Annotated in this window: 54 protein-coding genes and 1 tRNA gene (2 of these 55 cut by a window edge); 28 read left to right on the top strand and 27 right to left on the bottom strand. The window is 66.6% G+C overall.

Going from position 1 to position 56,360, the window contains the following annotated elements:
• Nucleotides 1–441: the final stretch of a LacI family DNA-binding transcriptional regulator gene (locus CA833_RS12955; protein WP_207078248.1), read on the top strand. 678 nt of this gene lie to the left of the window's left edge; the window shows 441 of its 1,119 coding nt (coding positions 679–1,119); the start codon falls outside the window, past its left edge; its stop codon occupies nt 439–441.
• Here the strand turns inward: CA833_RS12955 and CA833_RS12950 are convergent.
• A complete protein-coding gene (locus CA833_RS12950; RefSeq protein WP_207078247.1) occupies nt 404–883 on the bottom strand; it encodes a VOC family protein in 480 nt (159 codons plus the stop codon). The genes CA833_RS12955 and CA833_RS12950 overlap by 38 nt on opposite strands.
• A 225-nt stretch (nt 884–1,108) precedes the next feature.
• Between CA833_RS12950 and CA833_RS12945 the strand changes: the two genes are divergently transcribed.
• Nucleotides 1,109–2,050: a diguanylate cyclase domain-containing protein gene (locus tag CA833_RS12945; protein WP_242526084.1), complete on the top strand. Its 942-nt coding sequence runs from the start codon at nt 1,109–1,111 to the stop codon at nt 2,048–2,050.
• Nucleotides 2,051–2,119: 69 nt separating this feature from the next.
• On the opposite strand, the gene CA833_RS12940 is transcribed toward CA833_RS12945, so the two are convergent.
• Nucleotides 2,120–2,902, bottom strand: a complete 783-nt coding sequence (locus CA833_RS12940; protein ID WP_207078246.1) for an SDR family NAD(P)-dependent oxidoreductase — start codon at nt 2,900–2,902, stop codon at nt 2,120–2,122.
• Nucleotides 2,903–3,056: 154 nt separating this feature from the next.
• On the opposite strand from CA833_RS12940, the gene CA833_RS12935 reads away from it, so the two are divergent.
• Together CA833_RS12935 and CA833_RS12930 are read left to right on the top strand one after the other, a co-directional pair.
• Nucleotides 3,057–4,319: a CaiB/BaiF CoA-transferase family protein gene (locus tag CA833_RS12935; RefSeq protein ID WP_242526083.1), complete on the top strand. Its 1,263-nt coding sequence runs from the start codon at nt 3,057–3,059 to the stop codon at nt 4,317–4,319.
• A 190-nt stretch (nt 4,320–4,509) separates the two neighbouring features.
• Nucleotides 4,510–4,926 (top strand): hypothetical protein, encoded by a 417-nt coding sequence (locus CA833_RS12930; RefSeq protein ID WP_207078245.1) that lies wholly within the window; start codon nt 4,510–4,512, stop codon nt 4,924–4,926.
• Between the two features lie 25 nt (nt 4,927–4,951).
• On the opposite strand, the gene CA833_RS12925 is transcribed toward CA833_RS12930, so the two are convergent.
• The 3 genes from CA833_RS12925 to CA833_RS12915 form a co-directional block, all read right to left on the bottom strand.
• The gene (locus CA833_RS12925; RefSeq protein ID WP_207078244.1) at nt 4,952–6,133 is read right to left on the bottom strand and encodes a hypothetical protein; all 1,182 of its coding nucleotides are present in this window, start codon (nt 6,131–6,133) and stop codon (nt 4,952–4,954) included.
• Between the two features lie 182 nt (nt 6,134–6,315).
• Nucleotides 6,316–7,098 carry an enoyl-CoA hydratase-related protein gene (locus tag CA833_RS12920; RefSeq protein WP_142634727.1) on the bottom strand — a complete coding sequence of 261 codons (783 nt, stop codon included), beginning with the start codon at nt 7,096–7,098 and terminating at the stop codon, nt 6,316–6,318.
• 17 nt (nt 7,099–7,115) lie between these two features.
• The gene (locus CA833_RS12915) at nt 7,116–8,096 is read right to left on the bottom strand and encodes a nitronate monooxygenase family protein (protein ID WP_207078243.1); all 981 of its coding nucleotides are present in this window, start codon (nt 8,094–8,096) and stop codon (nt 7,116–7,118) included.
• 253 nt (nt 8,097–8,349) lie between these two features.
• On the opposite strand from CA833_RS12915, the gene CA833_RS12910 reads away from it, so the two are divergent.
• Nucleotides 8,350–9,765, top strand: a complete 1,416-nt coding sequence (locus tag CA833_RS12910) for an SRPBCC family protein (RefSeq protein WP_207078242.1) — start codon at nt 8,350–8,352, stop codon at nt 9,763–9,765.
• Between the two features lie 97 nt (nt 9,766–9,862).
• On the opposite strand, the gene CA833_RS12905 is transcribed toward CA833_RS12910, so the two are convergent.
• The 4 genes from CA833_RS12905 to CA833_RS12890 all read right to left on the bottom strand — a co-directional run bounded on the left by CA833_RS12905 (nt 9,863) and on the right by CA833_RS12890 (nt 13,946).
• Nucleotides 9,863–10,663: a LysR family transcriptional regulator gene (locus tag CA833_RS12905; protein ID WP_207078241.1), complete on the bottom strand. Its 801-nt coding sequence runs from the start codon at nt 10,661–10,663 to the stop codon at nt 9,863–9,865.
• Nucleotides 10,664–10,862: 199 nt separating this feature from the next.
• Nucleotides 10,863–11,261, bottom strand: coding sequence for a Co2+/Mg2+ efflux protein ApaG (apaG, locus tag CA833_RS12900; RefSeq protein ID WP_142634733.1), 399 nt, complete (start codon nt 11,259–11,261; stop codon nt 10,863–10,865).
• A 91-nt stretch (nt 11,262–11,352) separates the two neighbouring features.
• The gene (locus tag CA833_RS12895) at nt 11,353–12,741 is read right to left on the bottom strand and encodes a PAS domain S-box protein (protein ID WP_207080088.1); all 1,389 of its coding nucleotides are present in this window, start codon (nt 12,739–12,741) and stop codon (nt 11,353–11,355) included.
• Nucleotides 12,738–13,946 carry a PLP-dependent aspartate aminotransferase family protein gene (locus CA833_RS12890; protein WP_207078240.1) on the bottom strand — a complete coding sequence of 403 codons (1,209 nt, stop codon included), beginning with the start codon at nt 13,944–13,946 and terminating at the stop codon, nt 12,738–12,740. Before CA833_RS12890 ends, CA833_RS12895 begins: the two co-directional genes overlap by 4 nt.
• A 132-nt stretch (nt 13,947–14,078) precedes the next feature.
• On the opposite strand from CA833_RS12890, the gene CA833_RS12885 reads away from it, so the two are divergent.
• Nucleotides 14,079–15,365, top strand: a complete 1,287-nt coding sequence (locus CA833_RS12885; RefSeq protein ID WP_142634737.1) for a glycosyl transferase — start codon at nt 14,079–14,081, stop codon at nt 15,363–15,365.
• A 3-nt stretch (nt 15,366–15,368) separates the two neighbouring features.
• Here the strand turns inward: CA833_RS12885 and CA833_RS12880 are convergent, their stop codons facing one another.
• The 7 genes from CA833_RS12880 to CA833_RS12850 form a co-directional block, all read right to left on the bottom strand.
• Nucleotides 15,369–15,533: a hypothetical protein gene (locus CA833_RS12880; protein WP_207078239.1), complete on the bottom strand. Its 165-nt coding sequence runs from the start codon at nt 15,531–15,533 to the stop codon at nt 15,369–15,371.
• A gap of 162 nt (nt 15,534–15,695) precedes the next feature.
• Nucleotides 15,696–16,880 carry a glycosyltransferase family 2 protein gene (locus CA833_RS12875; protein ID WP_142634739.1) on the bottom strand — a complete coding sequence of 395 codons (1,185 nt, stop codon included), beginning with the start codon at nt 16,878–16,880 and terminating at the stop codon, nt 15,696–15,698.
• A gap of 58 nt (nt 16,881–16,938) precedes the next feature.
• Entirely contained in the window at nt 16,939–17,982 is a 1,044-nt protein-coding gene (gene leuB, locus CA833_RS12870; RefSeq protein WP_207078238.1) for a 3-isopropylmalate dehydrogenase, read from the bottom strand.
• Between the two features lie 20 nt (nt 17,983–18,002).
• Nucleotides 18,003–18,608: a DNA repair protein RecO gene (recO, locus tag CA833_RS12865; RefSeq protein WP_207078237.1), complete on the bottom strand. Its 606-nt coding sequence runs from the start codon at nt 18,606–18,608 to the stop codon at nt 18,003–18,005.
• A gap of 80 nt (nt 18,609–18,688) precedes the next feature.
• The gene (locus CA833_RS12860; RefSeq protein WP_207078236.1) at nt 18,689–18,937 is read right to left on the bottom strand and encodes an accessory factor UbiK family protein; all 249 of its coding nucleotides are present in this window, start codon (nt 18,935–18,937) and stop codon (nt 18,689–18,691) included.
• A gap of 313 nt (nt 18,938–19,250) precedes the next feature.
• Complete coding sequence (locus CA833_RS12855) at nt 19,251–19,805, bottom strand: TspO/MBR family protein (RefSeq protein ID WP_207078235.1); 555 nt, start codon at nt 19,803–19,805, stop codon at nt 19,251–19,253.
• 151 nt (nt 19,806–19,956) lie between these two features.
• Nucleotides 19,957–20,733, bottom strand: a complete 777-nt coding sequence (locus CA833_RS12850; RefSeq protein WP_242526082.1) for a TlyA family RNA methyltransferase — start codon at nt 20,731–20,733, stop codon at nt 19,957–19,959.
• Between the two features lie 47 nt (nt 20,734–20,780).
• Here CA833_RS12850 and CA833_RS12845 point away from each other — a divergent pair, with 47 nt between their 5' ends.
• Together CA833_RS12845 and CA833_RS12840 are read left to right on the top strand one after the other, a co-directional pair.
• Nucleotides 20,781–21,320 carry a hypothetical protein gene (locus tag CA833_RS12845; protein ID WP_242526081.1) on the top strand — a complete coding sequence of 180 codons (540 nt, stop codon included), beginning with the start codon at nt 20,781–20,783 and terminating at the stop codon, nt 21,318–21,320.
• A 710-nt stretch (nt 21,321–22,030) separates the two neighbouring features.
• Nucleotides 22,031–23,131 carry a branched-chain amino acid aminotransferase gene (locus CA833_RS12840; RefSeq protein WP_142634751.1) on the top strand — a complete coding sequence of 367 codons (1,101 nt, stop codon included), beginning with the start codon at nt 22,031–22,033 and terminating at the stop codon, nt 23,129–23,131.
• Between the two features lie 220 nt (nt 23,132–23,351).
• Here the strand turns inward: CA833_RS12840 and CA833_RS12835 are convergent, their stop codons facing one another.
• On the bottom strand, nt 23,352–23,984 hold the full coding sequence (locus CA833_RS12835) for a TetR/AcrR family transcriptional regulator (protein ID WP_207078234.1): 633 nt from the start codon (nt 23,982–23,984) through the stop codon (nt 23,352–23,354).
• Nucleotides 23,985–24,212: 228 nt separating this feature from the next.
• On the opposite strand from CA833_RS12835, the gene yghU reads away from it, so the two are divergent.
• Nucleotides 24,213–25,061 carry a glutathione-dependent disulfide-bond oxidoreductase gene (gene yghU, locus CA833_RS12830; protein WP_142634755.1) on the top strand — a complete coding sequence of 283 codons (849 nt, stop codon included), beginning with the start codon at nt 24,213–24,215 and terminating at the stop codon, nt 25,059–25,061.
• A 110-nt stretch (nt 25,062–25,171) separates the two neighbouring features.
• Here yghU and CA833_RS12825 read toward each other — a convergent pair.
• A tRNA-Gln gene (locus tag CA833_RS12825) sits at nt 25,172–25,246 on the bottom strand.
• A gap of 426 nt (nt 25,247–25,672) precedes the next feature.
• Between CA833_RS12825 and CA833_RS12820 the strand changes: the two genes are divergently transcribed.
• Entirely contained in the window at nt 25,673–25,843 is a 171-nt protein-coding gene (locus CA833_RS12820) for a hypothetical protein (RefSeq protein WP_185928793.1), read from the top strand.
• Between the two features lie 485 nt (nt 25,844–26,328).
• Here the strand turns inward: CA833_RS12820 and CA833_RS12815 are convergent, their stop codons facing one another.
• The gene (locus CA833_RS12815; RefSeq protein WP_207078233.1) at nt 26,329–27,507 is read right to left on the bottom strand and encodes a MaoC family dehydratase N-terminal domain-containing protein; all 1,179 of its coding nucleotides are present in this window, start codon (nt 27,505–27,507) and stop codon (nt 26,329–26,331) included.
• 202 nt (nt 27,508–27,709) lie between these two features.
• Here CA833_RS12815 and CA833_RS12810 point away from each other — a divergent pair, with 202 nt between their 5' ends.
• From CA833_RS12810 to CA833_RS12795, 4 genes are all read left to right on the top strand, one after another.
• Complete coding sequence (locus CA833_RS12810; RefSeq protein ID WP_142634759.1) at nt 27,710–28,504, top strand: SDR family oxidoreductase; 795 nt, start codon at nt 27,710–27,712, stop codon at nt 28,502–28,504.
• Between the two features lie 225 nt (nt 28,505–28,729).
• Entirely contained in the window at nt 28,730–30,484 is a 1,755-nt protein-coding gene (locus CA833_RS12805; RefSeq protein WP_207078232.1) for a chloride channel protein, read from the top strand.
• A 96-nt stretch (nt 30,485–30,580) separates the two neighbouring features.
• Nucleotides 30,581–31,150 carry a TetR/AcrR family transcriptional regulator gene (locus CA833_RS12800; RefSeq protein WP_207078231.1) on the top strand — a complete coding sequence of 190 codons (570 nt, stop codon included), beginning with the start codon at nt 30,581–30,583 and terminating at the stop codon, nt 31,148–31,150.
• Between the two features lie 21 nt (nt 31,151–31,171).
• Complete coding sequence (locus tag CA833_RS12795) at nt 31,172–32,482, top strand: glycoside hydrolase family 1 protein (RefSeq protein WP_207078230.1); 1,311 nt, start codon at nt 31,172–31,174, stop codon at nt 32,480–32,482.
• A gap of 169 nt (nt 32,483–32,651) precedes the next feature.
• Here CA833_RS12795 and CA833_RS12790 read toward each other — a convergent pair whose 3' ends face one another.
• Both CA833_RS12790 and CA833_RS12785 read right to left on the bottom strand, forming a co-directional pair.
• On the bottom strand, nt 32,652–33,401 hold the full coding sequence (locus CA833_RS12790) for an SDR family NAD(P)-dependent oxidoreductase (RefSeq protein ID WP_207078229.1): 750 nt from the start codon (nt 33,399–33,401) through the stop codon (nt 32,652–32,654).
• 41 nt (nt 33,402–33,442) lie between these two features.
• Nucleotides 33,443–35,377, bottom strand: a complete 1,935-nt coding sequence (locus tag CA833_RS12785) for a CocE/NonD family hydrolase (RefSeq protein WP_207078228.1) — start codon at nt 35,375–35,377, stop codon at nt 33,443–33,445.
• Nucleotides 35,378–35,570: 193 nt separating this feature from the next.
• Between CA833_RS12785 and CA833_RS12780 the strand changes: the two genes are divergently transcribed.
• Nucleotides 35,571–38,012 carry a hypothetical protein gene (locus CA833_RS12780; protein ID WP_242526080.1) on the top strand — a complete coding sequence of 814 codons (2,442 nt, stop codon included), beginning with the start codon at nt 35,571–35,573 and terminating at the stop codon, nt 38,010–38,012.
• Nucleotides 38,013–38,120: 108 nt separating this feature from the next.
• Here CA833_RS12780 and CA833_RS12775 read toward each other — a convergent pair whose 3' ends face one another.
• From CA833_RS12775 to CA833_RS12765, 3 genes are all read right to left on the bottom strand, one after another.
• Nucleotides 38,121–39,494: a class II 3-deoxy-7-phosphoheptulonate synthase gene (locus tag CA833_RS12775; protein WP_142634771.1), complete on the bottom strand. Its 1,374-nt coding sequence runs from the start codon at nt 39,492–39,494 to the stop codon at nt 38,121–38,123.
• 569 nt (nt 39,495–40,063) lie between these two features.
• Nucleotides 40,064–40,375 (bottom strand): GIY-YIG nuclease family protein, encoded by a 312-nt coding sequence (locus CA833_RS12770; protein ID WP_207078227.1) that lies wholly within the window; start codon nt 40,373–40,375, stop codon nt 40,064–40,066.
• A 248-nt stretch (nt 40,376–40,623) separates the two neighbouring features.
• Entirely contained in the window at nt 40,624–43,689 is a 3,066-nt protein-coding gene (locus CA833_RS12765) for a pitrilysin family protein (RefSeq protein ID WP_242526079.1), read from the bottom strand.
• A gap of 211 nt (nt 43,690–43,900) precedes the next feature.
• Between CA833_RS12765 and CA833_RS12760 the strand changes: the two genes are divergently transcribed.
• The 6 genes from CA833_RS12760 (at nt 43,901) to CA833_RS12735 (ending at nt 47,650) form a co-directional block, all read left to right on the top strand.
• Nucleotides 43,901–44,479 (top strand): NifU family protein, encoded by a 579-nt coding sequence (locus tag CA833_RS12760; RefSeq protein ID WP_142634775.1) that lies wholly within the window; start codon nt 43,901–43,903, stop codon nt 44,477–44,479.
• Between the two features lie 26 nt (nt 44,480–44,505).
• Nucleotides 44,506–45,174, top strand: a complete 669-nt coding sequence (tsaB, locus tag CA833_RS12755) for a tRNA (adenosine(37)-N6)-threonylcarbamoyltransferase complex dimerization subunit type 1 TsaB (protein WP_207078226.1) — start codon at nt 44,506–44,508, stop codon at nt 45,172–45,174.
• Nucleotides 45,171–45,650 (top strand): GNAT family N-acetyltransferase, encoded by a 480-nt coding sequence (locus CA833_RS12750; RefSeq protein WP_142634779.1) that lies wholly within the window; start codon nt 45,171–45,173, stop codon nt 45,648–45,650. The genes tsaB and CA833_RS12750 overlap by 4 nt, the downstream gene beginning before the upstream one ends.
• Before the next feature lie 181 nt (nt 45,651–45,831).
• Nucleotides 45,832–46,278, top strand: a complete 447-nt coding sequence (locus tag CA833_RS12745; RefSeq protein ID WP_142634781.1) for a MucR family transcriptional regulator — start codon at nt 45,832–45,834, stop codon at nt 46,276–46,278.
• A 155-nt stretch (nt 46,279–46,433) separates the two neighbouring features.
• Entirely contained in the window at nt 46,434–46,871 is a 438-nt protein-coding gene (locus CA833_RS12740; RefSeq protein WP_142634783.1) for a Fur family transcriptional regulator, read from the top strand.
• Nucleotides 46,868–47,650 (top strand): 1-acyl-sn-glycerol-3-phosphate acyltransferase, encoded by a 783-nt coding sequence (locus CA833_RS12735; RefSeq protein WP_207078225.1) that lies wholly within the window; start codon nt 46,868–46,870, stop codon nt 47,648–47,650. Before CA833_RS12740 ends, CA833_RS12735 begins: the two co-directional genes overlap by 4 nt.
• A gap of 71 nt (nt 47,651–47,721) precedes the next feature.
• On the opposite strand, the gene CA833_RS12730 is transcribed toward CA833_RS12735, so the two are convergent.
• Nucleotides 47,722–48,396: a hypothetical protein gene (locus tag CA833_RS12730; RefSeq protein ID WP_142634787.1), complete on the bottom strand. Its 675-nt coding sequence runs from the start codon at nt 48,394–48,396 to the stop codon at nt 47,722–47,724.
• A 68-nt stretch (nt 48,397–48,464) separates the two neighbouring features.
• Here CA833_RS12730 and ispH point away from each other — a divergent pair, with 68 nt between their 5' ends.
• Genes ispH through CA833_RS12710 form a run of 4 tightly spaced genes read left to right on the top strand, consistent with a single transcriptional unit; the run spans nt 48,465 to nt 52,008 of the window.
• Nucleotides 48,465–49,439: a 4-hydroxy-3-methylbut-2-enyl diphosphate reductase gene (ispH, locus tag CA833_RS12725; RefSeq protein WP_142634789.1), complete on the top strand. Its 975-nt coding sequence runs from the start codon at nt 48,465–48,467 to the stop codon at nt 49,437–49,439.
• Nucleotides 49,440–49,452: 13 nt separating this feature from the next.
• Nucleotides 49,453–50,442: a homoserine kinase gene (gene thrB, locus CA833_RS12720; RefSeq protein WP_207078224.1), complete on the top strand. Its 990-nt coding sequence runs from the start codon at nt 49,453–49,455 to the stop codon at nt 50,440–50,442.
• Nucleotides 50,439–50,879, top strand: coding sequence for a ribonuclease HI (gene rnhA, locus CA833_RS12715; protein WP_142634793.1), 441 nt, complete (start codon nt 50,439–50,441; stop codon nt 50,877–50,879). Before thrB ends, rnhA begins: the two co-directional genes overlap by 4 nt.
• A gap of 4 nt (nt 50,880–50,883) precedes the next feature.
• Nucleotides 50,884–52,008 (top strand): FUSC family protein, encoded by a 1,125-nt coding sequence (locus CA833_RS12710; RefSeq protein WP_242526078.1) that lies wholly within the window; start codon nt 50,884–50,886, stop codon nt 52,006–52,008.
• Nucleotides 52,009–52,031: 23 nt separating this feature from the next.
• On the opposite strand, the gene CA833_RS12705 is transcribed toward CA833_RS12710, so the two are convergent.
• On the bottom strand, nt 52,032–53,123 hold the full coding sequence (locus CA833_RS12705) for an FAD-binding oxidoreductase (RefSeq protein WP_207078223.1): 1,092 nt from the start codon (nt 53,121–53,123) through the stop codon (nt 52,032–52,034).
• Nucleotides 53,124–53,129: 6 nt separating this feature from the next.
• Nucleotides 53,130–54,086, bottom strand: coding sequence for an alpha/beta hydrolase (locus CA833_RS12700; protein ID WP_207080083.1), 957 nt, complete (start codon nt 54,084–54,086; stop codon nt 53,130–53,132).
• Nucleotides 54,087–54,215: 129 nt separating this feature from the next.
• On the opposite strand from CA833_RS12700, the gene CA833_RS12695 reads away from it, so the two are divergent.
• The 3 genes from CA833_RS12695 to CA833_RS12685 all read left to right on the top strand — a co-directional run.
• On the top strand, nt 54,216–54,929 hold the full coding sequence (locus CA833_RS12695) for a prepilin peptidase (protein ID WP_142634797.1): 714 nt from the start codon (nt 54,216–54,218) through the stop codon (nt 54,927–54,929).
• 69 nt (nt 54,930–54,998) lie between these two features.
• The gene (gene cpaB, locus CA833_RS12690) at nt 54,999–56,024 is read left to right on the top strand and encodes a Flp pilus assembly protein CpaB (protein ID WP_142634799.1); all 1,026 of its coding nucleotides are present in this window, start codon (nt 54,999–55,001) and stop codon (nt 56,022–56,024) included.
• Nucleotides 56,025–56,098: 74 nt separating this feature from the next.
• Nucleotides 56,099–56,360, top strand: partial view of a type II and III secretion system protein family protein gene (locus tag CA833_RS12685; RefSeq protein WP_207080082.1) — the 5' end (the start) only. 1,277 nt of this gene lie beyond the right edge of the window; the window shows 262 of its 1,539 coding nt (coding positions 1–262); it begins with the start codon at nt 56,099–56,101; its stop codon lies off the right edge, out of view.

The following is a 56,360-nucleotide window of genomic DNA, read 5'->3' as shown; positions in this document are numbered from 1 at the left end:
GCACTGCTGCTGGAACTCAGCCCGCGCCCCACCGCCATCGTCGCCTGCAACGACGAGATGGCCGCCGGCGCCCTTGCCGCCGCCGCCGAAAAGGGGATCGCGGTGCCCGGCGAGCTCTCGGTTGCCGGTTTCGACGATACCCCGCTCGCGGCCATGACCGTGCCGCCGCTGGCCACGGTCCACGTGCCCTGGGCACGCATGGCCGAGGCGGCAATGGCCCGCCTGCCCGGGATCGCGCCGATGACGCGGCATGACCGCGCTTGCGACAGTTTCCCCGGGGACGGTTTTTCTGGTGACGGTTTCCCCGGAGACGGTTTCCCCGAGCCCCCCCGCTCATGGCAAGGAACGCCGGTCCTGCGCGCTTCGGTTGCCCCGATCGCCCCCGGGCAGGGCGAACCGGCGGCTATGCCGCGTTTGCGGCGCGCAATTCCTCAAGCGTGAAGCCATTGGCCGGCATGCATTGCTGCACCTCGATCACGTTGCCCTCCGGGTCGTAGCCGTAGAGCGTGAGGACATGGCCGGCGTCGACATGGTCGCGCCCGCTGAACGTCATGCCGCAGGCCTTGAGGTGCACGATGTCGTTCTCGATGTCGGTCACGTCGATGCACATATGGGTATAGCCGCGATCGTTGGGCCTGAGCGGCCGCGCCAGATCGGACGGCGGCGCGGAATATTCGAACAGTTCAAGATAGCACTGCCCGGCGCGCAGCATCACGCCCCTGGCCGCCGAGCCCGGCAGGTCGACGATGCGGTCCATCACCGGCTCGCCGGACCAGCCGAAGCCCTCGTCCACCGGTTCGAACCCGAAGGCCTCGCAGTAGAACCGGGTCATGCGCTTCAGATCGCGGCAGTTCACGCCGACATGGTGGATGCCCCGGATCATCACGTGTTCTCCCGCGTGCTCTTGCGCACCGACTATCGGCGCCGACCCGGGGCGCGGCAACCCTGGCCACTTGCCTCACCGGGCGAAACGCTTGCCTCCAGCGGCGCGGGAAAAACCGACTTTCGGATGATTGCACGGTCTTTACCTTTTGCGGAGTAATACCAATGGGGAATTCCCGAATATTCCGCCGATTCCATCAGCCCCCTCGTTCGAGGATCCGTTTTCGTGTTCCACACGCCCTTGGGCATCCGTCATGCACCCGATTTGCAGCCGGGGCCGACTGCCAGCGCCGATGCCGCGCTCTATGCCCGTGCGACGCGGCTGATCGGGCTGGGCGCCTGGGCATGCGATCTGGCGACCCAGGAATTGTCCTGGACCGAGTGCGTGTTCGAACTGTTCGGGCTGCCGATGGACCGGCAGGTCGACCGGCGCGAGGCACTCACGTTCTATTGCGAAGAATCGCGCGAGACGATGGAACGGCTGCGCGCCCATGCCCTCGCCACCGGCGCCGGCTTCACCATGGACGCCCAGATCCGCCGCGCCGACGGCGAACTGCGCTGGATGCGCCTCACCGCCGCCGTCCGCATGGCCGGCGACCATGCCTCGGAACTCTACGGCACCAAGCAGGACGTCACCGAGGAACACGCCCGCTGGCTGCGCCTGCGCCGCATGGCGGAGAACGACCCGGTCACCGGCCTTGCCAACCGATCCTTGTTCGAGATGCACTTCCTCGACCTGCCGATGGGCGACGAGGCGCTGGCCGACATCGGCACGCTGGTGCTGTTCGACCTCGATTCGTTCAAGCAGATCAACGACCGCTGGGGCCATGTCGCGGGCGATGCCTGCCTTGCCGCGTTTGGCCACCGCCTTGCCGCCGCCTTCCCCGAAGCGCGCATGATCGCCCGTATCGGCGGCGACGAATTCGCGATGCTGCTCACCCGCACCGGCCAGATCGAGATGCCGGACCGCACGCTGCGCCGCTGCCTGCCGGGCCTGCTGAGCCCGGTGCCCTGGGGCAGCGAACTGCTGCCGCTGGGCGCCTCGGCGGGCATCGCGCAAGCCGGCGGAGCGGGCCAGCTCGATCCCGAGGCGCTGTTCGTGCGGGCCGACAGCGCGCTCTACCGCGCCAAGCGGCAGGGCGGCGGCGTGATGGCCGCCGCCGCTTAGAGTCTGTTTGAAGAATGCCCGAGGGGCATTCTCGATACGGCACCGCAAAAATCCGCCTACGGCGGATTTTCAAACGCCCTCCGGCTCCACCCAGGTCGTGCGCGTCACCCGCGGGCTGAGGTACTTGGTTGCCGTCCAGCCGCCGTCGACCACGATCGACTGGCCGTTGATCATCTCGCTGCCCGGCAGGCAGAGGAAGGCGATCACGCTGGCGATGTCCTCCGGCTGGGCGAGGCGCGGATAGGGCGTGGTTTCCACGTTGGCGCGCTTGAAACCCTCGTCCTCGAAACGGTGGCGCACCATGTCGGTCATCGTCACGCCCGGCGCCACGCAGTTGGAACGGATGCCGCGCGGGCCATATTCGCAGGCCATGTGCTCGGTCAGCGACTTGAGGCCGCCCTTGGCCGCCGAATAGGCGCCGCCGCGCCGCCCGCCGACATGCGCGAAGGTGCTGGTGACATTGACCACGCTGGCCCCTTGCGAAAGGTGCGGGATCACCTCGCGGCAGAGGCGAAACGGGGCGACCAGCATGATGTCGAGGAAATCGTCGAGCGTCTCGTCGTCGGTCTCGTCGAGCGGCTTGGGGCTGCCGACGCCGGCATTGTTCACCAGCGCATCGATCCGGCCGAACCGCTCCAGCGCGGCGCCGACGATGGCGGCCGGAACGGCGGGATCGGTGAGATCGGCACTGATCGCCAGCACCTGATCGGGATTGCCGATCGCGGCTTCCAGCTTGGCCAGCTTGTCCTTGCTGCGCCCGACGCCGACGATCGCGAAGCCTTCGGCGTGGAGGATCCTGGCCGTCTCCAGCCCGATGCCGCTGCCCGCGCCGGTGATGATCGCCGTCTTCATCGCATACTCCCGTCCGTGTCCTTCGTTTCCGGCTAGGCGCTTTCGGCGCGGCGGATAAGCCTGACCACGCCGGCAACGATGCTTGATCGCTTCTGCGATAAGCGGGGGCGCCCGCCTTGGCCGCCCCGGTGGGCGGGTCTAGCCTTGCCCCATCATGAGCACGAACCAGAACGATATGGCCGCCGGCAATGCGGCACTCGCCGGCATCCGCGTCATCGACATGAGCCGCGTCTTCGCCGCCCCCATCGGCGCGCAGATCCTTGGCGACCTTGGCGCCGACGTCATCAAGATCGAGCGCCCGGGCGTGGGCGACGACGGGCGCGGCTACGGCTTCTCGTGGGTCCCCGGCAAGGACGGGATCGAGACGCGCCATTCCAGCTTCTTCACCGTGTCCAACCGCAACAAACGCTCGATCACGCTCAACCATGCCAAGCCGGAGGGGCAGGCCATCCTCAAGGAACTGGTCAAGACCGCCGACGTGCTGATCGAGAACTACAAGGTCGGCGATCTCGCCCGCTTCGGCCTCGACTACGAGAGCCTGAAGGCGATCAACCCGCGGCTGATCTACTGCTCGGTCACCGGCTTCGGCCAGACCGGGCCGATGGCCGCGCGTCCGGGCTATGACGGGCTATTCCAGGCCACCGGCGGCATGATGGCCGTCACCGGCATTCCCGAAGGCCAGCCCGGCGCCGGCCCGCTCAAGACCGGGCCCAGCCTCGTCGATTTCGTGACCGGCCACAACACCGCGCTCGCCATCCTCGGCGCGCTGCAGTACCGCCATCGCAGCGGCGAGGGACAGTTCATCGACATCGCCCTGCTCGACAGTTCGGTGGCGATGGTCAGCCACATCATGCAGGACTACCTGATCAGCGGCCAGGCCCCTCCCCGGCTCGGCAACGGCGGCAACGGCGGCGGCCCCGCCGACCTGATGCACTGCGCCGACGGCATCGTGTACCTCACCGCCGGCACCGACGAGCACTATCGCCGCCTGACCGTGCTGATGGAGCGCCCCGAACTCTTCACCGACCCGCGCTTCGACAGCAATCTCAAGCGCGGCAAGACCAACCGCGCCGAACTGATGGACCTCATCAACGCCTGGAGCGCGGGTTTCACCGTCGCCCGGATGCAGGCCATGCTCGACGGCGTCGGCATCCCCGCCGCGCGCTACAACGAACTCGCGCAAGTCTGGGAGGACGAGCAGGTCAGGCACCGCAAGCTGCGCGCCAGGACGCCCCACGCCTGGGCCGAAAGCGGCTCGGTGGACCTCATCGCCAGCCCGCTCGCCCAGATGTCGGCGAGCCCGGCCACGATCCGCATGGCCCCGCCGATGCTGGGCGAACACACCGCCGAAGTGCTGGCCGAGATCGGCATCGACGAGGCCGGGCTGGCGCGGCTGCGCGCGGCGGGTGCGGTCTGAGAGCTTGTTTAAAAATGCCTGAAAGGGCATTTTCAGGGCGGCGCCAGCCCGATCCCGCCACAAATGCTCCTAGCACCACCGCGATAACTCTTTACCCCAACAGATTTTATTGTCACAGTATACGATATATAATTGGCAGTCAGATCCGGGGTAAATGGAGATGTTCAGGACAGCGATCCCATTCACGGCGATGGCTGTTGCCGCCGCGATGCCTCTGGCGGTGACCGCTCAGGATGTCTCGTCCGCTTCCAGTCCGGCGTCATCGGCTCAGGAAGCGCTGAGCGCAGCCATGCGGCCCGCGATCTATCCGCATATCTACAACGTCACCGTGCCCACGGACGATCCCTGCAAGACCGCATTCTTCGTTTATCAAACCACCCAGAAACAGACGAAGATCGACTTCATCTTCGAGGCCGACTGGACAAGAGTGCGCTGGGTACAGTTCGTGGAAGGAAAGGATCAGAAGGAAATCTGGTGGACCGACTGGATCCGCATCGACATCGACGATGAAGCCGATGACGCCTTCGTACCGCTCCACGTGGCCAAGGATCAGATCCAGCCCGCCTTGAACGCCGCGACTGCACTCAAGGAGGCCTGCCGGAAATAGGCCGCCGCATTTCGGCCTCCCCCGATCACACCAGCAATCCCTTCAGCGTTGCCAGCACGACGCCGAGAGGTAATGTCAGGCACAGCGCGGCGGCGAAAGGCAGCAGGGTCGCGGCAACCAGCATGACCACGCTGCGCACGTCGACCGGCAGGAACCGCATGGCCTGCGCACCGGCGACAACCGCGTAGAGATCCGCCCCGGCCGAAAAGTCCGGGGCTTCGAGGATGGCGGGGCGTTCTCTCCGGTCCCCACCGTCGCTGCCCTCGCCCGGCGCCGCGTCGCGGCGGAGCCAGCGGGCTTCGAGCGAGGAGCCCAGTTCCATCGCCAGCGCGCCATAGGCCATCGAACTCTGGCGCCAGACCGCCATCATCTTCCCGGAAAACAAGAGGAGCGGCCCGGCACAGAGGATCGCCACCACGGCCACGCTGCCGCCGACCAGCAGGCCGTCGGTGAACCGGCTCGACGTGCCGGAAAGGTGATCATGGCCCAGCCGCCCCGCCGCGATGGCGCCGAGCGCCATGCCGAACAGGGTGAAGGCGCGCAGCGACTGGCTGAGGAAGGCCAGTCCGCCGCACTGGTCGGGGTGCGAGGCCACCAGCCGCAGATCGAGGCGGGACAGGCAGACCAGCAGCCGCGCCCAGATCGCGATGCGCCAGAGCCAGCCGATCAGCAGGGTCAGCAGCAGCGGCAGGCTGAAGGCGAATTGCCAGAGCCCCGCCATCGACAGCCGGTCCGTGCCCGGATCGCGCATCCAGCCAGACAGGTGCGCGCCCGCCACCCCGCGAAAGGTCAGCATCGCCGTGACAAAGGCCAGGACCACCGTCGCCGCCTCGATCAGATGGGAATCGAGCAGGCGGCGGCTGACCACGATCTGCCGGAACAGCGCATGCCGCCCCGCCGCATCGAGCAGGCCCGAGCGCGCGAAGTGCCCCGCGATCTGCCCCAGCCGCGGCCCGCAGGACGACAGCGCCGCGACCAGCAGGGGCGCGGCAAGGGCATAGCGGGCATGGACGCCGATATCGCGGCCGAAATCGCCAAGCCGCTCGGGCGCGAGCAGCAGCGTGAAGACCCCCAAGGGCAGCCAGCCGATCGCCAGCACCACCAGCACCCGGCGAAAGGGCTGCACGAAAGGCGGCCTTGCCACATGGATGAAGTGGGCCAGATGGCGGGGCGGGCCGTGCCGGAACAGCGCTTCAAGGTCGGACATGGCATATCCTTGGCGCAGGCACGGCCCATGCCGTCCCGCCTTTCGGACTATCCCGTCATGGCTGCCCCGAGGAAATCGGGATAAACCCGCAGGTTGCGCCGCTGCCCGCCGCATAGGCGGTATCGGGGGAGGTATCGGGGGCGGTATCAGGGTCAGCATCGCGGGCAGCCGCCTGTGTGCCGTCAGCGCCCCTTGAAGACAGCCGCGCGCTTCTCGGCAAAGGCGGTGACGCCCTCGACAAAGTCCTCGGTGCGCGAGGCGTCGCGCTGGCCGAGGCGTTCGTGGGTGAGCGCCTGTTCCAGCGTGCAGTCGGTCGCCGCCCAGGCCACCTGCTTGATCCGCCGCAGCGACCAGGGCCCACGTGCCAGTTCGCCGGCCAGCGCGAGGGCGGCGCCGTCCAGCGCCTCGTCCGCCACCACGCGGTTGACGAGGCCCCATTCGAGCGCCTTCGCCGCCGGAAGACGCTCGCCCAGCAGCATCATCTCCATCGCCCGCACCCGCCCCACCGCGCGGGTCAGCAGCCACGAGGAGCCACCGTCCGGCACCAGCCCGACATGGCGGAAAGCCTGGAGGAAAAACCCGCTTTCGGCGCAGAGGATGAGGTCGCCCGCCATGGCGAGCCCCGCGCCGACGCCCGCCGCCGCGCCGCGCACGGCGGTGACGACCGGCTGCTCCATGTCGCGCATGGCAACGATCACCGGGTTGAAGTGACGGTCGAGCAGCGTGCCGACATCGCGGCGCGGGTCGGCCAGCATGCCCGCCGCATCGCCGAGGTTGGCGCCCGAGCAGAACGCCTTGCCCTCGCCCGTCAGCACCACCGCCCGCGCCTCGAAGGCGGCGCGGGTCATCGCATCGAACAGTTCCTCGCCCATCTGCGCGGAGCCGGCGTTGCGGGTGGCGGGATCGTTCATCGCGATCCGGGCGACGCCGTTTTCAAGGCGGTAGAGAACTTTTTCGTAAGTCACCTGCGGTCGCCTCCCGGTCAGGCCAGCATCTGGCCAAGACGGCCACGGACAATCGCTTCGGCATCGGCGACGATCCGCTCGATCAGGTCCTTGCAGGTCGGCAGGTCGTGGATCAGGCCCTGCACCATGCCGGCCCAGAAGATGCCCTTGGTAAGATCGCCGCTCTGCAGCAGTTCGCGGCCCACCGCCCCGGCGACGAGGTGCTTGATGTCCTCGAAGGTGGATTCGGGACGGGCCGAGATCTCGACCACTTCGTCGGACACCGCGTTCTTGCCGACGCGGGCGGTGTTCTTGAACTTGCGGAAGATGAGGTTGGTGCCCCGCTCGTCGTTCGCGATGTAGCGCGCCTTGACGTTGTCGTGGATCGGCGCCTCCTGCGTGGCGCAGAAGCGCGTGCCCATGTTGATGCCCTCCGCGCCCAGCGCCAGCGCCGCGGCAAGGCCGCGCCCGTCGCCGAAGCCGCCGCTCGCCAGCATCGGGATCGAGACCTTGTCCGCCGCCGTGGGGATCAGGATCAGGCCGGGAATGTCGTCCTCGCCGGGATGGCCGGCGCATTCGAACCCGTCGATCGAGATAATGTCGCAGCCGTGCTTCTCGGCCGAGAGCGCGTGGCGCACGGCGGTGCACTTGTGGATCACGGTGACCCCGTGGGGCTTCACCAGTTCCCAGATCTCGCGCACGGCCTGGGTGCCTGCGGTCTCGATGATCCTGACCCCGCCGTCGAGCGCGGCCTCGGCATAGGCCTTGTAGTCGGGCGGCAGCAGCGTCGGGAACACGGTGATGTTCACGGCAAAGGGCTTGTCGGTCATCGCGCGGCAGCGCTCGATTTCCTCGCGCAGCGCGGCGGGGCTCGGCTGGGTGAGCGCGGTCAGCGTGCCGAGGCCGCCGGCATTGGACACCGCGCTGGCCAGTTCGGCCAGCCCGACCCCCTGCATGCCGCCCTGCACGATCGGATGCTCGATGCCGAGCATCTCGGTGACGCGGGTCTTGAATGCCATGGCCTGTGAACTCCCGGAATATGTCCTTGCCGCGGTCCTAGGGAGAATTTCCGCGCTTGGGGACACCCCCGCCCCGCAATTCGCGCCGGCGATGCCCGACCGGGGTACGGGCGGGGTACGGGCGGAGCCCGGCCCGCCATGCCCCAACTTAGCGCGCCCGCGATGGCCCGCGCGCCTGCGCGCCATTGCCTGCCCGCCGCAGGGTTGTACATTCGTTCAATACGAAACGAAGAACAATCCGAGAGGTGTCGGAGTGCTGAAATCTGTCGACGGCGGGCTGCGGTCCGTCCCCTATCCGATCGACGATCCCGAACGGATCCCGGTCCGGCGCTACTACGATGCCGAGTTCTACCAGGCCGAGCTGGACCACTTGTGGCCCCATGTCTGGCAGATGGCCTGCCGCGAGGAACAGATCCCCGAGGTGGGCGACTGGATCGAGTACGAGAACGTCGGCAAGTCGGTCATCGTCGTGCGCACCACCAGCGGCGTGAAGGCCTTCCACAACGCCTGCCGTCACCGCGGCGTGCCTTTCGCAGGCGGCACCGGGCAGGCGCACGGCAACTGCCGCAAGTCCGGCTTTGTCTGCCCGTTCCACGGCTGGCGCTGGAACATGGACGGCGAATCCACCCAGGTCTACGGCAAGCACCTGTTTTCCGAGCGCCAGCTCGATGCCGACGACATCAACCTGATCCCCTGCCGCGCCGAGACCTTCATCGGCTGCGTGTGGATCAACCATGACAACGACGCCCCCTCGATCCGGGATTCGCTGGGCCCGGTGGCGGCCAACCTCGAAGCCCGCAATCTCGACAAGATGCGCGCCGAATGGTGCTTTGCCGCCGAGCTTCCGGCCAACTGGAAGGTCGCGATGGAGGCCTTCATGGAAGGCTACCACGTGATGCAGACGCACCCGCAGCTGCAGCATGCCGCGCCGATGATGTACGATTCGATGTACAAGACCCCGCGCGGCCCGGTGCCGATCATGGCCGAGGCGCACCTCTCCTACCGCGAGAACCAGGAATTGCAGGTCAATTCCATGGCCCTGCTCAGCGAGGGCATGGCGGGCATGGTCCACGAGAAGGAAGTGGAGATCGCGCGCGGCCTCGTCGGCATCGAGGAAGGCCTGCCCGAAGACCAGAACATGGCGATGTTCCACTGGCTGGGCATCGTCATGCACCAGATCACCGAGCAGCTCAAAGCGCGCGGCGAGCCGGTGCCGGACCTCTGCACGGTGGCGCAGACGCACCCGGTGAAGGCGGTGGAGTTCCTGTTCCCCCACTACTTCCTGCTGCCCTACTTCACCTCGATGTCGGCCTACCGGATCCGCCCGACCGGGCCGGAGACCTGCTTCTTCGAGATCTGGTCGCTCACTTACGTGCCCGAGGACAGCGACATGGAGACGGTGATGGAACCCACCGTGCTGCCCTACAACAGCCCGGACTTCCCGCCGATCCCGCGCCAGGACTATTCGAACATCCCGATCCAGCAGAAGGGCCTGCACGCCACCGGCTTCGAGTTCATGCGACTCTCGAAGGACGTCGAAGGGCTGATCAGCAATTACCAGCGGATCATCGACGGCTACCTCAAGGGCGTGCCGCAGGACCAGCTGGCCAGGGCCGCCCACAAGCTGGGCGGCAATTTCGACGGGCCGATCGAGGACCTCGGATTCTGAGAACCCGCCTGGAAATTCGCGAAAAGCGCATCTTTCGGCACGGGGCCCGGTTCACACCGGGCCTCGTTTCGTGCGCGGCGCGGCCGGGGAAAGCCCGTCAGCCCCCGGTCAGCGCGGCGACCAGTTCCCGGACCTTCTTCTGGCGCCACTGCGGCAGCGGCGCCACCAGCCAGTAGGCACGGCGGCACGGGGTGACCGGCCCGACCGCGACAGACTTGCCCGCCGCGAGCCCTTCGGCCAGCAGTGCGGGCACCCGCACCCGGCCAAGCCCGGACAGGGCAGCGGCCACCGCCTGACCGGCATCGGCGACCTGGATCGCCGGCTGGCAATCTTCACCCTCGGAAGCCGCCTCGCTCTCGGGCGCGGGATCGCCCGGCCAGCCGATCCAGTCGCCGCCGCCCAGTTCCACCCATTCGGCGGCGCCCAGCGCCAGCCCTTCGAGATCGCCCGGACCATCGGTCCAGCGCACCGCGAGGTCGAGATTGGCCTCGGTAAAGTCGGTCAGTTCGCCGTCGACAAGAATGTAGCGCACTTGCGGATTGGCCGCGCGGAACGCGGCCAGGCGCGGCGCCAGCCAGGCGGCGAAGAATTCGCGCGGGGCGGCAATCGTGTAGACGTGGCTGGACTGGCCCGCCTGCATCGCCTGCACCGCATCCTCGAAATGGAGGAAGCCGGTCCGCAGCGCGGCCAGCCCCGAACCGGCCTCGTCGGTCAGTTCCAGCCCCTTGCTGGTGCGGCGGAACAGCACGACGCCGAGCAGGTCCTCCAGCGCGCGAATCTGCTGGCCGACCGCGGCCGGCGTCACCGCCAGTTCGTCCGCCGCGCGGGTGAAGGAGAGGTGACGGGCCGCTGCATCGAACACGCGCAGGGCATTGAGGGGCAGGTGCGTCCGCTTCATGGCGCTTCCCTAGGCGCTGGAACGGGAAGGAGCAAGGATGTGGCTCGAACGCCCCGCCGGACTACTGGAAAACGACTGGCGGGACGGGGCTTGCCGCAAGCAAAGGGCACCCCCCGGATCCCGGCGGCGCAAATCCCGGCGGCGCAGTTCCCGGCGGGGCCGATACCCTGCACCGGCGCGCCTTCGCCCGTCCCATGGCTCAGCCCGCGGTGGCGGGCGCCGCCAGCGGGAACAGCGGGATCTGCGCCTGCAATTCGCTGCCGTCGCTGCGCAGGAACGTGTAGAACCCTTCCATCGAGCCTTGCGGCGTCGACAGCGGGCATCCCGAGACATAATCGTGGCTGCGGCCGGGACGGATCAGCGGCTGTTCGCCCACCACGCCCTCACCCTCGACCAGGTTGACGTCGCCGTTGCCGTCGGTGATGCGCCAGTGGCGGGTCATGAGCTGCAGGCTGTCATCCGAATCGTTCTCGATGCGGATGTGATAGACCCAGAACCACTTGCCCGCCTCGATGCGCGACTGCTCGGGCAGGAAGTTCACGGCGACACGCACGGTGACCCCGTCGGTCACGGCAGTATGTTGGAACAGTTCCTTCATGACACGGCCAGCCTATCGGTCATTCGACAAGTCGACAACTCATAGAACTACCCAGTGGGTTCCACAAATTGCGCGATAATTTTCCGGTGGATCACGAAATTGCCGCGAGCGCGCAATCGAGCTGCCAGGCAAAGCCCGCAGGTTCGTAGGCGGTCGTCACCCGGGCATTGAGCTTGACCCGCGGCACGTCGACGATGATCCGCGAACCGAAGCCGAGCCTGGTGGGCGGCGCCACCAGCGGGCCGCCGCTTTCACGCCAGGCGATGCGGAAACCGGCACTTGCGGGGTCGCCGTCCTCCGCCTCTCCCTCCCCGGCATCGGCGCCCTGCACCGACCAGGCAATGTGCACGCGCCCGCCCGGCACCGAGAGCGCGCCGTACTTGTGCGCGTTGGTGCCCATCTCGTGGAGCGCCATCGCCAGTGCTTCCGCCGCCCCGGGCGAAAGCATCACCTCCGGCCCCCGGCACTCGACCTGCCCCTGCGCCTCGCCCAGCCAGCGCAACTGCGCCTCGACCATCTCGCCGACCGGAACCGGCGACCAGGCGCGCCGCACCAGCAGGTCCTGGTTGGCGGAAAGCCCCTGGATGCGCTGCTCCAGCCGCTGGAGAAAATCGGGGCGGGCCACGTCGGTGCGGCGCGCGAGCGACTGGATGATCGCCAGCATGTTCTTGCTGCGATGGTTCACTTCCTGCAGCAGAAGCTCGATCCGCTCTTCGGCATCGCGCATTGCGGTGACGTCGGTATTGGTGCCGAACCAGTAGAGGATCTTGCCCTGATCGTCGCGAATGGGTTTGGCGCGGGACAGGAACCAGCGCCATTCTCCTTGCGCGCTGCGCAGCGGGAACGTGTCCTCCCAGTCCTCTCCGGAAGCGATATGGGCGCGGAACCGGGCGGTCGCCGGTTCGAGGTGATCGGGGTGGTGGACCGCCCTCCAGCCCCACCCTTCCATCTGTTCCAGCGTGGTCCCGGTATAGTCGAACCAGCGCTTGTTGTACCAGAAGATCCAGCCGTCGCTGCGGGCGATCCAGGCCAGTTGCGACATGTTTTCCGCCAGCAGGCGAAAGCGCGTCTCGCTCTGTTCGAGACGCCGCAGGGTGGCGTTCTTGAGCCCGATGTCACGCGCGATCTTGCTGGCGGCGACCACCCGGCCATGGCCGTCGTACACCGGCGAGACGGTGACCGCCACTTCCACCGCGCTGCCGTCCTTGCGGCGGCGCACGGTCTCGAAGGTCGGCACCCGCTCGCCGCGCATGATGCTGGCGATGATCGCGTCTTCCTCGGCCTGGCGGTCATCGGGGATCAGCGTGCGCACGTTCCTGCCGACGATCTCGCCGGCAGGCCAGCCGAAGATGCGTTCGGCCGCGTGGTTCCAGCTCAGGATCGTGCCGTCGAGCGACTTGCCGACGATGGCATCGTCGCTCGATTCGACGATCGCGGCGAGAAACGCCGCGGCGTCGGCCCCAAGCGGGGCGGCGCTCAGAGGCCCGCCTTCGTCAGCGCCTGATCGAGATCGGCGATCAGGTCCTCGGGATCTTCCAGCCCGACGTTGATGCGCAGCATGCCTTCGCCGATGCCCATCGCCTCGCGCCCTTCCGGCCCCATGTTGTGGTGGGTCGAGGACGCGGGGTGGCACATCAGCGAACGCGAGTCGCCGATGTTGTTGGAGATGTCGATCAGTTCCAGCGCGTCGAGCAGCGCATGCGCCTGCGCGCGGCCGCCGTCGAGCACGAAGGAGAAGATCGGCCCGCAGGCGTCCATCTGCTTCATCGCCAGCGCCTGGCGCGGATGGCTGTCGAGCCAGGGGTGCAGGATCCTGGGCACGCGGCCGGCCACGAACTCACCCACCTTGAGCGCGTTCTCGCTCTGGCGCTTGGCACGAAGGTCCAGCGTCTCCAGCCCCTTGAGCACCACCCAGGCATTGAACGGCGAAAGGTTGGGGCCGGTGTTGCGCTGGAACGGCAGCAGTTTCTCGTTGATGAATTCCTCGCTGCCGCACACGGCGCCGGCCAGCACGCGGCCCTGCCCGTCCATCAGCTTGGTGGCGGAATAGGCCACCACGTCGATGCCGAATTCGAGCGGGCGCTGCAGCGCCGGGCTGCAGAAGGCATTGTCGACCACGGTGGTGATGCCGTGGGCCCTGGCGATCTCGGCGATGCCGGCAAGGTCGGCGATGTCCATCGTCGGGTTCGCCGGGGTCTCGAAGAAGAACACCTTGGTGTTGGGACGGATCGCCGCTTCCCACGCCGACAGGTCGGTGGCGTCGACCACCGTCACGTCGATGCCGAAGCGCGGCAGCAGGCTGTCGCCCAGCCAGCGGCACGAACCGAAGGCGGCGCGCGCGGAAACCATGTGGTCGCCCGCCGAAAGCTGGCAGAGCAGCGCGGCGGTCATCGCCGCCATGCCCGACGCCTGCGTGCGGCACGCCTCGGCGCCTTCGAGCAGGGCGATGCGCTCCTCGAGCATCTGCACGGTCGGGTTCTGGAGACGCGAATAGGTCATGCCGTCGTCCTCGCCCATGAAGCGGGCGGCAACGGTGGCGGCATCGTCATAGGTGAAGCCCGAGGTGAGGAACAGCGCCTCGCTGGTCTCCCCCATTTCCGAGCGCCAGGTGCCACCGCGGATTGCGCGGGTGGCGGGACGCCAGTTGCGGGTCTTGGTGCGGTCCTGTCCGGTCGTGCGTTTCATGGCCCAAGCCTCTAGGATCGCGCGGACGCCGATGCAAGCGCCCGTGCTGACCCCAGGTGCCGTTCTGCCATGGCTAGGGGCGTTTCAACCACCGCTTGCAGTCGCCCCATATCCTCCGTATTCCGCGCCCAAATGCAGCCGATCGCTTCCCGCAACAATCGTGACCCGCTCGGCTGGTGCCTTGTCGTCACCGCGCTTTTCTTCGCCCTTGCGCTGTGGCGGATCTCCACGCCCAGCGCCTATTACTTCGACGAGGTCCACTACGTTCCGGCCTCGCTGAAGATGCTGAAGCTGATCCCGACGAATCGCGAGCACCCGCTGTTCGGCAAGGAAGTGATCGCCGCCTTCATCCACTTCCTCGGCGACCGCCCGCTGGCATGGCGCCTTGGACCGTTGCTGCTGGGCACGGCGGGCCTCTTCGCATTCGGCCGCCTGGTCTGGCACGCATCGCACCGGCGCCGCGCGACGATCACCGCGATCGTGCTGCTGGCGACCAACTTCATGTGGTTCGTGCAGAGCCGCATCGCCATGCTCGACATGATCGAGGCGGGGCTCTGCATGATCGCGCTGTGGCAGTTCGCGGCGGCGCTGGGCACCAGGACCACCGGTGCGGCGCGGCTGCGCCTTGCCGCCGCTGCCATCGCCATGGGCCTCTCGCTCGGCGCCAAGTGGAGCAGCGCCCCGGCGCTCGTCATGCCGGGCCTGTGCTTTTTCGTGCTGCGCGTCAAGGAAACCGGCTGGAAGTTCGTCGGCAAGCGCGGCGCGGGCCCGATCCCGGGCGTCTCGCTGCTCGAAGCGGTGTTCTGGCTCGGCCTGCTGCCGCTCGCGGTCTACTGGGCGACTTATGCGCCGGCGATGTTCTACGCCCGCCTGACGCTTTCGCCCTACGACTTCATCGGCCAGCACGAACTGATGGTGCGCCTGCAGGACAGCGTGAAGAAACCGCACCCCTACCGCAGCTTCTGGTACCAGTGGGCGGCCGACTGGCGGGTGATCTGGTACCTGTTCAAGACCATCGACGGCGCCCACCGCGGCATCGTGATGCTGGGCAATCCCGTCTCGATGCTGGCGGGCCTCGCGGCGTTCTTCTGGGGCCTGTGGGCCGCGCTGTTCCGCCGCCGGGGCGACATCGCCGCGTTTTGCCTGCTCTATGCCGCCACGCTGATGATCTGGGCGGTGAACGGCAAGCCGGTGCAGTTCTATTATCACTACCTGCTGCCGGGCGCCTTCCTGATGGCACTGCTGGCCTTCGCGCTCGACGCGCTGTGGCAGCGCAAGGACCGCTGGCGCAAGCTGGGAACACTATCGATGGCGGCCTCGCTCGGCATGTTCGTGCTGTTCTTCCCGATCATCTCGGGCCTGCCGCTGCCGAGCGACGAGACCTACAATTTCTGGATGTGGCTGCCGAGCTGGCGCTGACGTTCAGGCGACGATGCGGTGCTGCCCGTTCCCCCGGGCAAGCATCGCCTTCCAGCCCGGCAGCGTCGCTACCACCCGGTATTCCGCCTGGATGTCGGGCGTCAGCACCTCGACCACACCGAACGCCCGCCGCGCTTGCCGCGCCGCGATCAGCTGCGGATCGGGCACATCGATCTATGATGGTCCTCTCCCATCCCCTTTGCGAAAACGGGAGAAACACCGGACTGCCTGTCGATCAGGAGCCCTGAAACGACAAACGCGCGCCGACGAACGGCGCGCGTTTGCGAAACGAGATCAGAGGAACCGGCCGAAAACGGCCAGTTCCGGGTCTCAGTACTTGCCCCAGACGAACTTGTTCGACAGCGCGAAGTTCCACACCGAAGCCAGCACGATGCCGATGATCGCCGCCGCATAGTCATGGAAACCGATGCGGACGAGCGCCGTCGATGCGCCGATATTGGCGATCATGCCGAACGCACAGGTCAGCGCGAACTGCGCCCAGCCGCGCACCAGCGGGCCGAAGCCGCGCAGACGCTTGTCGGCATAGGTCAGTTCGTTGTTCAGCACGAAGTTGAACGTCATCGCGACGATGGCCGCAATCGTCTGGCCGGTGATGAAGGCCGCTTCCTTGGGATAGTGGCTCATCGCGAAGTCCGCGCCGAACAGGTGCAGGACCAGCGCCAGCACCGTCATGTGCAGCACCGCGCCCAGGCCGCCGACCGTGCCGAACAGCGCGAAGCGGGTGGGGATGAAGCGGCCGAGCCACTTGTCGTAAAGACCAACGAGGAATTCGAACACGACCGTCCTGTCCAGCTTGCTCTCGCCTTCCGCGCGCGCGGCGAAGTTCAGGGGAAACTCCTTGACCCGCAGCGGCGTGTCCACCGTGGCGAGAATGTCGAGCAGGATCTTGAAACCCACGCCCGAGAGCCGATGCGCGTCGGCCCGGAGTGTCTTGGTCTGCAGCATGAAGAAGCCGCTCATCGGGTCGGTGAGATCGACGCCGGTAACCTTGTTGGCGATCCTGTTGGCAAAGCCGGACGCCTTGACGCGGTCGGGACGGCCCCAGGCCTCGGTGCTGGCGCCTTCTGCAAAGCGCGAGGCATAGGCAAGGTCATACTCGCCCGAGGTGATCGCCTTCAGCATCAGCGGCAGCAGTTCGGGATCGTGCTGGTGGTCCGCATCCATCACCGCAACCACCGGCGCGGCCGTGGAGCACATGCCCTCGATCGCGGCGCTGGCAAGGCCCCGGCGGCCGATGCGCTGGATGCAGCGCACGCGCGGATCGCGCAGCGAGAGGCTGCGCGCCTCGTCCGAGGTGCCGTCCGGGCTGTTGTCGTCGACGAAGATCGCCTCCCATGAAACGCCCTTGAGCGCCTTGTCGAGCCGGTCGATCATCGTCGCGAGGTTCTTGCGCTCGTTGTAGGTCGGCAGGACGACGGCCAGCTCAAGCGGCTTGGATGCCTGCGCTGCGGCGACGTCTGCGGCCTCTGCAAGATCGGTAGGGGTAATGGTCATGCGCCCTGTTTTACGTGGTAAACCTGAAGAAACCTTAGTCGCGGTCAAAGACGCCTGATTACAGACGGGCCAGCACGGCGTCACCGATCTCGCGGGTGCCTGCGCTGCCGCCCAGATCGCCGCCCTTGATGCCGTCGGCCAGCGTCTTGGCCACCGCTGCCTCGATCCGCACCGCCTCGGCCTCGAGGCCGAGCGAGTGGCGCAGCAGCATGGCTGCAGACAGGATCGTCGCCATCGGATTGGCAAGCCCCTTGCCGGCGATATCCGGCGCCGAACCGTGGATCGGCTCATAAAGGCCATAGGAGCCTTCGGCAAGGCTGGCCGAAGCGAGCAGGCCGATCGAGCCCACGCACATCGAGGCCTGATCGGAAAGAATGTCACCGAACAGGTTGCCGGTGACGATCACGTCGAACTGGCCGGGGTTCTTCACCAGCTGCATCGCCGCGTTGTCGACGTACATGTGGCTGAGTTCGACCTCGGGATATTCCTTGGCCACCTCGATCACCACATCGCGCCAGAGCTGCGAGGTTTCGAGGACATTGGCCTTGTCCACCGAGCAGAGCTTCTTCGAACGCGTCATCGCGGCCTGGAAACCGGCGTGGGCGATGCGGCGCACTTCGTCCTCGGCGTAGGACATCATGTCCCAGCCCTGACGGCGGCCGTCTTCCAGCGTGCGGATGCCCTTCTCGCCGAAGTACACGTCGCCGTTCAGTTCGCGCACGATCAGCAGGTCGATCTTCGAGGCGACTTCCTCGCGCAGCGTGGTCAGGTCTTCCAGACCGGGGAACACGCGCGCCGGACGCAAGTTGGCAAAGAGGCCCAGTTCCTTGCGCAGGCCGAGAATGGCCTGTTCGGGACGCAGATGACGCTCAAGGTGGTCGCACGAGAAATCGCCCACCGCGCCAAACAGGATCGCATCGGCCGAGCGCGCGATCTCCAGCGTTTCGGCGGGCAGCGGGTGGCCGTGCTTGCGATAGGCAACACCGCCGACATCACCCTCGACCAGTTCGAGACCGGGAAGTTCAAGCGCCTGAAGCACACGCACTGCCTGCTCGGTGACCTCGGGACCGATCCCGTCTCCTGCAAATACCGCGATGCGCATGTACGTTCTCCGCTTGGACTTTAACCGTGAATTCGTGCCAGCCGCTCGCGCAGCAGGACGCGCGCCCCCATAACGTCTCCGCGGCGTTCGGCAAGCGGATAGCGCGCAAGCTCCGGGCCGAGCCGGTCGAAAGTGGCAAGGATCGCGCCCCAGTCGTCGTCTGCCGGACGGCCCACCGGCACCCCGTATCCCAGTTCCCGCAGCAGCAGGACTTCGAAGGAAAGCAGCGGCATGACCCAGCCCCGCGCCGAGGGCGCGGCGCAGATCGCATCAAGCACGGCGGCCAGTGCCTGGTAAAGCGCGGGAAACGGTTGCCGCTCGGGAAGCGCCGCTGCGGCGAGCGCGGTCGCCCAGGCGATTCCCGCCGAAGGCAGCGGCTCGCTGAGCCAGGGGCCGCGGGATTCGACCAGTTCGATCCGCGCGAAAGGCAGCTGCCCCTCACGTTTCGACCGCAAGTCGGCTTCGACAAGATTGCCCGGGATCAGGACCGGACGGAGCTGCCGCCCGCGCCCGCCGGCGACATAGGCACCGACAAGGCCGCCCTCTTCGGTCAGCAGCCGGGCTATGGCCGCGGTTTCGCCGTGAGGACGGGTGGAACAGACGATGGCAGGCGCGCGCAACTGCATGGCTGCGGCTTGTGAGGGTTCAGAGGACGTGAAGCAAGGTGAAGAGAGGCAGGCTCGTCAAAGTCTGCCCCTGCCGGCAATCACTCGCCGGACTTGGCTTCAAGCTTGGCGATACGGGCCTTGAGATCCTCGATCTCGCCGCGCGCGGTCGCCGCCATTTCCTTCACCGCCTCGAATTCCTCGCGGCTGACGAAGTCCATGTCGCCCAGGAATTCACGGAAACGCTCGCGCGCATTGTCGCGCGCTTCGCGGCCGACACCGGCCAGCGTGCCGGCAGCGCCGTTCATCATCTTCACGAAATCGGCGACGAAGGGGTTTTCGCTTTGCATGGGGGCTATTTGGTCCTTTGCGGCCCGGCACGCAAGAGGGTGCAGAGCTAGGTCGTAAACTCATGAACGCCGCCATCGAGGCGCCCAAATGGTGAACAGCTCGGGCCGAAGGTGCCGCCGGGCGGGCTGGTTGCCCGTCCAAGGCAGCTTCGGTTCGAGATGGAAGCCATTTGGGCGTCCCTACGGGATTTGACCGAAATGGCCCAGCGCTGCGTCAGGAAGTCTTGAAATATCGACATATTCCAGCGCCTTCCCTCCTGCCGCTGAGCCATTTTGCCTCAAACCTCAATGGTGCCGTTCATGAGTTTACGGCCTAGATTTCGAACCGCTCCACCGCCCGCGGGCCTTCCGCGCCGTCCATGTCCGGATTGAGCTGGAGGAACGCGAAGTTCAGGTAGCTCGCAAAGCAGATCCACGCGAGATAAGGCACCAGCAGCAAGGCCGCGACCGGGCGGACGCGGGCGAACAGCAGGATGGTGATGATCACTGCCGTCACCATCAGACCCAGAACGATCAGTCCGCCGGTCATCTGGTGCATTGCGAAGAACACCGGGCTCCATGCGAGGTTGAGCACGAACTGCACGGCAAAGGCGATCACCGCCGGGCCGCGACCGCGCGCGCCGCGCGCCGCGCAGATCAACGCCAGTGCAAAGCCCATCATCACGTAAAGTAAGGTCCAGACGATCGCGAACGTGATCGGCGGCGGATAGATCCCGGGCTTGGCCAGCGCATCGAACCACGCATTGCCCGGCCCGCTTGCGGCCACCTTGCCGGACACAAAGCCCAGCAGCACGATCAAGGGCACGAGCACCAGCGACCAGCGCAGCAGACTGGCGCGCAATTGGGCAGGTGAGGCAATCGGGTTCATTCCCAGGCAACCCCCGAATCAGGAAAAACCATCAAGTGTGGTGGTTTGTGGTACGACAAATGCCAACACGCAATGCACGGCCGCGGTAAAAGCGCCCGCCCGCGTCACTTCGAGACCATCCGCAGGCCAACCCCGGTACTAGCCCCCGGTATCAGCCGCGCGAGGCCGAGACGAGAAACTCGACGTTTCCTTCCGGCCCCTTGATCGGGCTTTCGACGATGCCCTGGATGGTCCAGCCCTCGCTTTCCAGCCAGTCGCGCACTTCTGCGCAGACCCGCTCGTGCAGCGCCGGATCGCGCACGACCCCGCCCTTGCCCACTTCATTGCGCCCCACTTCGAACTGCGGCTTGATGAGCGCGACCACCCGGCACTGCGGCGCGGCAAGGCGCAGTGGCACTTCCAGAACCTTGGACAGCGCGATGAAACTGGCGTCGCACACGACCCAGCTGCACGGCCGATCGATTTCGCCCGGCGTCAGGATGCGCGCGCTGGTCTGCTCCAGCACGGTGACGCGCGGATCCTGACGCAGCTTCCACGCCAGCTGGTTGGTGCCCGAATCGACCGCGAAGACATGTTCGGCGCCGTGCGTCAGCAGCACATCGGTGAAACCGCCGGTGGAACTGCCGATATCCATCGCGGTCACCCCGGTGGGGTCGAGTTCGAAATGCGCGATGGCATGGGCCAGCTTGATCCCCCCGCGCGACACCCAGGGATGATCGCGCCCACGCACTTCCAGCGGGGCATCGGCCTTGATGCTCTGCCCCGGCTTGGCGATCTTGGTTTCGCCGGAAAACACCAGTCCGGCCAGCACCAGCGCCTGCGCACGCGTGCGGCTTTCCACGAGACCACGGTCGACCAGCATCTGGTCGACACGGCCCTTGGCGGGGGTTTTCTTTTCGGTGGATCGGGGCTCGGACGAGTTGGTCATGACTTTGCGCACTTGAGAAGGAGCGCGCCTCATTCCATACCGGGGCCATGAAGGCAAATCCGCGCCGGCTCGCAGCCGTCCCGTCGTTCTCCCGCAAACTTGTCGCAGGCGCCCCGCTGACCGCGCTGGCCGTGCTTGCCGCCTGCGTCCCCGCCCCGCCGCAGGTGCCGCCATCCGTGCCGCGCCCGGCGGCCAGCCAGCAACCGCAACCACCTGCGCCGCCGCCCGCCAACTGGCAGGACGCCCCGCAGACCCCGGGAGACTGGCGGATGACCGGCCCCGGCGCCGCCACGTTTGCAGATGGCCTCGTCACGCTGCGCTGCAACCGGCAGGCCGGCACCGTAACCCTCACCCGCGCCGGCAGCGCCAGTTCGCCTGCGCTGGTGGTGCGCACTTCGGACACCGCCCGCACGCTGGCCGCATCGGCCGGCGCGACCGGCCTTTCGGTGGACATCCCGGCACGCGATTCCCTGCTTGACGCGATGGCCTTCAGCAAGGGCCGCTTCGCCCTCGAAGCACCCGGCACCGCGACACTTTATGTACCGAGTTGGACCGAGGTTTCGCGCGTCGTCCAGGATTGCCGCTAACGTGCACTCGTGAACGGGACTCGGCGGACTCGCAAAAACGCGATCCGGGGCCCGTTCACGAGGAAAAATACAGCAATTTCAGGAACTTTCAGGCCGCACTCGGCTGCCCCGGGAATCGAGCTTTTGCGTGGCTCGAAGGCTGGGGATAACTGGCCCGAAGCCTCGATAATGACCGCAAAAAAATCGAATTCAAGACTTGTTGTGCGCTGCGGAATCGGAGACACATTTGAACAGGGCCGAGGGACCCTGGGAAACGCGCCCGGAAGCACCCCGAAGCCCAGCCGCTTTAACCAGCGGCGCCCTATGGCTCAAACAGCGCGAAAGGAGGTGATCCGATGTCTCATGGTTCAGCAGAGAGGTCGGCTTTTTCCGTCGCGAGGCATTATCGCTGAATTGAATTCGCGATAAAGGCTTTCGCTGGCGGCACTCCCGGCCGCTGACCATGCGAAGGGCCGCACCGGGCAACCGGGGCGGCCCTTCTCATTTGCGCTTCCCAAACTTTCGCACATGATCGGGCGAATTTCGCACTGGCCCTCCCTGAAAACCGGGCGCAAGAGCATGCTGCCGCAGCCTTGGCCGAGTCCCCGGTTCTCCCGCCCTCAACGCCGTGCTAAAGCTATAAGATTGCGTATCAAAATTACTTTGCGGTTGCGCTGCGCGTAATTTTCATTCAGAGGCACCCGCAACCTTAGTTTAGAGGATCACGTTCGATGGCGACGCTCGCCGATGCCGGCCTGACTTTCAGCACTCTGCCCCACCCCGCGCCGACCAGCGCCGAAACGCGCGAGACCATTCTCGCCAACCCCGGCTTCGGCACCAATTTCTCCGACCACATGGTCGTGGTCGAATGGACCGAAGGGAAGGGATGGCACGATGCCGTGGTAGGCCCGCGTCAGCCGATCGCGCTCGATCCCGCTGCTGCCGTTCTGCACTATGCCCAGGAAATCTTCGAGGGTCTGAAGGCCTACAAGCAGGCCGACGGCTCGATCGCGCTGTTCCGCCCCGAAGCCAATGCCGCACGCTTCAACAAGTCGGCAGAGCGCCTCGCCATGCCCGAACTGCCCGAAGCGCTGTTCATCGAGGCGATCGAACGTCTGGTCCAGGCGGATCGGGACTGGATCCCGGCAGCCGAAGGCGCCTCGCTCTATCTGCGCCCGTTCATGATCGCCACCGAGGCCTTCCTCGGCGTGCGTCCGGCCAAGAGCTACAAGTTCATCGTCATCGCCAGCCCGGCGGGCAACTATTTCAAGTCCGGCGCGCCTGCCGTATCGATCTGGGTGTCGGACTACACCCGCGCTGCCCCCGGCGGCACCGGCGCCGCCAAGTGCGGCGGCAACTATGCCGCCAGCCTGGTGCCGCAGGCGGAGGCAATCTCGCGCGGACATGACCAGGTCGTCTTCCTGGACGCCGCCGAGCACAAGTGGATCGAGGAACTGGGGGGCATGAACCTCTACTTCGTGTTCGAGGACGGCACGCTTCTGACCCCGGCCCTCACCGGCACGATCCTGCCCGGCATCACCCGCGACAGCCTGCTGCAACTCGCGCGTGAGGAAGGCCTCAAGGTCGAGGAAGGCAAGTACAGCCTCGACCAGTGGCGTGAAGACGCGACCTCGGGCAAGCTGGTGGAGACGTTCGCCTGCGGCACCGCCGCGGTGGTCACGCCGGTCGGCAAGGTTTCGGGCCGCGACGGCGCCTTCACCATCGGCTCGGGCGGCCCTGGCCAGCTTACCGCCAAGCTCAAGAACCGCCTGGTCTCGATCCAGCGCGGCGAAACCCCCGACACGCACGGCTGGATCCACAAGATCGCCTGACCCGATCGGGACAAATCAACAAGAAAGGGGCGATCGCTTCGGCGACCGCCCCTTTCTTTTGCCCGCACTGACCGCGCCGAACGCTCCTGGAAACCGTTTGGAATTTCGCGCCAAGCGAATGTCGCGGCACCAGCCCGCTGCCTCCACTCGACCACCCACAGGCTACTGCCGATAGGCGGTGGAGTGAGGCCAGCGGCCTGGTGCCGCCCTCGAAATGCCCTCACATATCGACAATGCCGCTCTGCTGCAGGATCGCCATATGGGTGCGGGTCAGACGCTCTACCGTCTCGTCGATGGACATGTCCGGGCGGACACTGTTGCGATAGATACGCGGCCCCAGCATCGCCCATGCGAGCAGGAATGTGGCAAAGACTTGCCCGTCCATGCCTTCGTTTCGCGGGTCCGCCGTGAAATGGCGTTCAAAACCCGCCGCCATCGCATCGAATGCCGGATAACGGTCGCCGATCCGCCCCGGAGACAGGAACTCCTCCGTCCACAGCGCGACCACATCCGGGTTCTCGAGCACGAAACGCGTGATGTAGCGCGCGCGCTCCTCGGCGGATTGCGACGACGCGAAGGCCTTGCCCAGCTGCTCAGCCGACCACTCGCGCACTTCCTCGATCAGGGCCTCACGGCTCGCGAAATGATAATAGATCGTTGTCCGATTCACCCCCGCCACGCGCGCCACTTCCGAAAGTGAAAGTGCTTCCAGCCCCTTTTCAGACACCAGACGCACTGCAGTTTCGATCAAGGCAAGATGTGTTTCCTCAAATCCCTTGTTCCGGCGGCGTGCCGCATGCCCATCCATCGATGCTCCGCGACGTTTTTCAATCGTTTGAACCATGCTCGCCATGAATGCTCCCGCCGCGTGAACGCTGTCAACGATTGCAGGCGCCCCAAGTTCCCATACTTTCGTCTAGTTCTTCGTGCACATCGCTGATTTCACCTTGGGATTATCATCCCGATGGCGAACCCGGCGCCCCGGCTCGACATCGTGAAAAACGACATGCGAACATGGGTTGCCGCCTCCCTGCGGGCTACCTACCTCCGCTGTTCCTCACAGCCACGAAAGCCCCTCTCCATGAGCACATCTTCCTATACGCCGCCCAAAGTCTGGACCTGGGACAAGGACAATGGCGGTGAATGGGCCAAGACCAACCGCCCCGTCTCCGGTGCGACGCACGAATCCGAATTGCCGCGCGGGCAACATGCGCTGCAGCTTCACTCGCTGGGCACGCCGAATGGCCAGAAGGTCACGATCATGCTCGAGGAACTGCTCGCAGCGGGCGTTGCCGAGGCGGAATACGATGCCTGGCTGATCGACATCGGCAAGGGTGACCAGTTCGGCTCCGGCTTCGTGGCGATCAACCCGAACTCGAAGATCCCCGCCCTTGTCGACTATTCGGGCGACGAACCCGTCCGTGTGTTCGAATCCGGCGCGATCCTGTTCTACCTTGCCGAAAAGTTCGGAAAGTTCCTGCCTGCGACCCAGCCCGCCCGCACGGAATGCATGTCGTGGCTGATGTGGCAGATGGGCACGGCACCGATGATCGGCGGCGGTTTCGGCCATTTCTACGCTTATGCGCCTGAAAAGTACGAATACCCGATCAACCGTTACGCCATGGAAACCAAGCGCATCCTCGACGTGGCCGACAAGCGCCTCGCGGTTTCGCGCTATCTTGCCGGGGACGAATACACGATCGCCGACATCGCCTGCTACGGCTGGTTCGGCGGTTTCCTGCGCGGCGACGCCTATGGCGACGCGGCGACGTTCCTCGAGGTGCCGAGTTACACCAATCTCGTGCGCTGGGGCGATGAACTCGCCGCTCGCAAGGGCATCCAGCGCGGCCGCATCGTCAACCGCAACGGCGAAGGCTTCGTGCGCGAACGCCACTCGGCCGCCGACATCGACGCCGTGCTTGCCGGATAAGCACAGACACGCGCGGACTTCGTCTCGCCATGGGGCGTCGTCCGCGTACCGGTACCGTAATCAGTGATGAACGGAGCCCTGCCGGAAAAAGCTCTCCTTCAGGGAGAGCCTGGCTGGGGCGGCAGGATTCGAACCTGCGAATGCCGGTACCAAAAACCGGTGCCTTACCACTTGGCGACGCCCCAGCAGGGAATGCGCGCTTAGCGGGTTCGTTTGGTCCTGAAAAGAGGCTTCCGCAGAAGTTTTCCGCAGGAGATATGCTCCCCCTGCACGGTACGGCCCGCCGGGCATGCCGCCTGCCCCTTCCCATGCCAGGACATCGCGCGCCACAAAAGGCCTCGTCGGCACCAAGAAATCTCCTGCGGACATGCGGAATTTGAGGGTATTTCGCGAGTCGACTGGCGCCGATTTCAGTTTTTTGCAGGCAAGATGCATAAAGCGCAATGAATGGAGCTCCCGGCACGCCGCACCGGCATCCAATCTCAAAAACCCCCACATAATTGCATTAAATGCAACAAAAAGCGATCTTGTTGCATTTGCGGAAACTGTCCTGCGGCGGCAAATGGACCTCAGATGTTGCACTGCAACACACACATTACACCGAGGTCCCGATGTTTTCTCTGCTTTCGCTCTATTTTGCCGCGCGCCGCGATGTCGTTCTTGCTGAACGCTACATGCCCGCCCTTGCCGACAAGGCCGTTGCCGAAGCCGCTGACGCCCAGCCCGTCGCGACTGAAACCGAAGTCGCCGCACCGGCTGAAAAGCTGCCTCTCGCGGCCTGATCGGACCCGAAGTCCGATCCGGCTGCCGTAAAGCAGCCCGAGCCGTCCGCCTGGGGCTTCCTCGTGCAGGGCCACGAGGTCGAGCCTGAATGTCAGGTCGGCGGTCGGATCTCGAACTTGCGGATTACCGGTTCAGCCGATCACCCGGCAGGCCCGCCGCACGATGCGCCACGGGCCGTATGCCATCGAAACGGCACGATCACCTTCGCAGCGGACGAGGTGATTGCTCCTTAAGCACCCCCAGAAAATGCTGCACCGCATCAGGCGGTGCATGAAATGCACCGAACGCGGCCTTGAAGGCACCCGGTTCGCGCCAGCACGAACCCGTAAAGATCGAGCCGTTCGGCGATGGCCCCACGGACCGCCATGAGCCCTTCGCCTTGGAGCGTTTTCCAATATGGCGAGGCCCGCGCGATCACGCAGGAAACGCGCAAAACCAAATTCTTGGAGCAGCGGATCCGATGCGAACGGATCGGAAAACGGCTCTAAAGCGGCAGCGACACCGTGGCAGAGCCCTTGAGGATCGTCGCCCCGTCCTGCGTTGTCATCCGGGTTTCGACGGTGACCACCGGCATGCCGAACTCGCTGGTCTCCTGCTTGTCGGTCACGACGGCGTCCACGTAAGTCACATCGCCTTCGAAGGCCGGGCTGCGGAACTGGGTCTTCGAGTGCCAGATGTAACCTTGGTGCCCCGCCCAGTAGGCCACCGTATCGAGGTGCCAGGCATTCATCGACGAGCCATAGCCATAAGCACCGCCCATGCCGACCTTTTCGGCCTTCTCGGGATTGATGTGGCCGGAACTGGGGCCATGGAACAAGCCGTCGCCCTGTCGGGGATCGATCTTGCGGGCTTCGAAATCGTAAGCCATGTCGCCGCCGAAACCGGCGTCTTCCTGCGCCGGATCGTGAATGCCCTCGGGCGCGTTCCAGCGCCAGGTGCCCCAGATGTTCTGCCGGTGCGCGCGGCATTCCAGCGCAAAGGTCACCCGGCTGTGCGGCCCGATCGCCCGGCGCGGCAGCGTATCGCCGACCTTGACCGCGCCCCAGCGCGGCGAAACCCCGTCCCGGCCTGACTTGATCCAGTCCAGCCGGATCCTGGCCACTTCATCCAGTTCCGCCCTCGTCCAGAGCTTCGGGCTGCGGCTCTCCTTGTCGTAGACCTTGCGCTTGTTCGCCTCCTCGACGAGGTAGCGGATCGAGGTTGCCCGCTCCTTGGCGACCAGCGCGCCATGCTGGTTGCGGTGCACGGTATCGCCATCGGCAAACATCGTCGGTCCGGCAAAGCCGGTATCGGCGATGCGATAGCCGGCAAAAGTCCGTTCCTGCGTCAACTTGTCGCCAGGGCGGACGGGATTGCCGTAGAACCACCATTCCTCCCCCGCAAAGATCAGGTGCGATCCTGGAACCTTGCCGACACAGGACGGGTGGCAGCCGTGGCCATAGTCCATCGCCACGGTGAAGCTCTGCGGCGCGACAATGCCGCCGAAAGCGCTGGATCGCGCGAAATTCTCGTCCCAGTGCAGGGGGTTGGCATAGTCCATCGCCTGCACCCAGCGGCGGATGTCGGTAGCGTTGCAAGGGTCCCAGAACTCCGCGAAGATAACCGGCTTGCCCACCCACTTGTCGACGTCGCTGGTGTCCAGCACCGCATCCCCTTCGGCCATTCCACTCTCTCCGCATGCCTGTTTGCCTGACGGTGTTCCACCACCGCGCGCAGCCCGCCTGTCCGAAGGTGCAGCCTGATCGGCAATCGGCGCAAGCGCGCTGGAGCGATACTTGCCGGCCCTGCGCATTCCTGCCGCGCGAGGCTTGGCCAAGTTGCGCTAGCGCTGGGTCAAACAGCGAATCGCGGGAGATGACGTCGCCATGAAGATCGACAACACGCTGGCCGCCGTGGTCACCGGCGGCGCCTCGGGCCTGGGCCGGGCCAGCGCCAGGGCTCTGGCCGATGCGGGCGTGAAGGTCGCCGTGTTCGACATCAGCGAGGAGGCAGGCGAGGCGTTCGCCGCAGAAATCGGCGGTGTGTTCTGCAAGGTCAACATCCTCGACGAGGACAGCGTCGAGGCCGGTTTTGCCAAGGCCCGCGCCGCGCACGGGCAGGAGCGCGTGGTGGTCCATTGCGCCGTGGTCGCAGGCGGCGGCAAGACCGTCTCGTTCGACAAGACCACCGGCGGCTACAAGCGCATGGCGACCGAGCAGATCGCCAGGACCGCCGAGGGCGTGTTCACCGCCTCGTACCGCGTCGCCTCGATCGCAGCTCTGGGCATGGCGGGCTCCGATCCCGTCAACGATGATGGCGAGCGTGGCTGCATCATTTTCACCTCGTCGGCGGCATCGCAGGACGGGCAGATCGGCCAGGTCGCCTATGGCGGCGGCAAGGGCGCGGTGAACGCCATGGTGCTGCCGATGGCGCGCGACCTCATGGATCTGGGAATCCGCGTCAACGCCATCCTGCCCGGCACTTTCGCCACGCCGCCGATGCTGCGCGTGAAGGAAATGAACGAGGCGGTCTACGAAGGACTTGGCAAGGCCGTGCCCTTCCCCAAGCGGCTCGGCAACCCGGACGAGTTCGCCTCGCTGGTGCTGGAACTGACGCGCAACACCTATTTCAACGCCCAGTGCATCCGCCTCGACGGCGGCATCCGCATGCCGCCGAAATAGGCGGCCGCCTCCGCGCAGATGAAGGGGCGCGTTGGCAGGCAGGAATTGGCCGAGATGCTCGAAATTTCGCGTAACCGTGCTGGCGGTGCCGAAGTCACCAGCCGGTTTGCGGACTGAGAGCGACCGGATCGCTCGCTTGCGGGGAACGATGCCGCCGGCGCAATTCCTCCTGTTGCGCCAACACATGCCTTGACTCTCGAATGCTGCGAGGGCCAAGCGGCGGCGATGCGACGTCCCGCCGTCAATGCCCTCAAAGCCCTGGTCGTCCGCCAGCGACGGCGCATGCGCGAAAGCGAACTGGCATTCATCCTGCTCGCGCTGGCCGCGGGCATCGCGGCCGGATGGCTGACCAACCTGCAGGGCTTTCTGGCCCACGGCATCCAGCAAATCCTCTACGGCGTCACCGGCAACCGTCTCAGCGCGATCGGTGAGATCCGTCATCCCTGGCGGTTGCTGGCGCTGCCGCTGGGCGGCCTCGTGCTGATCGGCATCGCCCATCTGCTGCGCCGCCGCCGCCGCGCCCCGATCGACGTCGTCGAGGCCAATGCCCTGCACAGTGGGCGAATTCCGTTCATCGACAACCTGATCATCTCCATCCAGACCATCGTTTCCAACGGCGCCGGGGCCTCGGTCGGGCTGGAGGCGGCCTATGCGCAGATGGGCGGCGGCGTTGCCTCGGTGCTGGGCCAGTGGTTCAAGCTGCGCCGGTCGGACATGCGCACGCTGGTCGGCGCGGGCGCCGGCGCAGCGGTGGGCGCAGCCTTCGGCGCGCCGCTGGCAGGTGCGTTCTACGCTTTCGAGATCGTGATCGGCACCTACACTCCCGCTGCCATCGCCCCGGTCATCGCCGCAGCACTGGGCGCCGCGTTCATCACCCGCCAACTGGGTGTCGAGCCCTACCTGATCGCCGCCTCCAGCACGCGGCCGCTGACGACACCGGACTATTTCATCTACGCGCTGCTGGGCATCTGCTGCGCGCTGGTCGGCATCCTGGTGATGCGGCTGGTGACGTTCACCGAAATCCACGTCCAGAAACTCACCCGCATCGCCAGGTGGCGCCCGCTGATCGGCGGGCTGCTGCTGATGCCGCTGGCGTGGATTTCACCGCAGTCGCTGTCCGCCGGGCACGGGGCCATGCACCTCAACCTGGCCATGCAGCCGGCGATCCAGTTCCTGCTGATGGTGCTGGCGGTGAAGATCCTGTCTTCGGTCATATCCCTCAGCTTCGGTTTTCGCGGCGGGCTGTTCTTCGCCTCGCTGTTCCTCGGCTCGCTGGTCGGGCTGATCTTTGCCCAAGCCGTGGCGATGCTGCCATTCGGCATCGAACTCGACCCCACCCAGTCCGCACTGGTCGGCATGGCGGGTGTCGCCGTCTCCATCGTCGGCGGACCGATGACACTGGCCCTGCTGATCCTCGAGACCACGCACGACTTCGCACTGATGGGTGTGGTGCTGACCGCCGCGCTCGTCTCCAGCGCCTTCACGCGCGAGACCTTCGGCTATTCGTTCTCCACCTGGCGGCTGCACATTCGCGGCTCGATCATCCGCTCCCCGCGCGACATCGGCTGGATGCTGAGCCTCACCGCCGGGCGGATCATGCGCACCGACTGGGTTTCGGTGCCCGCCACCCTGCCCCTCTCCGAATTCCGCGCGCGGGTGCCGCTGGGATCGACCAGCAAGGCGATCCTGCTCGACGCAGCCGACCGCTATGCCGGTATCGTCACCACCGCGTCCGCCTGGAACCCCAACCTCGATCCCGAGACCGAAGTGGGCACACTGGCAACGCTGGCCGACACTTCCCTCGCCCCCGCGACCGACATCCGCGCGATGATCAAGGCGTTCGACATTGCCGTGGCCGACGAACTGGCGGTGGTGGACGGGGTCGGCAAAGTCGTTGGCGTCGTCACCGAGCGCCATGCAAGGCGGCGCTATTTCGAGGAAATCGAGGCGTCCCAGCGCGAGCTCTTCGGCGAGAGCTGAGACAGGTTCTTCGCCCGGGCGATACCTGCGGCACTCCCCTTCCCGGCCCCCGCCCTCCAGACTACCTAGCGATCACTAGGTAACGGGAGAAAGCCCATGCGCACCCGCATGAACCGTGAGGGCCGGCGCACCGCGATCCTCGATGCCGCGATCGCGGTGATCGGCGAACGCGGCTTTCACGGGTTCTCGATCCGCGAACTGGCGCTGCGCTGCGCGATGACCGACGCCGGGCTGCTCCACCACTTCGGCTCGAAGACCGACCTGCTGCTGGCGGTGCTCGACCGCCGCGACAGGCAGGACGAGGACGCCATCGCCGCCCTTTTCCCCCGCGACGCGGCGCCGCGCAGCCGCGCGCAAGTGCTGCAGGTGCTGGCCGCCATCGTCGCGCGGAATGCACAGCACCCCGAACTGGTGCGCCTCTATGCGATGCTGCGGGTGGAAGCGCTCGCCGCCGACCACCCCGCCCACGCCTATTTTGTCACCCGCGACCGGCTTGCCCGCCGTCGCTTCGCCGAACTGCTCGACCTGCCCGGCGAAACACCGGACCGTCTCGCGCGGCAGGTGCTGTCGGCGATGGACGGGCTGGAACTGCAATGGCTGCAGGAGGAGCGCGGCTTCGACCTCGTGGCGACATGGAACGAAACCGCCGGGCGGCTGATCCCGTAAACCGGCGCAAACTGGGAGAGTGTGATGGATCGCAGAACGATGTTGGCCTCCGGATTGGCCGCCGGTGCACTGGCCTCGCCATCCGGCAAGGCGATGGCCGCGACGGCAAGAAGCTTCCCCAAGGGCTTCCGCTGGGGCACCGCCAGCGCCGCGCATCAGGTGGAGGGCAACAATACGCTGAGCGACCTCTGGCTGGTCGAGCAGGTGAAACCGACGATGTTCATGGAGCCTTCGGGCGATGCCAACAACTCCTTCGAACTCTGGCCGCGCGACCTCGATCTGGTGAAAGGCCTGGGGCTCGACACCTATCGCTTCTCGATCGAATGGGCCCGGATCGAGCCGCGTCCCGGCGTGTTCTCCACCGCCATGCTCGACCACTACGCCCGGATCATCGACGGCTGCCATGCGCGCGGGCTGACGCCGATGGTAACGTTCAACCACTTCACCCTGCCGCGCTGGTTCGCGGCGCAAGGCGGATGGACGCAGAAGGACGCGGCCGACCTGTTTGCCCGCTACTGCGACAAGGCGGCCCGCCGCCTGGCGGCGGGCATGGGCTATGCCACCACACTCAACGAGCCGAACATGATCCACCTCGTCGACAAGGGCCTGCCGCCACAGATGGCCGGCATGGTAAAGGCGATGAACCAGGCCGCGGGCGCGGCCTGCGGGGCCGGCAACTTCAAGAACGGCATGCTGCCCGAACACGACGACATTGCGCTGCTGGAGGAAAACATGCTCGCCGCGCACAAGGCCGGCCGCGCCGCGATCAAGGCCGCACGCGGCGACCTGCCGGTGGGGGTCAGCCTGACGATGAGCGACGATCAGGCCGTCGGCGCGAATTCGCAGCGCGACGCAATCCGCAAGCAATTCTACGGGCCATGGCTGGAACTGGCCAAGCAGGACGACTTCATCGGCGTGCAGAACTATGCGCGGGCGATCTGGAATGCGCAGGGTCAGGTCCAGCCACCCGCCGATGTGCCGCGCAGTCAGATGGGCGTGGAAATTTACCCCGCCTCACTGGCTGGTGCAGTGCGTTATGCCCACGAGGCGACCGGGCGGCCGGTGATGGTGACCGAACACGGCATCGGCATCGAGGACGACGCAGTGCGCGCGAAGTTCATTCCCGAAGCGCTCTCCGGATTGCAGCAGGCCATTGCCGATGGCGTGCCGGTGCTGGGCTATGTCCACTGGACGCTGGCGGACAACTTCGAATGGGTGTTCGGCTTCAAGCACAAGTACGGGCTATGCTCCGTCGACCGCGCGACCTTCGCCCGCACACCCAAGCCAAGCGCCGCCGTGCTGGCGGCGATTGCCAAGCGGAACGCGGTGTAGAGCCTTCTATCGAATACAAAACCTCACCCCCTCCCGCGAAGGCGGGGGCCCCGCTTCCTTTTTGCCTCGCCCCGAAGAACAAGCGGGATCCCCGCCTTCGCGGGGATGACGCGTTTGGATTTGGCGAGCGTTCCGGGGGGACGGAAAACCTCACCCCTTCGTGCCGTGTTCAAGTCACCGTGAACCCGCCGTCGACGGCGAGCACCTGATTGGTCACCCGGTGCGCCATCGGGGTCGCGAAATAGAGTACGGCCGAGGCGATGTCCTCGGCCGTGCAACGGCCCAGCGGCGGGGTTCGATTGCCCGGGCCGACCGGCGGCGGTCCTTCGGCATGGATCGCGCCGGGCGTGCCGACGCCGCCCGGCAGCACGGTGTTGACGGTGATCCCGTGCGCCGCAAGTTCGAAGGCGGCACTGGTGGTGAGCGCCGCGAGCGCGCCCTTGCTGGCCATGTAGGCCGCCAGCCCCTGCACGAACTGGCCAACCAGCCCGCTCGAGGCGCAGTTGACCACGCGCCCGCCCTCGCCGCCGGCGATCATCGCCCGCGCCACTTCGCGGATCATCAGGAACGGCGCGCGCGCGTTGATCGCCTCGATCCGCTGCCAATGTGCCGCCGTGCCCTCCAGCAGCATTTCGCGGTGCTGAAGCCCGGCGTTGTTGACCAGCAACCAAGGCGTGCCATGGCGCCCAGCAGCCTCTGCACAGGCAGAGACGATGGACGCCTCATCGGCGAGGTCCACCATGACCGCGTCCACCGCCTTGCCTGCCTCGACTTGCGCCCGCGCACCGGCTTCGTCCCGGTCGAGCACGACCACCCGCGCTCCGGCGCAGGTCAGCACCGCGCAGATGCCCGCGCCAATCCCGCTGGCACCGCCGGTCACGAGCGCGAGGCGCCCGGAAAGGTCGAAAGGTCCGCTCATGATCGTCTCCCGGTATCGACCGGGAGACGATCTGAACGCCGTCAGTTCCCGGCGATGGGCAGCCACACCGCGCTGGCCGCATCGCCGCCATACTGCACGGTCTCGGTGGCCTTCACATAGTCCTTGGGCATCGCCTCCATGATGGAAGGCACCCAGGACTGCGGGTTGCGGTCATAGAGCGGGAACAGGCTGGACTGCACCTGGACCATGATCTTGTGCCCCGGCAGGAACACGTGATCGACGTTGGGCAGCGACCACTGGAAGGTATAGCCCTTGCCGGGCTCCAGCGGCTGCGGCTTGTCGAAGCCGTTCACATAGCGCCCCCGGAAGATCTCGATGCCGACACCCAACTGATAACCCGCCAGTTCCGGATTGGCCGAGTTTTCCTGCGGATAGACGTCGATCAGCTTGACCACATAGTCGCTGTCCTGCCCGGTGGTGGAGGCGTGCAGTTCCACCTTGGGCGCGCCCATGATGTGCACCGGCTTGTCGAGCACGCCGGTGGTGTAGCTCAGCACGTCCGGGCGGCCATCGACGAAGCGCTGGTCATGAACAAGCCAGGTCTTCCATTCCTCGCCCTGCATGTGCACCGGGCGCGGCAGCATCGGCACGGGCTTGGCCGGGTCGGACACGTAGCTGTCGCTGCCCGCCGCCGGCTTCGCCCACGAGAGGCCGTAATTACCCGCAAGGTACAGCGGCGTGTAGGTCCCTGCGGGCCACTTCTGCGAGACTTCCCAGCCCGCCTTGGCTCCGACCGCGCCGGTGGCGTAAGTCAGCACCGGCGGCGTGTCGCACTTCGGCGCATTTGTCTTCAGGTGGCAGTCAAGGAACGGCTTCATGTAGTTGCGGCGGAACTGGCCGCCGGTATCGCCTTCCCACTTCAGCGGACCAAGCTCGCGCGCCTCGTAGTTCACCTGGGAGTGGCGCCAGGGGCCGATCACCAGCGAGACCATGTCGTTGTTGGTGTCCTGCGGCTCCAGCGCCTTGTAGACCGCCGGTGCGCCGTAGCTGTCTTCCTGATCCCACTGGCCCACCACCAGCATCGTCGGCACGGTCAGCTTGCGCGCGGCCAGCAGCTTGTCCACCGCCTGCCCCTGCCACCATGCATCATAGCTGGGATGTTCCAGCACCTTGCGCACGACCGGCAGGTCCAGCAGCCCATAGGCCTTGGCGTATTCCATCGCCGAACCGGCCTCGAGATAGGCCTGATACTCGTCGCCCGTGCCCTTGGGCACCGAGCCGCCGCCCTTCTTCACCGTCTGGCCCAGATCGTAGTCGAAGCCGAACATGCGGAAGGCGCCGTTGTGGAACCAGTCGTCGCCCATCCAGCCGTCGACCATCGGGCTCTGCGGCACCGAGGCCTTGAGCGCGGGATGCGGATCGACCAGCGCCATCAGCGAGGTGAAGCCGAGGTAGGACGACCCGGTGATGCCCACCTTGCCGTTGCTTTCCTTCACGTTCTTCACCAGCCAGTCGATCGTGTCGTACGTATCGGTGGCGTGATCGACCTTGGTGGGGTTCAGGGGGCCGCGCAGCGGGCGGTTCATCACGTAGTCGCCTTCGGAACCATCCAGCCCGCGCACGTCCTGATAGACGCGGATATAGCCGTCGTTCACGAAGTCCGCGTCCATGACCGGGAGAATTTCCTCGATCTTCTGGCTGCGGTTGCGGCTGCTCATCTTGCCGGCGTTGTAGGGCGTGCGGCTGAGCAGGATCGGGCCGTCATGCGTACCCTTGCGCATCACGATGACGGTGAACAGCTTCTTGCCGTCGCGCATCGGGATCATCACCTCGCGGCGGATATAGTCCGCCTGCGGGCGCACCCAGTCGTACGAGGCGACCTGCTCGTTCATCATGGTGTCGGTCTTGGCTGCCCTATCCTGCGCGGAAAGCTGCGAGGCGGCGGCGAGAGCCAGCGGCGCGGCGGCGACACTGACGGCGATGCGAAGGCTGCGGGCCCGAAGGTTTCTTGTCATGGAAGCGATTGGTGACGCGTGCATTTCACGCGGTCAAGCGTGAACACCGCCGTTATCGTGGACGGCGCAGGCCTGCCCGAAAGCCGCCACGATCGATCGTTATCCGCCGCAAGTGGCGGCCAAGCGTATTATTTTCGTAAAGTCAGCCCATGAGTCAGGCAACCGACAGGAAACACACGCTTTGCCACTCTGCATGAAGGATGCCGATTCGCCCCGCTCCACTTGCGCGCCTGCCCGCCTCTTCGCGCGCACCGTGCCGCTCGCTCTGGCCACCCTGCTCTGCACGGCCGCTCCGGTCCAGGCCGATCCCGCCCCCTTCGAACTGACCGGCCCAGACCTGCGGATCACCGTGACGCGCGGCCAGCAGACCCTGCCGATCGCACAAGTGCCCAGCCTTGCCGAAGGCGACAGGATCTCCGTCCACGCCGCGCTGCCCGAGGATCAGGGGCTCAAGTTCCTGCTGGTCTCGGCGTTCCTGCGCGGCGCCACCAATCCGCCGCCCAAGAACTGGATCGCCATCGCCGACACCTGGAAGAGCAAGGAAAAGGACAAGGCGCTCACCCTCACCGTGCCCAAGGGCGCGCGGCAGATGGTCGTGCTGATGGTGCCCGATACCAACGGCGCGGAAGGCGCGCTGGTCGATGCGGTACGCGGCAAGCCGGGCGAATTCGTGCGCGCCAGTCAGGACCTCAACCAGGCCTCGCTCGACCATTCGCGCCTCACCGCGTTCATGGGCGCGATCCAGGCGCAGGACAACACCGGGCCGGAATACCTTCGCGCGGTAGCCCCGGTGCTGGCCCGCAGCCTCTCGATCAAGCTCAACGAGGACTGCCTGTCCAAGGTCATCGAGATGCAGGCCTCCTGCCTGCTGGAGAACAAGGAATCGCTTGTCCTCAACGACGTCCATTCCAGTTCCCTGGCCGATACGCTGACCGGCACGCCCACCGACCTTGCCCTGCAGCTGAGCGCCACGCCCGAGGCGGGCGCGGGCTATTACAGCGCCTATATCGGCGTCGCCCGCGACATTGCCCGCATCTTCGGCGCCTTCAGCAACCCGCAGTTCGGCTACCTGCCAACACTCTCGGTTCGCCGGGACGAGACGATGTCGCTGCTGCTCAATGCCGCGCCTTCGTTCCAGAAACCCAAGTCGGTCATGGTCACCGCCCTGCCCGCGATCGAGGCGGACATTCCCCCGCAGCTGCGCAGCACCGCAAAGGCCCCGGTCTGCATCGCCCGCCCCGGTGCCCTGCTGCCGGTCGAGGGGGCGCCGCTGGTGTTCTCCACCGCCTTTGCGCATGACATGAAGGTCAAGATCACCACTGCTTCCGGCCAGACCATCGACGTGCCGGTGACGCCGCGCGCCGACAAGGGCGGCTACGTCATCACCGGGGAGGCACTACCGAGCGCTTTCACCGGTTCGATGCGCGCGCAGCTTCACGGCCTCTGGGGCTTCGCGCCGTTCGAGGGGCCGGAGTTCCTGCTCCAGCGACCGGACGGCAATGCCTGGAAAGTGACCGGCGATGCCGACGGGCTGGTCGTGGGGCGCGACAACGAGGTCGTGCTCGAAGGCGCGGCACCGTCCTGTGTCGAGGACGTGACGATGCAGCAAAGAAACGGCGGCCCCAAAGCGCTCGAATGGAAAGTGCGCGACGGCAACCGGCTTGCCTTCACGGTGCCGCTGGCCAAGGCCGCGCCCGACGAAGTGCGCGTGGAACTGCGCTATCAGGGTGCCAAGGGGCCCGAAACACTGAGCCTGCGCGCCCGCGCCGAAGCCAGCCGCATCGACGGTTTCGAACTCCATGCCGGAGACACCGAAGGCGAACTGACCGGCCAGCGGCTCGATCAGGTGCAATCGCTGACGCTGGGCGAGATCGAATTCAAGCCCGACGGCCTGACGCGCGAGGGAGCCGTAGACCGCCTGCGCCTCGTCGCCCAGGGCGGCGCAAAAGCGCCTGACACGGGAACCGCCGGCAAGGCCGTCATCGCGCTGGCCGACGGGCGCAGTCTTTCGCTGCCGACCCGCATCGCCGCGTCGCGCCCGCAGGCGGAACTGATCGGCCGCACCGTCTATCCCGGCCCTTCGGCGCCCGGTGCGCGGTCGCTCGAACTCGGCTCCGACGACCTGCTGCCGGACAACGGCGAACTGGTCTTCTCGATCAAGGCGGCGCCGGGCGAGCGTTTCGACACAGCCTCCACCATCGAGATCGCCACGACCGGAGGCCCGGTCGCCGCCCGCCTGAGCGCCGGCAAGGGCCTGACGCTGGAAAGCCAGCACGTCATGGTCGCCCGCCTCAAGGCCGCCGATCTACCCGCCGGAACCTTCGGCCCACTGCGTTTCCGCCTGGTCGGGGCCGACACCGCGGGCGACTGGAAGCCGATGGCAACGCTCGCCCGCCTGCCGCGCATCGAGAACCTCGCCTGCGCCGATAACAAGAGCGACGCGGCCACGCCGTGCACGCTGTCGGGCCGCGACCTGTTCCTGATCGGTGCCGTCGCCGCCGAGCGCACGTTCGCCCAGCCCGTGGCGGTTCCTCCCGGCTTCACCGGGGGCAGCCTGGCCGTACCACGCCCGGTGGACGGCAAGCTCTACTTGCGCCTGCGCGATGCTCCCGAGGATCCGGTGGCGCTGTCCTGACGGCTGCGCGGCGCCGGACGGTCGCGGCTGGAACCGAGCGCATAAGCAAACGGGCAGGAGAGCCATCGCTCCCCTGCCCGTGCATGTTCACCAGGACCAAGCGGCGGATCAGGCCGCCTGCTTGTGCCGCTCGGTCGCTTCGAGGTTGAGCAGGTCCGCCAGTTCGAATGCGAGTTCGATCGACTGCGCACCGTTGAGGCGCGGGTCGCAGTGGGTGTGGTAGCGATCCTTCAGCGCCTCGTCGGTGATGGCGATCGCGCCGCCGGTGCATTCGGTGACGTCCTGGCCGGTCATCTCGATATGGATGCCGCCGGCATGGGTGCCCTCGGCGCGGTGGACGGCAAAGAAGCCGCGCACTTCGGCAAGGATGCGCTCATACGGACGGGTCTTGAAGCCGGTGTCGGTCTTGATGACGTTGCCATGCATCGGGTCGCACGACCACACCACCGGATGACCTTCGGCCTTCACCGCGCGCACCAGCTTGGGCAGGCCGGCTTCCACCTTGTCGTGGCCATAGCGGCTAATCAGCGTCATGCGGCCCGGCTCGCGGCCCGGGTTCAGCGTATCGAGCATGCGCAGCAGCGCGTCGGGCTCAAGGCTGGGTCCGCACTTCATGCCGATCGGGTTGCCGACGCCGCGCAGGTACTCGACGTGGGCCGAGCCCTCGAAGCGGGTACGGTCGCCGATCCACAGCATGTGGGCCGAACAGTCGTACCAGTCGCCGGTCAGCGAATCGCGGCGCGTCAGGGCTTGCTCGTAGGGGAGCAGCAGCGCTTCGTGGCTGGTGTAGAAGTCGGTGCCCTGAAGCTGCGGAACCGAGGTCGGGTCCACGCCGCAGGCGGCCATGAAGTCCAGCGCCTCGCCGATGCGGTCGGCCATCTGCGCGAACTTCTCGCCCCAGGGGCTGCGGCCGATGTGTTCCATCGTCCACTGGTGGACCTGGCGCAGGTTCGCATAGCCGCCATGCGCGAAAGCGCGCAGCAGGTTCAGCGTGGCCGAGGACTGCGTATAGGCGCGCAGCATGCGTTCCGGATCGTTGCGACGCGCTTCGGCGTTGCCTTCGATGCCGTTGATGATGTCGCCGAAGTAGCTGGGCATCTCGACGCCGCCCACCATCTCGGTCGGGGCCGAGCGCGGCTTGGCAAACTGGCCCGCCATGCGGCCCAGCTTCACCACCGGCTGCTTGCTGGCGAAGGTCAGCACGACCGCCATCTGCAGCAGCACGCGGAAGGAATCGCGGATGTTGTCGGCGCTGAATTCGGCGAAGCTCTCCGCGCAGTCCCCGCCCTGCAGCAGAAAACCGCGACCGGCGGCGACTTCGGCGAGATCCGCCTTCAGAGCACGCGCCTCGCCCGCAAAGACCAGCGGCGGAAACTTCGCAAGCGTGGCCTCGACCTCGCCCAGCTTCTCCGCATCGCCATAAACCGGAAGGTGGCGGGCTTCCTTAGCCTTCCAGCTTTCCGGGGTCCAATTGCTAGCCACGTCATGTACTCCTGGCTGTTCCTTCGCCTTCACTCCCCGCGCCACATGCACAGGGCCAAACCGGCAAGAACCGCAAACAAGGGGCGCCCCATAGCCGCTCCAAGCAATTTTTGCAAAGCCGGTTTAGCCGATCAGCGTGATCGATTGCGCCACAGCACCGGAGCGATGGGCAAGATTGTTGCCGGAGGGCAGCCCCGGAGAGTGCTTATCGGTCGAGAGAGGCCGCTTCCCCTCGCCACCGTGGAGTGCCATTGCCTGCGCTGCCGCCTCGCACACGAGCCTGTTCGGCATCTGCGGGAGGTCGGTCCCCGCATGACTGAAGCATCAGGAGAGACGGCCCTGCCCCATCCGCTCCGCTCATCCTGAGCTTGCCGAACGATGGGAAGCCTTGCGCCGCGCCTCAGGGGGCTGCGACAAGCTCAGCCTGAGCGGGTGGGAGGAGCAACTTTGTCTGGGTTAGCCGACCGTCTGATCCGGATTTTAAAACACCCGTTGCCGATGCCAAATCTGCCCCGGATCTTCGTCATTCCCACCCCCTCTTCGTCATTCCCGCGGAGGCGGGAATCCAGTCAACGCAGCGCTTCGAAGCCAAAGTCGGTGGCGAGATCGCGCCATCGTGGATTGCCTTCTTCGATCAACCTGAGCTTCCAGTCACGGTTCCATTTCTTGATCCGCTTCTCTCGCTGGATCGCGTGTTCGATTGTCGCGTGCATTTCGAACCACACCAGCAGCTTGGTTCCATAGCGGGCGCTGAAGCCGTCGAAGCATTCGCTGCGATGCTGGGCGAGGCGTTGGATCAGGTTCGAGGTAGTGCCGGTGTAGAGTGTGCCGTTTCGTGCTGAAGCGAGAACATAGACGGCGGGCGCGAAGGTGTCCTTCATTGCCAGGTTGCTACTGGATTCCCGCCTTCGCGGGAATGACGAATGGAGTGAACAATCGGCAAGCCATCCGGGTTCAACGAACGTCCGCAATGGGGTGCACCCGGAGCGACAGCAATTTTCTGAAAAATCCGGATAACGGACGCCCGCCCATCCGCAACTACGGATGGCCACTCTCAGCAGCCGATGCTTCATTCACGTTTGCGGCAAGCCCCAAACCAAAACGGGAGGCCGAAGCCTCCCGTTCCTATTCAGCGCCTGGCCACCGTGCCGGAGCTTTTGCCTTCCGGCATCACCTCAAGCCGCCAGGACTTGTCCTTGCCGAGATAGCGCGCGGCCAGTTGCTGCATCTGCTGCGGCGTCACCAGCGTGTAGTCGTTGAGGATCGTGCGGATCGTGCCGATGCGCGAGGGGTCGTAGGTCGCCCCCTCGAGCTGGCTCATGAAGAACGAAGTGCTCGATGCGGCGCGCGTCACCTGCTGGCGCAGCGGTTCGGTCACCAGCGACAGTTCCTCGGCCGTCGGCGGATTGGCGATCAGGTTCTCGGCGATCTCGTCGGCGGTCTGGAAGAACACCGTGACCGACTTGGGATCGAGCTGCGCCACCGCCGTGATCGAGCCGCCGGTGGTCATGTCCACCGGCCACTGCGAAAAGACGTAGGGCGAATAGGCCACGCCCAGCTTCTCGCGCATGGCATCGAGCAGGCGGTTGGTGAAGAGCTGGGTCAGCACCTCGAGCTGGCGCGATTCGCGAATGCCCATGGCGCCGCCGCCGGTCGGCCACGAGATCACCGCCGCCGCCTGATCGGGATCGCCGTGGTGGTGCAGCACCACCGGCACGTCGGAAGGCTTGGGCACCGCGACTTCGGCGACCTTGGCGATCGGTGCCGGCACGCGCGGCTTGAGCGCGCCGAAGGTCTTCTCCAGCGCGGCGATGGCCGCCGTCTTGTCGAAGTCGCCGTAGATCTGCACTTCGACCGGGCCGCTCGCCAGCGCCTTGCTCCATACCGCCTTGAAGCCCTTGGCCGTCGTCGCCTCGATCTGCGCGGGAGTCGCCGTGCCGAAACGGGGATCCTTGCCGCGCTGATAGAACGTCAGGTCGCGGTTGAGCACGCCCTGCGGCGAAGTGGCGAAGGTATCGTACTGGATCTTGGCCGCCGCCTTGGCACGCAGGAAGGGACTGGGATCCCAGCGTGGCAGGTCGAGCTTGGCGGCAAAGAGATAGAGCTGGTCGGCCAGATCCTGCGGGCGGGTTTCCGCGGTGAAGACGAACGAGGCGTCCTGCACGTCGAAGTCGAAGCCCATCTTGCGGCCGGTGGAGATCCGGTCGAGATCCTCCTGCCCCAGCGTCGCCAGACCGGAGCCCACCAGCGCATAGTTGGCAAGGCCGAGATAGGGTGCATCCTTGGCCGCCATCGCGCGGGTGCCGCCGCCGAAACGCACCTTCACGGTGACGCGGCCGGGCTCTTCCTGCACCGGCCAGAGCAGGACCTTGACGCCATTGGCGAAGTTGAGTTGCTCGATGTCCAGCAAGCCCGTCGGCTGGTCGGACACCGCCTTCTGCGGCTTGCCGATGGCGGGCAAGGTATCGAACGAGACCGGCGGCGCATTGCTCGCCGAACGGGTCGAGGCATCAGGCGTGATCGGCGCCATCAGCGCCTGGCGCAGCGCCTCGTCGGTGACGCCGCCGGCCTTCTGGGTGCTGAACAGCGCGCGGGTGACCGTGCCGCTGAACAGCTGGCGGCTATGCTCCAGCACCTTGGCCGGCGTGAACATCGGCTTCGATTCGCGGAAGATGCGCAGCACGTCCTCCGGTCCCGCCACCGTCTCGCGGATGTCGAGCGCATTGACCAGGTCGTCCGCCAGCTTGGAGCCGGGCAGGATGCGGCGCTGTTCGACCGGGACCTGGAAACCGACATCGAGTTCGGCCACTTCGCGGTCGATCTCCTCCTGTGTCGGCGGGTTCGCGATGGCATCGGCGATCACCGCGCGCACATCGTGCAGCGCCGCCTTCCAGTCATCGCCCAGCGGCGTAATCGACACGAACGTGGCGTCCGCCGAACGCGAGACGTCCTCCTGATTGACCGAAGCGGAGAGATAGCTGCCGCCCGCACGCGCCTTGGTCTCGAGACGGCGGTTGATCACCGCCTGCGCGATCGCGTCGACCATCAGCCCCTGGTTGTAGGCGATGTTGTCGGTCACCTGCCGCCAGGGACGCAGCGTGGCATAGAGCAGCGAGGGCGGCAGGTCCGGCTCGACCAGCACGCGCGTCTCGCCCACCGGGTTGGCGGGATCGGCACCCGCAGGCGCGGCGGGATCACCGAAGCTCGGCGCCTTTGCCAGCGCGCCCGACACCTTCCAGCCGGCGAACCACTTCTTCACATAGCTTTCCAGCGTCGCCGGATCGGCATCACCGGCCACGATCACCGCGACGTTGTCGGGCCGGTACCAGCGCGAATAGAACGCGCGCACGGTGTCGGGCGTGGCGGCGGTCAGCGTCTCGACGGTGCCGATCGGCTCGCGCTGCGACAGCGGCTGACCGGCGTAGATCACCTGCTGCATCGCCTGCTGCACCCGCTTGGCAGCACCCCCGCGCTCGCGCATTTCGGCCAGCACGATCGGCAGGTCCTGCTTGAGGTTCGAGGCCGAGAGCGCCGGCGCGGTGACCATGCCGCTCATCAGCTTGAACGTCTCGTCCAGCGAGGTCGGCGTGGCATTGGGCAGGTCGAGCTTGAACACGGTCTGCGTGGTCGAGGTCACCGCATTGGTATCGCTGCCGAAGGTCGCGCCGAGGCGCTGGAAGGCGGCGATCGCGGTGCCCTCGGGAATGTACTTCGATTCGCGGAACAGCATGTGTTCGAGCAGATGCGCGTAGCCACGCTCCGGATCGGTTTCGTAGAGCGAACCGGCATCGACGCGGATGCGGATCGAGACCTGCCCCGGCGGCACCCCGTTGCGGCGAACGGCATACTTGAGGCCATTCGAAAGCTCGCCGAAGTGCCATTCCTTGTCATGGGGAATGTCGCTGCCCCGGTAGAGCCAGGGATCGGCGTCGCCCACCAGCGGCTCGTCCTCGCCGTTCTGCTTGACCACCACCGGAATACGCTGCTGCGCGGATTGCGGTGCCCCCTTGCGGGAACGCTGCTTTCCGGCACCTTCCGACGCCTTGCGTGCAGGCTGCGCGCTTCCCGGCGCCGCGTCGTCCTTGACCGCATCGGCCTTGGATTCGGCCGAAGCCGAGGCCAGGAAGGGCTGCGGGAGCGGTGCCAGGAGCAGCAGGGCGGCGAGCGAGCGGGCGGCGCGCGATTTGGTCGTCATCGCAAGGGGTATAGGGTCGCCCTTCCTTAAGGGCCAGTGAATAGCGGGGAGTTTCTTGCAGGCTTCCCAAGTTCCGCAGCCAAGCCATTCGAACTGCCCATATAATGCAACAGTCGATGCATCCATTGCGCCGCGACTTTCAGGTGATCGAGGCGGCTACCACCCTTCCCGCACTTGACCCCGCGCGCACGCCCCCTACATCGCGAGAACCATGTACATCGAAACCGAAACCACGCCGAACCCCGCCACGCTCAAGTTCCTGCCCGGCCGGCAGGTCATGCCCGCGGGCACGCGCGAATTCACCTCGCCCGAAGCGGCAGAGGCCTCGCCGCTGGCACAGGCCCTGTTCGACCTCGGCGACGTGACCGGCGTGTTCTTCGGCGAACACTTCGTTTCGGTCACCGCCGCCCCCGGCGTCGAGTGGGGCGATCTCAAGCCGCAGGTCGTCTCGGTCCTGCTCGACCATTTCGTTTCACAGGCCCCCCTGTTCGCCGGCGGCAGCGCCAGCGGCTTCTCGGTCCCGCCCGAGGAGGAGGAAGACTATGGCGACGATCCCGCCGATGCCGACATCGTCGACCAGATCAAGGACCTGATCGAAACCCGCGTGCGCCCGGCCGTGGCCAATGACGGCGGCGACATCGTCTATCGCGGCTACCGCGACGGCGTGGTCTACCTTGCCATGCAAGGCGCCTGCTCGGGCTGCCCCTCGTCGAGCGCCACCCTCAAGCACGGCATCGAAAGCCTGCTCAAGCACTATGTCCCCGAAGTCACCGAAGTGCGCGCGGCCTGACCGCAAGCAGGCGCCTTCACTTCATCATGACCTCATCCAACGATAACCGCATGCTGGTGATCGACAGCGCCACCGAAGCCTGTTCGGTCGCGCTGTTCGAAAATGGCGAACTGCTCGCGGGCGACTATCGCCTGCTCGGGCGCGGCCATGCCGAAGCGCTGGTGCCGATGATCGCCGCCCTTCCCGGTCGCGGCCGTGCCGGTCGCATCGCCGTGGCACTTGGACCTGGCAGCTTCACCGGCGTACGCGTAGGCCTGGCGGCAGCGCGCGGACTGGCCCTGGCCTGGGGCGCCGACGTGGTGGGCTACCCCTCGCTCGATCTCGTTGCCGCGATCGCCCGCGCCGAAAGCGGCGCCCGGCCGGTGGCCGTGGCGATGACCGGCGGCCACGGCGAATGGTTCATCGAGGGCTACGACGCGGACGGCACGATCGCCCGCCCGCTCGCGTCGCTGCGCCCGGCCGAGGCCGCCGCCGCCAGCCCCGAGGAACTCGCCGCGGGAACCCAGGCCAAGGCGCTGGTCGCCGCCCGCCAATCGGGCGAGGCGCTGGAAATCTGGCCCGATGCGCGCCGCGTGACATTGCTGCCCTCCTCCACCTTCACCACCGACATCCAGCCGCTCTACGGCCGCGCGCCCGACGCCAAACCGATGGCCGCGAGAGCCGCAACCGACACGAAAGGCGCCGCCCAACGATGATCGACGACCTCGACCGCATCATGTCGGTGATGGAAACGGCCTTCGACCCCAACTGGGGCGAGGCCTGGAACCGCCGGCAGGTCGACGACGCTCTCCTCCTTGGCAATTGCCACTACTACCTGATCTCGCCGGACGGCACGCCGGTAACCGGCGACGAGGAAGCGGCCGGCTTTTCGCTTTCGCGCACCGGCTACGAAGAAGAGGAACTGCTGCTCCTGGGCGTGAAGCCGCAGTTTCGGCGCCTTGGACTGGGCCGTGCCATTCTCGACGCGCTGCGTCTTGCCGCAGCCCGGCGCGGCGCCAGACGCCTGCTTCTCGAAATGCGGCGCGGCAACCCCGCACAATCCCTCTATTGCAATTTCGGCTTCTATTCCATCGGCGAGCGCAAGGACTACTACCGCACGCAAAATGGAGAGCGCATCGACGCCCTGACTTTCGCTTGCGACATCTGTGATGGAAATTTGTCGGACTTGTAATTACCCGTATAAATCGACCTTTACTGGCCGTCGATTAACAAGCGATAACTGGAACTTTAGTCGCAACTTGTGAATAATCTTGAATTGCGGACCAGATTGGTCCAAGGCCGAAATCGCGGAAGAGAAGCGCACATCGATTCCGCTCGGTAAAGTCGCAAAAATAAATCGAGGTCGTAAGAAAATGGACACCATCCAGGTTGATGCCAACGAGACGTTGATCACGCTCACTTCGGACATCGTCGCCGCCCACGTCAGCAACAACAGCGTCAGCGTCGAGGATCTCCCCTCGCTGATCACCAACGTCTATGGCGCGCTCGCCGGTCTCGGCACCACCACCGTCGTCGAGGAAGAAAAGCCTGAGCCCGCCGTTTCGGTGCGCGCCTCGGTCAAGCCCGACTACATCGTCTGCCTCGAGGACGGCAAGAAGCTGAAGATGCTCAAGCGCCACCTCATGACCCACTACAACATGACCCCGGAAGAATACCGCGTGCGCTGGAACCTGCCCGCGGACTACCCGATGGTCGCCCCGAACTACGCCGAAAAGCGCCGCGAACTGGCCAAGAAGATCGGCCTCGGCCGCAAGCCCAACGCGCGCCGCGGCCGCAAGCCCAAGTCGGCCGCCGCCTGATAGAGGCGCGGATGTCGCCGCAACCCGGCCCCGATGCATACAGGCACGGGTCGAAGCTGCGGAAAGACAGGCCTGCCTTGGCCCACAAAGGTTGAGATTGGAGGCGCACCAGCCTACATAGCCGGTGCGCCTCTTTTCATTGATACAGGTCAAACGTGCATCAACCAATCGACATCGAAGCCCTCTGCGCCGAACGCGGCCTGCGTATCACCGAACAGCGTCGGGTGATCGCCAAGGTCCTGTCCGAAAGCACGGACCACCCCGATGTGGAGAAGCTGCACCAGCGCGCTGCAGCGCTCGACCCGGGCATCTCGATCGCCACGGTCTACCGCACCGTGCGCCTCTTCGAGGAAGCCGGCATCCTTGACCGTCACGATTTCGGTGATGGCCGCGCCCGCTACGAAGCCGCCCCCGAAGCCCATCACGACCACATGATCGACGTCGAGAGCGGCGCCGTCATCGAATTCGTCGATCCCGAACTCGAAGCGCTCCAGCGCCAGGTTGCCGAACGCCTCGGCTTCCGCCTCGTCGACCACCGCATGGAACTGTTCGGCGTCCGGATCGAGCGCGAGGACGGCGAAACCCGCAAGTGAACACGGCAGCGGCGACTTCCTCCGCGAAGCGCCGCATTCCGCTGCGGGGCTGGCCGATCATCGCCTTGCGCCTCGCGGCCCTGCTCGCCACGCTGCTTGCCTGCCTTGGCGCCTATTACCTGCTGGCACCGTTCACCCGCGCCAATCCGGTTCCACGCCGCTTCCTGCGCGCGGTGGGCATGATCTGCGGACTGCGTACGCGCCTTGCAGGCTCCCCCCCCACCCGGCGCGGCGTGCTGCTTGCCAACCATGTTTCCTGGCTCGACATTCCGGCACTGGCCGGCGCGACCGGCAACGCCTTCGTCGCGCATGACGGCCTGGCCGGAATCGGCCCGCTGCGCTGGCTTTGCGAGCTGAACGACACCGTCTTTGTCGCCCGCCACGACCGCCGCTCGGTCGCCGCCCAGATCGAGCAGGTCCGCCGCGCCATCGCGGATACCGGCCGCCTGGCGATCTTCCCGGAAGGCACCACCAGCGACGGCAGCGGGCTGCTGCCGTTCAAGTCCTCGCTGCTTTCCGCCGTGGATGCCGATTGCGGCTCCCTCGCCATCCAGCCGATCTGGCTCGATTACGGCGCCCAGGTGGCCGACATCGCCTGGGTCGGCGCCGAGCCGGGCCTCGCCAACGCGCTGCGCCTGCTGGCGCGTTGGCGTCCGATCCGCCTCACGGTGCATTGCCTGCCGCCCCTGCCCGCCGAACAACGCACCGACCGCAAGGCGATAGCCCGCCATGCGCGCGAGGCGATCGAGCAGGTCATGACACGCCCGCGCGCTGGATAAGCCCGGCACCCACAAGAATGGCCCGGAAAGCGACTTTCCGGGCCATTCTTGGGTTAGCGGGCGAGCGCCGATCAGCGCGTCGCGTTGTAGGCCAACTGATCGTCGGTCAGCTGGAACCCGACCAGCACCTCGAAGCTGGCGCGGGCAACCGCGGCCTTGACATCGGGCTGCGCCAGCGGATCGACGGCGGCGTCCTGATCGCCGGCCTTGCGCGGACGGGTGATGCGCTCGCGAATTTCGGCGGGCAGCGTCGCGGCGGCACGATCGATATAGGCCGTGCCGGTGCCGTGGGCCTGCGCCCGGTCCTGACCGTCGGCAAAGGTGATCTGCACCTGGCCGACGCGCTTCGAAACGACCGCCGAACCGCCCTGCAGCACGCTCACGAAGATCGGCAGCGTCACCTGACGGGCGCCCTGCTTGTCGTTGCGGCGAGCCAGGACGTCGAAGCTGACGGTCGCGGTGACCTTGTCGCTCGCCTGTGCGCCGCCACGATCGCTGCATTCGGTGCGCACGTTCGTCATGGCGGCGACCATGTCGATATTGGTCGAGGTCTTGTCGTTCGGCGCGCGGAACAGGGTCATGTCGCCGGTATAGTCGGGGATGCCCACGGCCGGGCATGCGGTGCGCACGGACGTGATGCCGACACCCGAATCGACCACGATATCGCCCTTCTTTGCACAACCGCTCAGAGCGGTCACCGCGGCGGCAGAGCAGAGGACGGTAGCAGTCAGGCGGCGTGCATTCATCGGTACATCCCTCGAGTGGCGTGCGCTTGCCCTAGCGGCGCGCGCGGCAAAGCGCTAGAGGCCCATTCATGAACGCGCCCTTTCCGTCCGAGAAGACGCTCGCCACGAATGCGCCCCTGCGCCTCCTGATCGCCGCCCCGCGCGGTTTCTGCGCCGGGGTCGACCGCGCCATCGACATCGTCGAGCGTGCGCTCGAGATCTACGGCGCACCGGTCTACGTGCGCCACGAGATCGTCCACAACAAGTTCGTGGTCGACAACCTGAAGGCCAAAGGCGCCGTGTTCGTCGAAAGCGTAGACCAGGTTCCGGACGGCGTGCCGGTGATCTTTTCCGCGCATGGCGTGCCCAAATCGGTGCCTGCCAAGGCCTCCGCGCGCGGCCTCGAGTGGCTGGATGCCACCTGCCCGCTGGTCAGCAAGGTCCATCGCCAGGCCGAGCGCCAGATCGCCGACGGGCGCCACATCCTGTTCATCGGCCATGCCGGCCATCCCGAAGTGATCGGCACCTTCGGGCAGGTTCCCGAAGGCAACATGACGCTGATCGAAACGGTGGAAGACGTCGCCACCGTCGCCGTGCCCGAGGACCGCGAACTCGCCTATCTCTCGCAGACCACGCTCTCGGTCGACGATACGCAAGCTATCATCGCCGCCATCGAGGCGCGCTTCCCGCAGGTCGTCGCGCCCAAGCAGGAAGACATCTGCTACGCCACCTCCAACCGCCAGGCCGCCGTCAAGCAGATCGCGCCGAAGTGCGAACTGGTGCTGGTGATCGGCTCGCCCAAGAGCTCCAACTCGCTGCGCCTCGTCGAAGTGGCGGAGCGTTCGGGGTCGGTCGGCCGGATGATCCAGCGTGCCTCGGAGATCGACCCCGCCTGGCTCGACGGCCTGACCAGCGTCGGCCTCACCGCCGGTGCTTCCGCGCCCGAGGAACTGGTCAACGAAGTGATCGCCCGCATCGGCGAACTGCGCGATGTCACGGCCGAGCAGGTCGTCACCGCGCAAGAGACCATCACGTTCAAGCTGCCGCGCCAACTCGCGCGCTGAGGATCTTTCGCACATGGCAGTCTATACCCGGCTCGGCGCCGAAGAGATGGCGGCGATCGTCGAGGCTTTCGACGTCGGCGCCCTGATTTCCGCCAAGGGCATCGCCGAGGGCGTGTCCAACAGCAACTGGCTGATCGAAACCCAGCAAGCCGCGGCTTCGCGCCGGTTCATCCTGACGGTCTACGAAAGCCGCACCGAAGTCGCGGAATTGCCGTTCTTCCTCGACCTGCTGGACCACCTTGCCGAACAGGGTTGCCCGGTGCCGCGCACCATGCATGACCGCGGCGGCGCCAGCCACCGCCTGATCGACACGCCGGAGGGCCAGAAGGCGCTCGCGCTGATCGAATACCTGCCCGGCGTTTCGGTATCCGAACCCACCGTGGGCCAGGCCCGCGCGGTCGGCGCGGCGCTGGCGCAAGTCCACCTCGCCTCGGCCCGTTTCGGGCAGGACCGCGCCAACTCGCTCGACCTGCCGGCCTGGCAGCAGCTGCTGGGCGACTGCGGCAGCGAAGGCCTGGCCTCGATCGATGCCGACCTTGCCGCCCTGGTCGCGCGCGAACTGCCTGCGCTTGCGGCGCAGTGGCCCTCGGACCTGCCGCGCGGCGTGATCCATGCCGACCTGTTTCCCGACAATGTCCTGATGCTGGGCGACAAGGTCACCGGCCTGATCGACTTCTACTTCGCCTGCACCGACCTGCTGGCCTACGACGTCGCCGTGACGCACGCCGCCTGGTGCTTCTCCAGCGACGGCACCCGCTTCGACGCCGCTCTCTCGGATGCCCTGATCGAAGGGTACGAGAGCGTCCGCCCGCTCTCCGCCGCAGAGCGCGCCGCCCTGCCGGTGCTGGCCCGCGGCGCGGCCGTGCGTTTCCTGTCCACCCGCGCCTACGACTGGCTGAACACGCCCGAAGACGCGCTTGTCACCCCCAAGGACCCGATGGCTTTTGCCCGCCGCCTCGAATTCTATGCCGATCCGGCCAATCACGGTATCTTCGGCGCATGAAGAAGGTCGACGTCTTCACCGATGGTGCCTGCAAGGGCAATCCCGGCCCCGGCGGCTGGGGCGTGCTGCTGCGCATGGGCGTGCACGAGAAGGAAATGGCGGGCGGCGAGCCCGACACCACCAACAACCGCATGGAGATGACCGCCGTCATCAAGGCGCTCAATGCGCTGACCGAGCCTTGCGAGGTCACGCTCCATACCGACAGCAAGTACGTGATCGACGGGATCACCAAGTGGGTCCACGGCTGGAAAAAGAAGGGCTGGGTCAATGCCAGCAAGCAGCCGGTGCGCAATGCCGATCTCTGGCACGACCTGATCGAGGCCAGCGGCCGCCACAAGGTGGACTGGCAATGGGTGCGCGGCCACTCCGGCCATGCCGAGAACGAGCGCGTGGACAAGCTGGCGAGCGACGCGGCGGTCGCAGCCGCCAAGGCGTGATGGTTTGCCTGACCGGCTGCTGAATCTCGATACCTTGCGCGAGAACTTCCGGCAGGAAGCGCGGGCGCTGATAACGCCGGGCCCGCGCATGGCGGACGAATGGGCCTGCGTGGCCTCGGTCATGCTCTCGATCGTCATCGCCCATCTGATCGGCGCGAAGATGGTCGGCTGGGCAGCCTTCACCGCCTTTGTCCTGCTCAAGAGCGGCGCTTCGGAAACGATGCTGCGCGGCGTGCTGCGCATCGTCGGCACCGCTCTCGGCTCGTTGCTGGCGCTGGCGGTCATGCCCTGGGCCGCCCGATCGCTGCCGCTGGCGATGGCAAGCGCGGCGATCGTCGGCGCCGTCGGGCTCTACGGCATGATCACTGCCCGGCGGGCCTATGCCTGGCTGTTGTTCGGACTGACCTTCGAGATGGTGCTGCTCGACAAGCTGGAGCACCCCGCGCTCGACACCATCGATTTTGCCCAGACCCGCCTGCTGGAAGTGATCGCGGGCACCATCGCCTGCGTCCTCGTCAGCCTGACGACGGCCACCCTGGCGGGCCGCAAGTGGCTCGACCTGCAAGGCCCCCGGCCCGAACGCATGGGCTGGCACCCCAACGCCGCACGCCACGCGGCGCAGGCGGGTCTCGCCATTTCCGTGCTGCCGCTGCTGCATGCCCTGTTCGACCTGCCCGAAATGGCGCAGGCGGCCGTCACCGTGATGGCGGTGATGATCGTGCCGATCGGCGGCATCGGCGCCAGCGGCTTCGCGCCGGTCACGCGCCGCCTGTTCCTGCGCACGATGGGCTGCCTTGCCGGCGGTGCCCTGGCGCTGACCGTGCTGCTGATCGCACAAGGCAACACCCCGGTGCTGATCGCGGGAACGTGCCTCGGCATCGTCATCGGCCGCCACATCGAGAACGGGCTCCCGCAGATCACCTACCTCGGCCTGCAGTTCACGCTCACGGTGCTGGTCGTGCTGGTCCCCGATTCCTACGCCGACGCGCATATCCTGCCGGCCATCCAGCGCCTGGTCAGCATCCTGATCGGCATGGCGGTGCTGGAGCCGGTCCTGCTGGTATGGCACTTCCTCGCGCCGGGCCGGAAACCGCCCGAACGCACGGAAGATGTTCGCGGTTCGGAGTAACCCCCGCCCACACGCGGGCACGCTCAGGCGATTACGAAACGATCCGGCCCATAAGGCGCGGGATCGAGGTCGCCGCCCTTCTCGCCAAGCAGCAGGGCCGCTCCCAGCATAGCGGCCGCCGGCGCGGTCTGGATGCCAAAACCGCCCTGCCCGGCGAACCAGAAGAATGCCGGGTCGGCGGGATCGAAACCATAGACCGGCAGCCGGTCCGGCGCGAACGAGCGCAGCCCCGCCCAGCGATGCTCGACCCGCTCGACCGGCCAGTCGACAACCTGCTCCAGGCGGTCGATGGCCAGCGCCACGTCGATTTCCTCGGGCGCGGCGTCGCACGGGACACTGGGCGTCTCGTCATGCGGGCTCAGCCAGAGGCGGCCATGCTCGGGCTTGAAGTAGAACGTCTCGCCCACATCGAGCACCAGCGGCAGATCGCCGGGCACCGGGCGGCCGACCGCGAGCTGGGCCACCGTGCGGCGATAGGGCGCGATGCCCAGCGGACGCGCACCGGCCAGCCGCGCCACCGGATCGGCCCAGGCGCCCGCCGCGTTGACCAGCACGTCGCAGGCGACCTCGGTGCCGTCGGCGAGCGCCAGCAACCAGCCGTGCGCGGAGCGCGTTGCACGTCGCAAGCCCGCACGGCAGCGGATCTCCACCCCCTCGCGGCGCGCTGCGGCGAGATAGTGCTGATGCAGCGCGGCCACGTCGATGTCGCTGGTGCTCGGCTCCAGCACGCCCGATGCCCAGCCGCCCCGCAGGCCCGGCACCCGCGCTGCGATCCCGGCGCGGTCGAGCACATGGACCTCGACCCCGAGATCGCCGTAGACCCGCGCGAATCGCTCGACTTCAGCCTGCTCGCCCGTCCGCCCCAGCGTCAGCGCGGATCGCGGCGCCAGCACCCCGAGCGCCCGCAGTTCCGCGCCGGATGCCGCGGTCAGCGGCTGGACACGCGGACCGCCGTAGCTTTCGGTCCAGAACGCGGCGGAGCGGCCGGTGGCGTGATAGCCGGGGCGCTCTTCCGCCTCGATCACCAGCACGCTGGTCTTTGCGCCCAGGCGGGCCGCCAGCGAGGCACCGGCCATGCCGGCGCCCACCACAACGATATCGAACCTCGTTTGCATAGGGCCTCAGCCCCTAGCGGGCGCATTCCGGTTCAGGAAGTCCCGGATCGTTGCCAGCGCGGAATCGCGGATCGGATCGGCTTCGCGCAGGATCTCGTGGCGGCACTCCCTGCCCCAGTGGGCCAGTTCGCCTTGCGGCAAGCGCGCCGCAGCCCGGCGAATCGCCGGCCAGGACACGAGGCCGTCATGACGCGTCGCCAGCAGCAGCACCGGCACTGCGACCGATTCGAGCACTCCCTTGGCTTCCAGCCCGCGGATCGAGGCGAGCGCCCGTTCGATCCAGCCCCAGCTGGCCGGGCCCATCGCCATGGCCGGACGCTCCAGCCGCCACCACGCCTCGTCGGCATAACGCCCCTCGTCGTGGGTAAGCAGCTTCATCCGGGCGTGAGGGACAAGCTGCGGCTTCTCGTTATGTTTCCACGCCGGGCGGCGCGGATCGCCGAGAGCACGGATCACGCGTGCAACCGGATGCAGCACGGCGCTGGGAATCGCAGCCGGATGGATACCCAGCATCGGCGCGGAGAGCACCAGTGCCTCGGGAGACACCCGCCGCTCCGCCACCGCACGCAAGGCCAGATGCCCGCCCATCGAATGGCCGACCAGCACCAGCGGCCCCGGCCGTTCCTGCGCCCAGTCCTTCCAGAACAGGGCAAGATCGTCGATCCAGAGGCCGAAATCGTCGACATGCCCGGTCATGCCATCACGCCCGAGCCGGCCGCTCAGCGCCTGCCCCCGCCAGTCAATCGAGGTAACTGCCCAGCCTTCCGCATGCCACTGCTCCAGCGTCTCCAGCCACTTCTCGTAAGCATCGCCGCGCCCCGGCAGGAACAGCAGCGACCCGCGCGGCGCATCCGGCACCGGCCAGTCGATCCGGCGGATCTGGCTTTTGCCGTCGCTTGCCGTCCAGCGGCTTTCGGCGACACCTGGCGGAATGGCGCGGCGGGCCCGGCCAGCCCCCTCCATCACGTTGAACGCATGGGAAATTTCGGAAATTTCGATGGTCACGTGATGAATTCCAGCCTCAATGTACTGGTTACTATTTGGTAAGTGATGCCCGCTAGATCATTCCCTTGTTAAGGGGGGTACTAACAGATGCAATCGGCGTATTTTTCGTACGCATTGCTGGCCGCATTGGCAACCGCGCTGGTCGTGGCGGCCGTGACGGACATCAAGCGCCGCGAGATCGCGAACCGGCTCAATGCCGGCATCGCCCTGGCCGCGCCGCTGTGGTGGCTGTCGATCGGCCTGGGCTGGACCGGCATCGGCATCCAGATCGGCCTTGCCCTTGCGACTTTCGCAATCTGCTGCGTGCTGTTCGTGCTGCGCCAGATGGGCGGCGGCGACGTCAAGCTGCTCGCCGCGCTGGCGCTGTGGTTTGCGCCTGCTCCCTTTCTCCAGCTGATCGTGCTGATGGCCGTGATCGGTGGCGGCGCCTCGGTGGCGATGGCCGCCTTCAACATGGAACGCCGTCCGGGCGAGGCCCTGTGCGACATCGGCGCCTGGCTGGTCGCGGCAGGCTGGACCTTTGTGGCGGCGGCCATGGCCTGGGCGCTGGCGACAGGGCGACCGCTGATCTCGCCGGAACTGGTCGATTCGCTGCTGTCCTCGTCCCGCTCGCCCGCGCTCGTTGCCGCCGGCACGCTGCTGGGCCTGCTCGCGCTGTTCGCACTCGGGTTCTTCCATATCAAGCGCCGCCAGAAATCGCGCCTGCGCGTGCCCTACGGCGTTGCCATTGCCGCAGCGGGCCTGTGGGTCGCTGCGACCACCGGGATTTCGGCCTTTCATGCCGCCCCCGTGTTGGGGTGAACCTGATTTTAACCAATTTGCCCGAATGTACGCATAGTTAATCGGGGACACTCAGGGGGCTTCCTAGCCATGGATAAGAAGAAGCTGGTGCTGCTGGTCATTGCGCTGCTCGTCGCAGCCGGGACCGCCATTGCCGCCAGGTCGATGTTCAGCGGCGCATCGGCGCCCCAGGCCGGTGCCGCCACCGCCGTCGCGCCGACGGGCCCCAAGGTCCTCGTCGCCCAGCGCGCGCTGCCGGTGGGCACGATCATCACCGCCGATTCGGTCTCTTATCAGGACTGGCCCAAGGAACTGGTGAAGGACGCCTACTTCATCGAGGGCGAGGCCGACATGCAGAAGCTGATGGGCACCGTTGTCCGCTACCCGATCACCGCCGGCCAGCCGATCACCCAGGGCGGCCTCGTCGCACCGGGCGACCGCGGCTTCCTCGCCGCCGCACTGGCGCCGGGCATGCGTGCGGTGACGATCCCGGTTTCCGCCAAGACCGGCGTCGGCGGCTTCGTGTTCCCGGGCGACCGCGTCGACCTCGTGCTGACGCAGGAAGTGACCGGCAACGACGGCACCCCGCCGCTGCGCGCCTCCGAAACCATCCTGCGCAACTTGCGCGTGCTCGCCACCGACCAGGCCACCGACCAGGACGTCGTCGACGGCAAGACCGTGGTCAAGGCGGTCAGCACCGTGACCCTCGAAGTCAGCCCCCGCATCGCCGAAAAGGTCGCCGTCGCGCAGGAGCTGGGCACGATCAGCCTGTCGCTGCGCTCGATCGCCGACAACCAGGGTGAGTTCGAACGCATCCTCGCCGCCGGCCAGGTCAAGGTCCCCGAGGGCGCGACCAAGGCGCAGGAAGAACAGATCATGCGCACCGCGATGACCCAGCCGATCGAAGGCAACACGACTTACGTGACCGGCGGCGATGTCTCGCGCTTCCAGCGCTCCAGCCGTCCCTCGATGCAGGGCAACGCGCCGGCCCAGCCCGTGGTCGCCGCCGGTCCGCCCGCCCAGGCCGCCACTGTCGCACGCGCCGTCCCGATCGGTCCGGTGGTACGCGTCACCCGCGGCAAGGACGTCTCCGTCGAGCCGGTAAGCAGCCACTGATGCGCCCCGCCGCAATCGCGCCCACCGGCGCCAAGGTCGCCACCAACCGCATTCATCCGCCGAAGGTCAAAACGATGAACACGCGCCTTCTCAAATCCCTGCTGCGTGCCGCCTGCGTGCTCTCGCCGCTGGCCATCCCGGTCGCCGCGCCGATCACCGCGCAATCGGTGGTCCGCCCGGCCCAGGACATCTCGCTCTCGATCGGCAACGGCCAGCTCATCAACGTGCCCGGCACGATGACCGACGTCTTCGTGTCCAACGACGCGGTGGCCGACGTGCAGGTCAAGTCGCGCAACCAGTTCTACCTGTTCGGCAAGGCCGGCGGCACCACCACGG

Source organism: Novosphingobium sp. KA1, assembly GCF_017309955.1.
GTDB lineage: Bacteria > Pseudomonadota > Alphaproteobacteria > Sphingomonadales > Sphingomonadaceae > Novosphingobium.
This window is presented reverse-complemented; position numbering and strand designations above follow the sequence as displayed.

Coding starts and splice junctions, on each gene's coding strand:
- CA833_RS12750 (WP_142634779.1), top strand. CDS start 45,171: ATGATCGACGACCTCGACCGCATCATGTCGGTGATGGAAACGGCCTTC.
- CA833_RS12835 (WP_207078234.1), bottom strand. CDS start 23,984: ATGGCGAGCATGGTTCAAACGATTGAAAAACGTCGCGGAGCATCGATG.
- CA833_RS12770 (WP_207078227.1), bottom strand. CDS start 40,375: ATGAAGGACACCTTCGCGCCCGCCGTCTATGTTCTCGCTTCAGCACGA.
- CA833_RS12940 (WP_207078246.1), bottom strand. CDS start 2,902: ATGAAGACGGCGATCATCACCGGCGCGGGCAGCGGCATCGGGCTGGAG.
- CA833_RS12840 (WP_142634751.1), top strand. CDS start 22,031: ATGGCGACGCTCGCCGATGCCGGCCTGACTTTCAGCACTCTGCCCCAC.
- CA833_RS12820 (WP_185928793.1), top strand. CDS start 25,673: ATGTTTTCTCTGCTTTCGCTCTATTTTGCCGCGCGCCGCGATGTCGTT.
- yghU (WP_142634755.1), top strand. CDS start 24,213: ATGAGCACATCTTCCTATACGCCGCCCAAAGTCTGGACCTGGGACAAG.
- CA833_RS12805 (WP_207078232.1), top strand. CDS start 28,730: ATGCGACGTCCCGCCGTCAATGCCCTCAAAGCCCTGGTCGTCCGCCAG.
- apaG (WP_142634733.1), bottom strand. CDS start 11,261: ATGAAGGAACTGTTCCAACATACTGCCGTGACCGACGGGGTCACCGTG.
- CA833_RS12785 (WP_207078228.1), bottom strand. CDS start 35,377: ATGACAAGAAACCTTCGGGCCCGCAGCCTTCGCATCGCCGTCAGTGTC.
- CA833_RS12855 (WP_207078235.1), bottom strand. CDS start 19,805: ATGAACCCGATTGCCTCACCTGCCCAATTGCGCGCCAGTCTGCTGCGC.
- CA833_RS12860 (WP_207078236.1), bottom strand. CDS start 18,937: ATGCAAAGCGAAAACCCCTTCGTCGCCGATTTCGTGAAGATGATGAAC.
- ispH (WP_142634789.1), top strand. CDS start 48,465: ATGAACGCGCCCTTTCCGTCCGAGAAGACGCTCGCCACGAATGCGCCC.
- CA833_RS12930 (WP_207078245.1), top strand. CDS start 4,510: ATGGCTGTTGCCGCCGCGATGCCTCTGGCGGTGACCGCTCAGGATGTC.
- CA833_RS12905 (WP_207078241.1), bottom strand. CDS start 10,663: ATGAAGCGGACGCACCTGCCCCTCAATGCCCTGCGCGTGTTCGATGCA.
- CA833_RS12730 (WP_142634787.1), bottom strand. CDS start 48,396: ATGAATGCACGCCGCCTGACTGCTACCGTCCTCTGCTCTGCCGCCGCG.
- CA833_RS12700 (WP_207080083.1), bottom strand. CDS start 54,086: ATGGAGGGGGCTGGCCGGGCCCGCCGCGCCATTCCGCCAGGTGTCGCC.
- recO (WP_207078237.1), bottom strand. CDS start 18,608: ATGCAGTTGCGCGCGCCTGCCATCGTCTGTTCCACCCGTCCTCACGGC.
- CA833_RS12705 (WP_207078223.1), bottom strand. CDS start 53,123: ATGCAAACGAGGTTCGATATCGTTGTGGTGGGCGCCGGCATGGCCGGT.
- CA833_RS12935 (WP_242526083.1), top strand. CDS start 3,057: ATGAGCACGAACCAGAACGATATGGCCGCCGGCAATGCGGCACTCGCC.
- CA833_RS12800 (WP_207078231.1), top strand. CDS start 30,581: ATGCGCACCCGCATGAACCGTGAGGGCCGGCGCACCGCGATCCTCGAT.
- CA833_RS12765 (WP_242526079.1), bottom strand. CDS start 43,689: ATGACGACCAAATCGCGCGCCGCCCGCTCGCTCGCCGCCCTGCTGCTC.
- CA833_RS12695 (WP_142634797.1), top strand. CDS start 54,216: ATGCAATCGGCGTATTTTTCGTACGCATTGCTGGCCGCATTGGCAACC.
- CA833_RS12745 (WP_142634781.1), top strand. CDS start 45,832: ATGGACACCATCCAGGTTGATGCCAACGAGACGTTGATCACGCTCACT.
- CA833_RS12780 (WP_242526080.1), top strand. CDS start 35,571: ATGAAGGATGCCGATTCGCCCCGCTCCACTTGCGCGCCTGCCCGCCTC.
- thrB (WP_207078224.1), top strand. CDS start 49,453: ATGGCAGTCTATACCCGGCTCGGCGCCGAAGAGATGGCGGCGATCGTC.
- cpaB (WP_142634799.1), top strand. CDS start 54,999: ATGGATAAGAAGAAGCTGGTGCTGCTGGTCATTGCGCTGCTCGTCGCA.
- CA833_RS12925 (WP_207078244.1), bottom strand. CDS start 6,133: ATGTCCGACCTTGAAGCGCTGTTCCGGCACGGCCCGCCCCGCCATCTG.
- CA833_RS12810 (WP_142634759.1), top strand. CDS start 27,710: ATGAAGATCGACAACACGCTGGCCGCCGTGGTCACCGGCGGCGCCTCG.
- CA833_RS12875 (WP_142634739.1), bottom strand. CDS start 16,880: ATGACCATTACCCCTACCGATCTTGCAGAGGCCGCAGACGTCGCCGCA.
- CA833_RS12760 (WP_142634775.1), top strand. CDS start 43,901: ATGTACATCGAAACCGAAACCACGCCGAACCCCGCCACGCTCAAGTTC.
- CA833_RS12950 (WP_207078247.1), bottom strand. CDS start 883: ATGATCCGGGGCATCCACCATGTCGGCGTGAACTGCCGCGATCTGAAG.
- CA833_RS12790 (WP_207078229.1), bottom strand. CDS start 33,401: ATGAGCGGACCTTTCGACCTTTCCGGGCGCCTCGCGCTCGTGACCGGC.
- CA833_RS12885 (WP_142634737.1), top strand. CDS start 14,079: ATGCAGCCGATCGCTTCCCGCAACAATCGTGACCCGCTCGGCTGGTGC.
- CA833_RS12845 (WP_242526081.1), top strand. CDS start 20,781: ATGAAGGCAAATCCGCGCCGGCTCGCAGCCGTCCCGTCGTTCTCCCGC.
- CA833_RS12890 (WP_207078240.1), bottom strand. CDS start 13,946: ATGAAACGCACGACCGGACAGGACCGCACCAAGACCCGCAACTGGCGT.
- rnhA (WP_142634793.1), top strand. CDS start 50,439: ATGAAGAAGGTCGACGTCTTCACCGATGGTGCCTGCAAGGGCAATCCC.
- CA833_RS12850 (WP_242526082.1), bottom strand. CDS start 20,733: ATGACCAACTCGTCCGAGCCCCGATCCACCGAAAAGAAAACCCCCGCC.
- CA833_RS12915 (WP_207078243.1), bottom strand. CDS start 8,096: ATGGCATTCAAGACCCGCGTCACCGAGATGCTCGGCATCGAGCATCCG.
- CA833_RS12815 (WP_207078233.1), bottom strand. CDS start 27,507: ATGGCCGAAGGGGATGCGGTGCTGGACACCAGCGACGTCGACAAGTGG.
- tsaB (WP_207078226.1), top strand. CDS start 44,506: ATGACCTCATCCAACGATAACCGCATGCTGGTGATCGACAGCGCCACC.
- leuB (WP_207078238.1), bottom strand. CDS start 17,982: ATGCGCATCGCGGTATTTGCAGGAGACGGGATCGGTCCCGAGGTCACC.